The following is a 57,671-nucleotide window of genomic DNA, read 5'->3' on the forward strand; positions in this document are numbered from 1 at the left end:
AATGTGTAGAATGGGAGCGACTCTTCCGCCATTCCGTAAATCGTGCCTCCGGCGGCAAAAAGTCCCATCAGGATAGGGATCATCCACTCTTCTTTGCCGTTGAGCCTGACCGTCACGCGCTCGATTCCGGCGTCGATGGCACCTGTTTTATTTACTACCCCTAAAAAGCCGCCGATGATCAGGACAAACAGCGCCACATCAATGGCGCCAGCGGTGTAGGTTTCGTGGTTATACAAACCGTCGATCGGTGCCAGCAGTACGGCGGTTATGCCTTGTGGATGCGCCTCTGTGGGAGCATAAGTACCCGCAACCGGCACTTCTTTACCCAGGGTGGCATTCATCGCCATCTGGTATTTCCCCGCCGGGACAATCCAGGTCATAACGGCGACGAGTGCAATGAGAATAAACAGAATGGTATACGCGCTGGGAAATTTGAGTTTGCCCATGATGTTCTCCGGATAGCTCGGGCATACACCGCCAGGCGGCATATGCCCGCAGGGGTTAGTCGCCGAGTGTCGCTACCATGACCGCTTTGATGGTATGCATCCGGTTCTCTGCTTCGTCGAAGACGATGGAGTGGGCTGACTCGAAGACCTCTTCCGTCACTTCAAGTCCTTTCAGGCCGTAAGCAGCTTCGATTTCGCGCCCAACTTTGGTGTGTTCGTTATGGAAGGCGGGCAGGCAGTGCATAAATTTCACGTTGGGATTGCCCGTTGCGTTGATGACCTGCTGGTTAATCTGGTAGGGCTTCATCAGGCTGACGCGTTCTGCCCAGGCTTCTTTTGGCTCCCCCATTGAGACCCAGACGTCGGTGTAGAGAAAATCTACGTCGTATACGCCTTCCTCAACATCGTCTGTGAGCGTGATGCGTGCGCCAGTGACGCTGGCGATTTCACGACATTCGGCAACCAGCGTCTCGTCCGGCCAGAAAGATTTTGGTGCCACCAGGCGAACGTCCATCCCCATTTTTGCCGCGCCGACCATCAGCGAATTGCCCATGTTATTGCGGGCATCGCCGAGATAAGCGAAGCTTAGTTCGGGCAAGGTTTTACCCGGCGCGTGTTCCAGCATGGTCATCAGATCGGCGAGGATCTGCGTAGGGTGAAATTCGTTCGTTAGTCCGTTCCATACCGGAACGCCGGCAAATTCACCTAACTCTTCAACGATGTCCTGGCCGTAGCCGCGATATTCGATGCCGTCGTACATGCGGCCCAACACGCGGGCGGTATCTTTCATCGACTCTTTGTGACCAATCTGCGAGCCGCTTGGGCCGAGATAGGTCACCTGTGCGCCCTGATCGAATGCACCGACTTCAAAGGCGCAGCGGGTACGGGTAGAGGTTTTTTCAAAGATCAGCGCGATGTTTTTCCCGACCAGCGTTTGTCTTTCGCGTCCGGCCTTTTTCGCTGTTTTCAACTCGATAGCCAGATCGATCAGGTACTGGATTTCCGTTGGGGTGTAGTCCAGCAGTTTGAGAAAATTGCGATTTTTCAGGTTAACAGTCATGAAAATGTCCTTAATGTTGAGTTATGCGCTGACGGCTTCCAGGCGAATCAATGTGCCTTTCTCACCCGCGAGAATGGCCGGGCCGTCAGCCAACGAGCCGATGCCTGCAATTCCGTGGCAGTGAGAGACAAACTCCGCGCAGGCGGTGACTTTGGGGCCCATTGAACCGGCGTCGAATTGCATTTCGCCGAGCAGAGCCGGGGTGATCTGGGTCAGCGGACGTTGCGTCGGTTTTCCCCAGTCGAGGTACACCGCGTCGGCATCGGTGAGGATCAGCAGCGCATCAGCATGAATTTGGCTGGCAAGCAGGGCGGCGGAGAGATCTTTGTCGATCACCGCTTCAATGCCGTGGTAACCATCTGCTTTTTCCACCACCGGCACACCGCCGCCGCCGTTGCAAATCACCAGATGATCGCGGGCGATCAGTGTGCAAATCGCATCACTTTCAACGATGCGTTTAGGCTGCGGGGAAGGCACAACACGGCGGAATGCTTTCCCGTCGGCTTTGAAAATCCAGCCCTTTTCCGCGTGTAGTGTTTTAGCCTGAGCGTCGTCGTAAATCGGGCCGATATATTTGGTTGGGTTGTTGAAGGCCGGATCGTTAGCATCGACTTCAACCTGGGTCAGCAGGACGCTAATCTCGCGTTGTGGCAGCTGGTTTTTCAGCGCCTGCTGTAGCATGTAGCCAATCATTCCCTGGCTTTCTGCGCCGAGAACATCGAGCGGATAGGGCGTAACGCCGGCGTAAGCGCTGTTTTGTAACGCCAGCAGGCCAACCTGCGGGCCGTTGCCGTGTACCAGAATCACGCGCCACTGTTGAGTGAGCTGGGCGATGGTTTTTGCCGCCAGTTCAATGTTTTTCCGCTGAATGTCTGCTTCCAGCGGCTCGCCGCGTTTGAGCAGCGCGTTGCCGCCCAGAGCGACAACCAAAGTCGGTTTGTTTTCCATGACGTCTCCTTAAATACCGTCGCGTTCCAGCGGGCAGCTCATGCAGCGTGCGCCGCCGCGTCCGCGTCCAAGTTCGTCACCAGGGATGGGTAAAACGGTGATACCGGCTTTGTCGTATTTTTCGTTGGTCCAGATGTTGCGCTCGTAGCCCACCACCACGCCGGGGCGTAGCGTCAGAACGTTGTTTGCGTCATTCCACTGTTCACGCTCGGCTTCGAAGGCATCGCCGCCGGTGGTGATCAGCCGAATTTGGTCGATACCCAGCGCTTTTTCGAGGGCATGGACCAGCGTATTTTCCTGGGTGCGTTTCAGACCGCCACGCCCGTCTGGCGTCAGGGTCCAGCACTGGACATCCGGGCGCACGACTTCCGGGTAGACGGAGAAGGTATCGATATCGATGTGGGTCATGACGGTATCGAGGTGCATACAGGAGCGATGTTTCGGCAGTTCGACGGCAATGACGCGTTCTGCCTGGCGATGCTTAAACAGCGACTGGGCAAGGAACTCAATGCCCTGCGGCGTGGTACGTTCCGACATACCGATGAGCACCGCGCCGCGACCAATCACCAGCACATCGCCACCTTCTAACGTGGCGTGGTCGTAATTAATATTTTCATCGCCGAAATATTTAATGAAATCACCATCGGCAAATTGTGGATGCCAGCGATAAATTGCTCGCAGATTATTGGTTTCACGCTGACGGGCCGTTTTTGCCATTGGGTTAATCGACACGCCGTTATATATCCAGCATGAGGTGTCGCGGGTAAATAAGTGGTTCGGCAATGGTTTCATAATAAAATCATTAATATCGTGGGTATCAACCACCATATTTTTTATTGAGGCGGGAATTTCCCCGTAGGTTAGCCCACCGCTTAAATGCCGGGCGAGTTCACGGTGTGACATATCGGCAAGCCAGGCACGAATATCCGAGGCGAAAGTTGGACCAAGGCGATAGTCTGAAATTTGTGTATCTAATAACCAACTTTTAGCTTCGGAAGTATCCAGAGTTTGTGTCAGTAAATCAGTCAGTAACAGAACTTCTATGCCCTCCTGACGCAGCGTGTTGGCGAAAATGTCATGTTCTTCACCTGCACGTTCGACTGACAGTACATCATCAAAAAGCAGCTCCTGACAGTTCGATGGCGTCAGCCTTTTTAAGCTGAGATTAGGGCGATGTAGCATCACGCTACGTAATTGACCGATTTCGGAACCGACATAATGCTTTTCCATCATTATTCCTTTAATTCGATTTTAAAAAATAAAGAGGAGATGCCTGCAAATAATGTTACTTACTTTGCAGTCATGATTTTTCAGCTGATTTCAGAATCTATATTTAGATCTTCCCTGATATAGAAATGTGATTTATTTCACAGTCGGTGGGATGTTTGATTTTTCTTGTTTAATATATGACGTGGCTCTGAGAAATTAGAATTTAATAAATAAGGCAATTGAATTGCTACTCAATAATATGTCTTGTTATTTGTTGTTGTTAATTTTATGTGTGTGAAAATAGATTTGTAAAATTGAATAACATATTGATTTATTGGTGTTTTTTATTTGGAGTTGAATGTTTATGCGGGTTTCTTATTTTATTATTTTCACCTCGGGGGTTATTTAAAAATAAATATGATGATAGATAGAGATAATGAAGGGAAAGTGAACTGTGACATAGCGTTGGTTTTTCTAATAAAAACTTGTAGAACAGTCTGTTAGGAGAGGAATGAGAAAGAGGGGATCACGAGTTATGCACAGTTGATGCATAACCCGCCGCTGTGCGTTAACAACTGACTAACATCATCAGCGATAAACATGCGTTGACGCAAAATATCCGTAAATAGCAGTGGTATGGCAGACGGTTTTTTCGTATAACAACAAAATGAAACGATGTTTTAATTAAGGGGTTTGAAATGATTATCGGCAATATTCACCACCTGGAAGCATGGCTGCCGGAAGCGCTACGTCAGGCGATTGAACACATCAAAGCGCACGTTACGGACGCAACGGAAAAAGGTAAGCATGACATCGACGGTAACCGTCTGTTTTATCTGATCGCCGAAGATATGACCGAGCCGTTTGCGCAGCGCCGCGCCGAGTACCACGCCCGTTATCTGGATATTCAGATCCTGCTCAAAGGCCAGGAAGGGATGACCTTCAGCACGCTGCCTGCGGGCGCGCCGGAAACCGACTGGCTGGCGGATAAAGACATCGCCTTTTTGCCGGAAGGGGCCGAAGAGAAGACGGTGGTGCTGAATGAAGGTGACTTTGTGGTGTTCTATCCGGGCGAAGTGCATAAACCGCTGTGTGCGGTAGGGGCGCCAGCGCTGGTACGCAAAGCCGTGGTGAAAATGCTGGTAGAGTGACGGACGCCAGGCCTGATAAGCGTAGCGCCATCAGGCATAACGGTGCAGATTGCCGGATGGCGGCTTATAGCCTAATCCGGCCTACACCGACCGGTAGCGATTATTTGCTTAGCGTTGCCACCATCACTGCTTTGATGGTGTGCATGCGGTTCTCTGCCTGAGAGAACACGATGCTGGCGGGGGATTCAAAGACCTCATCGGTCACCTCCATACCTCCATGAAGACCGTATTCTTGTGCCATTTTTTGACCAAGCGTGGTCTGGTCGTCATGAAACGCTGGCAGGCAGTGGAGGAATTTCACCTGCGGGTTGCCGGTTAACGCCATCATTGCGCTATTAACCTGGTACTTACGCAACAGGGCAATACGCTCGCCCCATTTCTCTTTCGCTTCGCCCATCGACACCCAGACGTCGGTATAAATGAAGTCTGCATCTTTCACGCCCGTGGCAATATCTTCGGTCAGAGTGATATTGCCGCCGTTTTTCTGCGCCAGCGCTTTGCATTCTGCAACCAGACTTTTTTCAGGCCAGCAGTCCTGTGGCGCAACCAGACGCAGATCCAGCCCGGTTAACGCGGCAGCTTCGAGCATCGAATTACCCATATTGTTACGGGCATCGCCAGCGTAGACCAGCGTCATCTCATTAAACGCTTTGCCCGGCAAGTGTTCCTGCATAGTTAACAGATCGGCCAGCAACTGGGTGGGATGGAATTCGTTGGTCAACCCGTTCCATACCGGAACGCCGGCATATTCGGCCAGCGTCTCAACCACCTCCTGACCGTGGCCGCGATACTGAATACCGTCATACATGCGACCGAGCACGCGGGCGGTGTCTTTAATCGACTCTTTATGGCCAATCTGGCTGCCGCTTGGCCCGAGATACGTTACGCGTGCGCCCTGATCGTAGGCGGCAACTTCGAAAGAGCAACGAGTGCGGGTCGAGTCTTTTTCGAAGATGAGCGCGATGTTTTTACCGGTGAGCTTAGCAACCTCTGTGCCTTTTTTCTTATCCGCTTTTAGCTGTGCGGCGAGCTGGAGCAGTGACGTGAGTTCAGCAGAGGTGAAATCGAGCAATTTCAAAAAGTGCTTCTGATAAAATGTGGACATGGTTCCCTCACATGGCTTTGGCCATTTATTGAATTAAAATTCAATTTAAATGTGTTTTTATTCATTTGCAACCTTGTTTAACAAATCTTTCCTGGAAAGGTGGAGGCAATGCCAGCGGTATGTGACAATAAGAGTATCGGCAGGACATTATGAGGATATGAGCTATGGCAAACCCGGAACACCTGGAAGAGCAGCGTGAAGAAACACGCTTGATTATTGAAGAGTTACTTGAAGATGGTAGCGATCCTGACGCGCTGTATACCATCGAGCATCACCTTTCTGCGGATGACTTTGAAACCCTGGAAAAAGCGGCAGTAGAAGCCTTCAAGCTGGGCTATGAAGTGACCGAGCCGGAAGAGCTGGAAGTGGAAGAAGGCGACACGGTAATTTGCTGTGACATCCTCAGCGAATGTGCCCTGAATGCCGAACTGATTGACTCTCAGGTTGAACAGCTGATGAACCTGGCTGAAAAATTTGACGTGGAATACGACGGTTGGGGCACCTATTTTGAAGACCCGAACGGCGAAGAAGGTGAAGACGGCGACGATGAAGACCTCGTCGACGAAGATGATGACGGCGTGCGTCACTAAATCATCTGCAAACCTACGGCAGCGTTTGCTGCCGTAGGGCAAGGACACGGTATGGATTACCCGCAAATACTCTCCCCGATTCTGGATTTCCTGCACTGCAAAACGCCCCAGTCCTGGCTTGATAAAGCGCGAGACCCGGCAAATCTTCCTCTGTTGCTGACCGACCACCTCGTCTGCGAGCTAAAAGCGGCGCAAACCGCAATGCTGCTGGTGCGTAAATATGTTGCGGATAAACAGGGATCGCAGGCGCTGCTGGACTGGCTGAAACCCTATGAGGCTTTTGCCTTCAGAGAAGGGGAAGAACCGGATTTTATCGCGCTGAATAAGCAGATAAGCAAAAGCGTGATGCCCCAGACCGACGATCCGTGGGGGCGACAGCTTATCGACAACATGGTACTGCTGATCAAAGAGGAGCTACACCACTTCTGGCAGGTGCGTGAGGCGATGATGAGCCGCAACATTCCTTACGTCAAAATTACCGCCAGCCGCTACGCCAAAGGCATGCTCAAAGAGGTGCGAACCCACGAGCCATTAACGCTTATCGATAAACTGATTTGCGGTGCTTACATCGAAGCGCGTTCCTGTGAACGGTTCGCCGCACTGGCCCCGTATCTGGATGATGATTTACAGGCATTTTATCTGTCGCTGCTGCGATCCGAGGCACGGCATTACCAGGATTATCTGGCGCTGGCGCAGCAGGTTTCTGCTGACGATATCAGTAGCCGGGTACGGTTTTTTGGTGAGGTCGAAGCGGCGCTAATTTCCTCGCCGGATGACGAGTTCCGCTTCCACAGCGGCGTGCCAACCTAGCTCCCTTCTCTGACGCGCGGTTTAACCCTTTCTGTTCCCGTTAGCAAAATCTGGTGGCTGGCAATCGCTCGCTGCTGCCGTAATAATCAAAATACGCGAAGGGAAAATATATCCCCGACATATGCATTGATTTGAATAAGGATGGTTAATGAACTGGGCACACGTATTGTTGGCAGGTTATATCGGGGTGGTGATTGCTATTGTCGTTGGCATGTTTCGCAAAAAAGGCTGGCTGGGCAAGCTCTCCGGCGCGGTGGTTTTTGTGATAGCGATTGTCGCGTGGAATTTGTTTGATGTGCATTACCTGATTCCGCGAGAAAGCCCGGAATATGGGCAGACCGAGGAACAGAAGTTTGAATCGGCGATGTCGACCTTTCCAACGTTTCAGGTGATAAAGGAGCAAGAGCCCGCATTCTGGCAGCATATTCGCGACCAGTCGGTGCAGATGAAGCGAGAGGGAAAAGATCAGCAACAGATTATTGATGCTATTCAACCGCAAATCCTGCAACTGCAAATGTCGCGTCTACAGCAGGCGCCCGACGCCAATGTCGTTGAGTATATGAACATTAACCTTGAGCAAATTGCAGCGGCGAAAAAAAGCAGCGATGACGTGTGTTTCCGTTTTCTGTTCCCGGCGCTGAAAGGCGGGGTCAATCCCGTGAAGGTGATGGGCCACGATCTCCTCGCCAAACGTACCGAAAGCGATGCCCGGATGATGCGGGCATCTTTTGGCGAGAATAAGCACACGGTCACGCCGCAGGAGAAACAGCAGGCGCTGGCGGATATGCAAAGTATTGGACCGACGCTGATAGCGCGCTACGGGCAGGACGTGCAAATTATGTCCGACCCAAGCAAGGGCGTGGGGAAAGAGGGAACTGGCTGCGATATTGTGCAGGATTTCTGGAAGCTGGTATTAGCACTGCCGGAGGCCAGAGCCGCAGGTGCGGTACGTCTCGCCTTATCGCCAGAAATGCAGTAACCCCAACAACCCCTTTGACGAAACTCAGAGGGGCTTCAACATCCGCACTTCGCAGTCTACGTGTCCGGTACAACCCAGCGCTTCGCTGATGTGTTCAAACCCTAAATGTTCATACAGGCGGATAGCCTCGGTCAGAAATGCTGTCGTTTCCAGATAGCACTGCTTAAAACCCTGCTCGCGAGCGTGATCCAATGCCATCAGCGCCAGCTTTTTCGCCAGCCCCTGACCGCGTGCGCTTGAGAGGAAGTACATCTTTTGCAGTTCGCAAATGTCCGGTTCGCTACACCCTAACGGTGCAACGCCGCCGCCGCCCACGACTTCACCGTTTTGCTCAACCACCCAGTAAGCCGCGCCCGGCTGGCTGTAAACCTGGAACAACTCATCGAGATTTGGGTCAGCCACTGTGTAGCCTTTATCAGCGGTAAGCCCGTATTCGGCGGAAACCTGGCGGATAACTGCGGCGATGGCCCGATTATCTGGTTCAGTGATTCGGCGCAAAGCAAGTGTGGGCGACAGGACAATATTCATAACAAGGCTCAATTTCAAAAATTCATTGATATATTTATTTAATACCACTCTCTTCCGTCAGGCGCAAGACGTTCCTGAATAAGAAAAATAAAATACATAAAATAAGCAGAACGAGTATTGTAGTTAAACCAGTACCATAATACTGGTATTTATAATGTAAATTAATGGAATAGATATTAGGGATATTATTCATGAATAATGTTATCAGTGGTCAGGGTAACCAAGGGCACAAATTTATTTTCACCGGTAAAGGGTGGGAGTATTTTATTATTTGTTTTGTGAATTTTTTACTGAGTTGTATTACTCTGGGGATTTATATGCCATGGGCGATAGTGAAATGTCGTCGTTATATTTATGAGAAAATGACGCTTAACGGACAACCTTTTACCTATAAGGCAACGGGTGGTGCTATTTTTGTGAGTTTCTTGTTGATCATGGTGATTTATGGCGCCAGCGTGAGTTTTGTTGCGCATGGCAGTCCGCTCATTGGCTTTACTTTGATTGGTTTGCTGGTTGCAACCCTTCCATTAATGGCAGTCAAAAGCCTGCAATATCAGGCTGAGATGACCTCGCTGAATGGCGTTCGCTTTGGTTTTAACTGTTCAAAATTATATGCATGGCTCTATATGCTGGCAGTACCATTGGTACTTTCACTGGTAAACTGGGGCGTGGTTTGTCTTCTGAGTCTTGCCACCGAATGGCTAGATGGCAGCGCAGGTACACTCTTTAGAATAGCCTTTATTGCACTGGTCGGCATTGTAGGTATAGGGATCACCTACGGTATTACCTACGCTAAATGGATGCAGTTACTGGGCAACGGTAGTAGATTCGGTATTCACCGCTTTGCCATTAACATTAATATGAAAGCTTGCGTTGTGGGTTGCATTAAAGCCGTACTGGTGCTGCTGCCATTTGTGGTCGTGATTGCCTGGCTGATTGCGCCCATTTTTCTGCACATGGTGATGCTGGCTGTGTTAGGCGTGGCCGATGAAGAGTTTATTCTGGAACACCACAGCAGGATTATGGCCTGCTATTTTCTCTATTTCCTCGGGATTATCGTGGTGGGCAGTTATTTATATGTCACGCTACGTAATCTGTTTATAAATAACCTGGAACTGGCTGACGGAAAGATTCGTTTTCGTTCTTCAGTAACGGCGGTGGGTATGGTCTGGCGCTTTGTGCTCGTGATATTTGTTTCGGGTATTACGTTTGGGCTGGCCTATCCGTGGATGAAAATGTGGCTTGTCAGTTGGCTTGCCGGTAACTCCTGTGTCCTGGGTGATTTGGATTCTCTGGAGCTGACTAACAGCGACGAAACGCTGGCAACAGGTCCGGGGATGTGGGTATCACGCGGGGTGATAACCTACTTCCCGTTCATCTGATACAAAAAGGCCGGAGCAAGCTCCGGCCTTTATTACAGATAAAACCTCAATGGCAATTACAGTGCGGCGATAACCGCCTGCTGCTCAATCAGCTTCGCTTTCGCTTCTGCGTAACCGTCCAGCTTCTCACGCTCTTTGGCGATCACCGCTTCCGGCGCGCGGGCAACGAAACCTTCGTTGGAGAGTTTGCCTTCGATACGGGCAATCTCACCTTCGATTTTCGCCACTTCTTTCGCCAGACGCGCCAGCTCATCTTCTTTGTTGATGAGGCCAGCCATCGGGATCAGCAGCTCGGCACCGTCGATGATTTTGGTCACGGAGACCGGACCTTTGTCATCAGCAGGCAGCACGGTGATGCTTTCCAGACGCGCCAGGTTCAGCAGGAAGCTCTTATTGTCGTTCACACGACGCATCGCATCCTGGCTGCAGCCACGCAGCAGCAGTTCGAGCGGTTTACCCGGGGCAATGTTCATTTCCGCACGGATGTTACGGATAGCAACGATCGCCTGCTTCAGCCATTCGGTATCTGCCAACGCCGCTTCATCGACCTGAGCCGCATCGTATTCCGGGAACGGCTGCAGCATGATGGTGTCGGCGGTAATACCGGAAATCACCTTCACGCGCTGCCAGATGGTTTCGGTGATGAACGGAATGATCGGGTGCGCCAGGCGCAGCAGGCCTTCCAGAACGGTCACCAGCGTGTTGCGGGTGCCGCGCAGTTCAGCATCAGTTCCGCCGTTCATTACCGGCTTAGTCAGCTCCAGGTACCAGTCACAGAACTGGTTCCAGGTGAACTCGTACAGAATGCCCGCGGCGATGTCGAAGCGGAAGTTATCCAGCGCTTCGCGGTACGCTTTGATGGTCTGGTTGAATTCAGCCAGGATCCAACGGTCGGCCAGCGACAGGGTCATTTCGCCGCCGTTGAAGCCGCAGTCCTGATCTTCGGTGTTCATCAGCACGAAGCGGCTGGCGTTCCACAGCTTGTTACAGAAGTTACGGTAACCTTCCAGACGCTTCATATCCCAGTTGATGTCGCGACCGGTAGAGGCAAGTGCGGCCAGGGTGAAGCGCAGAGCGTCGGTACCGTGCGGCTCAATGCCGTCCGGGAATTGCTTCTCGGTACGCTTGGCAATCTTTTCAGCCAGCTGCGGCTGCATCATATTACCGGTACGTTTCTCCAGCAGGTCCGGCAGGGAGATACCGTCGACCATATCCAGCGGGTCAATGACGTTACCCTTGGATTTGGACATCTTCTGGCCTTCGTCGTCACGAATCAGACCGGTCATGTAGACGGTCTTGAACGGAACCTGTGGCTTACCGTTTTCATCTTTGATGAAGTGCATGGTCATCATGATCATGCGGGCAATCCAGAAGAAAATGATGTCAAAGCCAGAGACCATCACGCTGGTTGGGTGGAACTGACGCAGGGCGTCGGTGTTTTCCGGCCAGCCGAGGGTGGAGAAGGTCCACAGCGCGGAGGAGAACCAGGTATCCAGAACGTCTTCGTCCTGACGCAGCGCAACGTCGGCACTCAGGTTGTTTTCCTGACGCACTTCGTCTTCGGTACGGCCTACGTAGACGTTGCCGTCGTTGTCATACCATGCAGGGATACGGTGACCCCACCACAGCTGGCGGGAAATACACCAGTCTTGAATATCACGCATCCAGGAGAAGTACATATTTTCGTACTGCTTCGGTACGAACTGAATGTCGCCGTTTTCAACCGCTTCAACGGCCGGTTTCGCCAGCACGTCGGCACGCACGTACCACTGGTCGGTCAGCATTGGTTCGATAACCACGCCGCCACGGTCGCCGTAAGGCACGGTCAGATCGTGCGGTTTAATTTCTTCCAGCAGGCCCAGTGCGTCGATAGCGGCAACAATGGCTTTACGCGCAGCAAAACGCTCCAGCTTCTGGAACTCAGCCGGGATCTCACTGGAGTAGACGTCTGACTCTTCACCTTTGGTGTCGTACACTTCCGCAGTTTCGCGGATGTCGCCGTCAAAGGTCAGGATGTTGATCATCGGCAGGCCGTGACGTTTCCCGACTTCATAGTCGTTAAAGTCGTGCGCCGGGGTGATCTTCACGCAGCCGGTGCCTTTTTCCATATCGGCGTGTTCATCGCCGACGATCGGAATGCGGCGATTAACCAGCGGCAGCATCACGAATTTGCCAATCAAGTCTTTATAGCGCGGATCTTCCGGGTTGACGGCTACGCCGGTATCGCCCAGCACGGTTTCCGGACGCGTGGTGGCGACCACCAGGTAATCTTTACCGTCTGCGGTTTTTGCGCCGTCGGCCAGCGGATAGCGGATATGCCACATTGAGCCTTTCGACTCGCGGTTTTCCACTTCCAGGTCAGAGATGGCGGTACGCAGTTTCGGGTCCCAGTTTACCAGGCGCTTGCCACGGTAAATCAGGTCTTCTTTATACAGGCGAACAAAGACTTCTTTCACGGCATTGGAAAGACCTTCGTCCATGGTGAAGCGCTCACGCTCCCAGTCCACGGAGTTGCCCAGACGGCGCATCTGACGGGTAATGGTGCCGCCGGATTCCGCTTTCCACTGCCAGATTTTATCGATAAACGCTTCGCGACCGTAGTCGTGACGGGTTTTACCTTCTTCAGCGGCAATCTTACGCTCAACCACCATTTGGGTGGCGATACCCGCGTGGTCAGTACCGGCCTGCCACAGGGTGTTTTTACCCTGCATGCGCTGGTAGCGGATCATGGTGTCCATGATGGTCTGCTGGAAAGCATGACCCATATGCAAACTGCCGGTGACGTTCGGCGGCGGGATCATGATGCAGAAGGACTCTTTGCTTTCATCGCCGTTAGGTTTGAAATAGCCCTGCTTTTCCCAGTGCTCGTAAAGCGGCTGTTCGATATCTTGTGGGTTGTATGTCTTTTCCATTATTTCCAGGTTGCCGTATTCAGGTTAAAACCAGCCACGCGGTAGGCTTTGTAGCGATCGCGTGCTGATTGTTTCAAAGAATCTTCGTAAGGGACAAAGTCTATCACTTCTGTGAAAGCGGTGGCAAAATCTACAAAGCCAACGCGCAAACTGATCAGCAGATCGCGCGGGCTGCTGTTGCGTTTTTCCGGCCAGGCAATCTCGACCGGCGCTCCGCCACGCGGGCCTTCCCCCGCCAGATTATGCGGCACAAAGCTTTCTGCCGGCCTTGCCCACAGCGCTTCATCCAGTCGAATAGCCTGCTTTTCGTCTTCACAGGCGATCAGCACACGCTTGCCTGCCCGCCAACGTTCTGCGGCAATTTCACACACCAGCTGCTCGACGGCGCTTAAGCCATCAACGATGGTGTCATTGTCCAGAATATAGAACGTTGCATTTCTCATGATATGGGGCTTCTTGTGGTGGATTTAAACGTACAGCCCGGCTGACCGGGCCTACGGGGCAATCTCAAACTTACTCTTCGCCGTTAAAACCGGCACGGTTCAGCAGGAACTGCGACAGCAGCGCCACCGGGCGACCGGTTGCGCCTTTGGCCTTGCCAGAACGCCATGCGGTACCGGCGATGTCCAGGTGCGCCCAGTTATATTTGCGGGTAAAGCGCGACAGGAAGCAGCCCGCGGTGATGGCTCCGCCAGGACGTCCGCCGATATTCGCCATATCTGCAAAGTTGGACTCCAGCTGTTCCTGGAACTCATCACCCAGCGGCAGACGCCATGCGCGATCGCCAGCCTGTTCAGAAGCACCAATCAGCTCGTGCGCCAGCGGGTTATGGTTCGACATCAGGCCGGTGATGTGATGGCCCAGCGCAATCACGCAGGCGCCGGTCAGGGTGGCGACGTCAATCACCGCTTCCGGTTCAAAACGCTCAACGTAGGTTAACACGTCGCACAGTACCAGGCGGCCTTCAGCATCGGTATTGAGCACTTCAACGGTCTGACCGGACATGGTGGTCAACACATCGCCCGGACGATACGCGCGGCCACCCGGCATGTTTTCACAGCCAGCCAGTACGCCGACGACGTTGATCGGCAGCTGCAGTTCCGCCACCATGCGCATCACACCGTATACCGCCGCTGCACCGCACATGTCGTATTTCATCTCATCCATGCCTTCGGCAGGCTTGATGGAGATACCGCCGGAGTCGAAGGTCAGTCCTTTACCGACCAGCACAATCGGACGCACGTCTTCGGACGGGTTGCCTTTGTACTCGATAACCGACATCAGCGACTCGTTCTGCGAGCCGTGACCGACGGCCAGATAAGAGTGCATGCCCAGCTCTTTCATCTGCTGCTCGCCAATCACGCGTGTTACCACATTTTTGCTGTAGCTGTCGGCCAACTGACGCGCCTGAGAAGCCAGGTACGCGGCGTTACAGATATTCGGCGGCATGTTGCCGAGATCTTTCGCAGCTTTAATACCGGCGGCAATCGCCAGACCGTGCTGTATAGCGCGCTCGCCGCTGGTCAGTTCACGGCGGGTGGGGACGTTGAACACCATTTTACGCAGCGGACGGCGCGGTTCGCTTTTGTTGGTCTTCAACTGATCGAAGCTGTACAGCGTTTCTTGCGAGGTCTCTACAGCCTGACGCACTTTCCAGTAGTTATTGCGGCCTTTGACGTGCAGCTCGGTCAGAAAGCAGACCGCTTCCATAGAGCCGGTATCATTCAGAGTATTGATGGTTTTCTGAATAACCTGCTTGTACTGGCGCTCATCAAGTTCACGCTCTTTACCACAACCAATAAGGAGAATTCGCTCAGACAGAACGTTAGGCACATGGTGCAGCAACAGGGTCTGACCCGGTTTGCCTTCCAGTTCGCCACGACGCAGCAGGGCGCTGATGTACCCATCGCTGATCTTATCGAGCTGCTCTGCAATCGGAGAGAGGCGGCGTGGTTCAAAGACGCCCACGACGATGCAGGCACTCCGCTGTTTCTCCGGGCTACCGCTTTTTACACTGAACTCCATGCACTACGCTCCTGAATCTTAAAGACAACGGCGGTGGCTACGGATAGAATTGCAAGCTTTCGTAACTCATACCCGCTGTTGCGGTGACTTCGTGTTAATCTTAACGTTATTACGGCATTGGCACGTCAGAACAATTTCTGAGAGGTGGATCCGTTGAGTATAATGATCTTAGCGACGATTTCGACGACTCAAGAGAATAAATGACGTTTAAGCCATGAAACAAGCTATTTTCCTGCAAAAGACGGGTTTTTACGGGCGTATTTAAAGTGATAATCATAAGATATCTGGTACGGGAAACGCTCAAAAGCCAACTTGCGATCCTATTCATCCTACTTTTGATCTTCTTTTGTCAAAAGCTGGTCAGGATCCTCGGTGCGGCGGTTGACGGTGATATCCCGGCAAATCTGGTGCTCTCGCTGCTGGGGCTGGGCGTGCCAGAAATGGCGCAGCTGATCTTGCCATTAAGCCTGTTCCTCGGGCTGCTAATGACGCTGGGCAAACTGTATACCGAAAGTGAAATTACGGTTATGCACGCCTGTGGGCTGAGCAAAGCCGTGCTGGTGAAGGCGGCGATGGTGCTGGCGCTGCTTACCAGTATATTTGCTGCGATCAACGTGATGTGGGCCGGACCCTGGTCTTCAAAGCATCAGGATGAAGTGCTGGCGGAAGCGAAAGCGAACCCCGGTATGGCGGCGCTTGCGCAGGGGCAATTCCAGCAGGCCACTAACGGCAGTTCGGTGCTGTTTATCGAAAGCGTTGATGGCAGTAATTTCAACGATGTGTTCCTCGCGCAGATCCGCCCGAAAGGTAACGCCCGTCCTTCCGTGGTGGTGGCCGATTCCGGACATCTGACGCAGATGCGTGATGGCTCTCAGGTGGTATCGCTCAACAAAGGTACGCGCTTTGAGGGGACCGCGCTGCTGCGCGATTTCCGCATTACCGACTTCCAGGACTATCAGGCGATTATCGGGCATCAGGCCGTGGCGCTGGATCCGAACGATACCGACCAGATGGATATGCACACGCTGTGGACGACCGACACCGATCGCGCCCGTGCGGAGCTGCACTGGCGTATCACGTTGGTATTCACCGTGTTTATGATGGCGCTGATGGTTGTACCGCTGAGCGTGGTGAATCCACGTCAGGGACGCGTGCTGTCGATGCTGCCTGCCATGTTGCTGTATCTGATGTTCTTCCTGATCCAGACGTCGCTCAAGTCGAACGGCGGCAAAGGTAAGCTTGACCCGGCGTTCTGGATGTGGACGGTTAACCTGATTTATCTGGCACTGGCGATTGCGCTTAACCTGTGGGATACGGTGCCTGTTCGCCGCTTGCGTGCCCGTTTTCTGCGTAAAGGAGCGGTATAATGCAGCCCTTTGGTGTACTTGACCGCTATATCGGTAAAACCATTTTCACCACCATCATGATGACCTTGTTCATGCTGGTGTCGCTCTCAGGGATCATCAAGTTTGTCGACCAGCTGAAAAAAGCCGGGCAGGGGAACTACGATGCAATGGGCGCCGGGCTGTATACTCTGCTCAGTGCACCGAAAGACATCCAAATCTTCTTCCCGATGGCGGCGCTGCTCGGCGCACTGCTGGGTCTGGGCATGCTGGCCCAACGCAGTGAGCTGGTGGTGATGCAGGCTTCTGGCTTTACCCGTATGCAGGTGGCGTTGTCGGTAATGAAAACCGCGATCCCGCTGGTGCTGTTGACGATGGCTATCGGTGAATGGGTTGCGCCGCAGGGTGAACAGATGGCGCGTAACTACCGCGCACAGCAAATGTACGGTGGCTCGCTGCTTTCTACCCAGCAGGGTCTGTGGGCGAAAGATGGCGATAGCTTTGTTTACATCGAACGGGTGACAGGTGACGAAGAGTTAGGGGGCATCAGCATCTACTCCTTTAACGACCAGCGTCGTCTGCAGTCTGTGCGCTATGCGGCTTCTGCCAAATTTGATAAAGACAACAAGGTCTGGCGTCTGTCGCAGGTGGATGAATCCAACCTGACCGACCCGAAACAAGTCACCGGCTCGCAGACGGTGAGCGGGACCTGGAAGACTAACCTCACGCCAGACAAACTCGGCGTGGTGGCGCTGGATCCGGATGCGCTCTCGATAAGCGGTCTGCACAACTACGTGAAGTACCTGAAGTCGAGCGGCCAGGACGCCGGACGTTACCAGCTCAACATGTGGAGCAAAGTCTTCCAGCCGCTGTCCGTGGCGGTAATGATGCTGATGGCGCTGTCGTTTATCTTTGGTCCGCTGCGTAGCGTGCCAATGGGCGTGCGCGTGGTGACGGGGATTAGCTTCGGCTTCGTGTTCTATGTGCTGGACCAGATCTTTGGCCCGCTGACGCTGGTGTACGGCATTCCGCCGATTATCGGCGCGCTGCTGCCAAGCGCCAGTTTCTTCCTGATAAGTCTGTGGCTGATGCTGCGTAAATCATAACATCTGCCCCTCCCGTTATGCGGGAGGGGCAACTTCCTGTTAGCGTTTTCTCCCGCCCATCAAGCTTCCTAACATGCCGCGGATTATCTGATTAGTGACCTGTCGCGCCGCGCTTTTCGCCACGCTCTGTACCACGCCATCGCGCTTGCCGCCGCGCGGCCCGGTACTGCCAAACAGAATATCCTTCAACCCACCGAGAATACCGTCGTCAACGTCGACTGCTTTACCGTTAGCCGGTGGCGTATTTTGCTGCTCGGTGCTGGCCTGCACGCCTTGCTGTAAACGCTCATAGGCGGACTCGCGATCCACCTCTTCTTCATATTTGCCGTACAGCGAAGAGTGGTTAATCAGCCCGTTGCGTTCATCATCCGTCACCGGCCCCATGCGCGAGCAGGGTGCAATCACCATCGCCCGCTCCACCACCGACGGGCTGCCTTTGGCGTCCAGAAACGACACCAGCGCCTCGCCGGTTCCCAGCTCCTGAATGGCTTTCTCGGTATCAAATGCCGGGTTGGCGCGCATGGTTTGCGCCGCGCTTTTCACCGCTTTCTGATCTTTCGGCGTGAACGCGCGCAGGGCATGCTGCACGCGGTTGCCCAACTGGCCGAGCACGTTGTCGGGAATATCCGACGGATTTTGTGAGACGAACCACACGCCGACCCCTTTCGAGCGGATCAGGCGGATCACCTGTTCGATTTTATCCAGCAGCACCTGCGGGGCGTCGTTGAACAGCAGATGGGCTTCATCAAAGAAGAACACCAGTTTTGGCTTCTCCAGATCGCCGGCTTCCGGCAGCTGTTCGTACAGTTCGGAGAGCATCCACAGCAGGCTGGCGGCGTACAGTTTGGGCATCTGGTAGAGCTTCTCGGCGCTGAGGATATTAATCATCCCTTTGCCGCTGGCGTCGGTACGCATCCAGTCTTTGATATCCAGCATCGGTTCGCCAAAAAAGTGCGCCGCTCCCTGCTGCTCCAGCGACAGCAGTCCGCGCTGGATAGCCCCGACCGAGGCGCTACTGATATTGCCGTACTGATTCTGGAAGGATTTAGCGTTATCGCCGATGTACTGAGTGATGGCCCGCAGGTCTTTGAAATCGAGCAGCAGCAGACCCTGGTCATCGGCGATGCGGAAGATGATATCCAGCACGCCGGACTGCACGTCGTTGAGGTTCAGCAGACGAGCCAGCAGCAGCGGCCCGAGGTCAGATACCGTGGCTCGCACCGGGTGACCTTTTTCGCCGAAGATATCCCACACCGTGACCGGGTTAGCATGCGGTTGCCAGTCGATGATGCCGATGTTTTTCAGGCGGGTGAGCAGCTTTTCAGAGGCCTGTCCTTCCTCGGCCACGCCGGTTAAGTCGCCTTTCACATCGGCCATAAATACCGGTACGCCAATCCCGGACAGCGATTCGGCAAGTTTTTGTAAAGTGACGGTTTTACCGGTCCCGGTCGCGCCGGTAATCAGTCCGTGGCGGTTGGCCATGCCTGGCAGTAAAAACAGTTCGGTGTCCGGCGTGCGGGCAATTAGCAGGGGTGCGCTCATTGAGATTTCCTCCATTTATCCTGCCTGGAGTATAGGCAATGTCCATCAAAGAGAGTATGCGATGGCGAGAGAAAATGACTTAAAGCGTATTGCCGTGATAAATCTGATACCCCAGATCCACGGTGTTGTGGTTATGGTCGTTGTTCTTGATTTTGCTCAGCAACATTTGCGCTGCCATGCGGCCAATGTCAAAGCGCGGGGTGATCACGCTGGCGAGGCTTGGGATCATCTGCCTGCCCATTTCCAGCCCGTGAAACCCGGCAATTGAGATCTGTTCCGGGACCGCCAGTTCACGCTCGCGACACAACAGCAACGCGCCCATCGCGATATCGTCGTTGGTACAAAACACGCCGTCTACATCCGGATGCGCGGCCAGCGCGTCACGCATCATCTGCGTACCCAGATGGATGGAAGAGATAGAGCGTGGGTTGATGCGCAGCGGCGCCAGGCCCCGACGCGTCATGGCATCGCAGTAGCCGCGATAGCGCTGCTCGTCGCGGATGTCGTCCTTTGAACCCAGATAGAGAATTTTGTGGCGCTGGCGTTTATCCAGCATGGTGCTGACCATATCAAACGCCGCCTGACGGTTATCGAAACCTACTTCCATGTCCAGGCGATCGCCCTGAATATCCATCAGCTCCACTACCGGAATGGTGGCTGAGCGCAGAAATTTAACCGTGCGCAGGGTGTGATATTTCTCGGACAAGATAATGCCGTCGATATTGTACGACAGCAGGTTGATCACCGACTCTTCCTCGGATTCCCGGTCGTAATTGTAGTTGGCGATCAGCGTCTGATAGTTATGGTCTGAAGTCACCGACTCTATACCGGCCAGAATGTCAGCGAACAGCTGGTTTTGAAACGAGGGGATCAGCACACCGAGCGTATAGCTTTGCGCGTTCAGCAGCATCGCGGGCGCACGGTTGGGGATGTAATTAATCTCCTCCATAATCTGCGCGATGCGTTCGCCGGTTTCCTTTGCGACCTTTTTCGGCGAGCGGATGTAGCGGCTCACCGTCATTTTGGTCACGCCCGCCAGCGTGGCGATGTCTTGCAAAGAAATTCTGTGGTTCCTCATTTTCTCTCCAGTGCCGGGGAGCGCTGACCTGTGCTCCCCGGTGATGACCGTCTTAATGCAGGATGGTGTTCAGCGCCAGAACACCCAGCAGACCCATAATGGAAATCAGCGTCTCCATTACCGTCCATGTGCGCAACGTTTCGCCCACGCTGAGATTAAAATAGCCTTTAAACAGCCAGAATCCCGGATCGTTAACGTGGGACGCAATCACGCTGCCCGCACCGGTAGCCAGCACCATCAGCGCCGGGTCAGCGTGGGTGACGTTAATAATCGGCAGCACCACGCCTGCGGTGGTGATCGCCGCCACGGTGGCTGAACCGAGCGCGATGCGCAGCAAGGCGGCAACCGTCCAGCACATCAGCAACGGAGAAAGCGACGTGCCGGTCATCAGGTGGGAGATATATTGCCCCACGCCGCTGTCGACCAGAACCTGCTTAAACGCACCGCCCCCGGCGATGATAAACACAATCATCGCAATTGCGCCGATAGAATCGCCAATGATATCCATAATTTGCTCGATCGTACGTCCGTTACGTCGACCAAGGGTAAAAATGGCGAGCACGATAGCGATAAACAATGCGACCGCAGGATTACCGATAAACTCAAAGAACACCCGCACGCTGTTGGTTTTTGGCAGCGTAATTTCACACACCGCCGCTACCGCCATCAGTATCACCGGGATAACCGCCGCAAAGATACTGTTCCAGAACGACGGCATCTCTTCTTCGGTGAATAGATGCGGATTGAATAACCCTTCCGGCGGCGCTTTCTCAAAGCGGGTCAGCAGCTTAGAGAACAGCGGCCCGGCAACAATCACCGTCGGGATAGTAATAATAAAGCCGTACAGCAGTGTGGTACCGAGATTAGCTTCGAAAATGGTGGCAATCGCGGTCGGCCCCGGATGCGGCGGCAGAAAACAGTGGGTCACGGACAGCGCGGCGACCATCGGTACGCCGACATACAGCAGTGGCAGGCCGGACGAGGCCACCACCGTAAATACCAGCGGCAGCAGCAGAACAAAACCGACTTCGAAAAACATCGCCAGACCCACCACCAGACCGGTGATCACCAGCGCCCACTGCACCCGTTTCTTACCAAACGTGCCAATCAGCGTGGTGGCGATGCGCTGGGCCGCACCGGTATCGGAAATCAGCTTGCCGAGCATCGCGCCAAACCCGAGGATCATCGCCAGCCCGCCGAGCGTCCCGCCGATCCCGTTTTGTATTGAGTGCAGAACGGCCTGTGCATCCATCCCTTCGGCAAAACCAACGACCGCCGCCACCAGGACCAGAGCAATAAAGCCGTTAACTTTAAAGCCAATCATCAGGACCAGGAGCAGCGCGACGCCTGCCGCAATTATTATTAATGGCATAATCGTTTCTCTTATATCCCCGTCATCCTGCAACTCGAATGATTTAGGGTGTATGTGCCAAAAAGGCAGCGCCTGGGCGCTGCGTGATGTTGCGTTGTGTTGTATCAGACGGCGACCAGCATGCCGCCATCGACAAACAACAGGTGTCCGTTAACAAAATCGGATGCTTTGGAAGAGAGGAATACCGCCGCGCCGATCAGCTCCTGCGGATCGCCCCAGCGCGCGGCTGGCGTACGTTTGCACAGCCAGGCGGTGAAGGCTTCATCCTCGACCAGCGCTTTGGTCATTTCGGTTTTGAAGTAGCCCGGCGCGATCCCGTTGACCTGGATATTGTGGCGCGCCAGCTCAACGCACATCCCGCGGGTAAGCATTTTTACCGCGCCTTTCGAGGCGGCGTACGGCGTGATGGTGTCGCGGCCCAGCTCGCTCTGCATGGAGCAGATGTTGATGACCTTCCCGGCCTGACGTTCCACCATGCGACGTGTTACCGCCTGCGAGACCAGGAACACCGCAGTCTGGTTAACGGCAATCACATCGTTCCAGTCCTGTTCCGGAAACTCGGTAAACGGATGGCGGCGCTGAATACCGGCGTTATTCACCAGCACATCAATTTGGCCAATGTCTTTTTCGATATGGTCGATGGCGGCATCGATATCCTGTTTATGCGTAACATTGAAAGGCGCGGCAACGGCGCGAATCCCTTCCTGCTGCAGTTTGGCGACGGCGGCCTCCGCGCGCTCCTGCGTAATATCATTGACGATAATCTGCGCGCCGTATTTGCCCAGTCCGGTCGCCAGTAAATAACCAATCCCCTGGGCCGAACCGGTGATCAGAATATTTTTTCCGTCCAGTGAAAAAAGATCGTTCATCATGCTATTCCTTATTTTATGTCTTCAAAAACGAGCTGCACTTTCGCCGCCTGGGTTTTATCCCCGGCGAAGATCAGCGCTTGTTCGAGGTCGGTAAACGGATATTCGGCGCTGAGTAACGGCAGCGGATCGATAACGTTATTTGCCAGCCACGACACCGCGGTGTTGAACTCGGTGGTAAAGCGGAACGAGCCTTTGAGCGAGATCTCTTTGCCGATCAGCATCATCATCGGGAAGTCCGGCACCGCACCGCCCATGCCGACCTGCACCATCACGCCTTTCGCGCGGGTCACTTCCAGACAGGTGGTGATTGAGGACGGATGACCGGAGACTTCGAAGCTGACGTCGAAGTAGCCTTTCTCTTTTTTCCACTCGTCGAGCGAGCCCTGCTGCGGGTTAATCAGCGTATCGGCACCCATCTGTTGCGCCAGCGAGAGCGAGCGTGGGCTGATATCCGCACAGACGATTTCTGCCGCGCCGAGTGTTTTCACCGCGCTGACGATCAGGCAGCCAATAGGCCCAACGCCGGAGATAAACACGCGCTTGCCCTGCAGGTCGCCCGCTTCATGTGCGGCGTGGATCGCCACCGCCAACGGTTCGGCAAAGGCCATAACTTTTTCATCGGCCTGCTGCGGGTAAGGGATACACTGCGCGGTATCGACGGTTTTAAACTGCGTAAAGCCGCCGTCGACGTGGGGAAAATACATGGCGCTGCCAAAAAAGCGCATTTCCGTACACTGGTTTTCTTCATGCTGCAGACAGTATTTACAGTGGCCGCAGGGCTTCGACGGATTAATCGCCACCGACTGACCTTCATGTAATTCTTTTGAATCGCTGTGCACTACTTTACCAATAACTTCATGGCCTAAAATCATCGGCGCTTTGACGGTAAAATTACCGACTTTGCCTTCCTGATAATAATGTAAATCGGAACCACAAATACCGCCTCGGGTAATTTTTACCAGCGTTCCTTTATTATTCCATTCTATATTTTGGTCGGTAATGGCAACAGTTTTCTTGCCTGCGACAACGCAGGATTGGGTTTTGACTTGCATAAATGCCTCACTGGTCAGGTAGTAACCTCGGCAGCATTTAAACGGTTTTAATTGTTATTATTTGTGACGCAGATCACGCTGAGAAATTGTTACACTACAATGTTACGCATAACGTGATGCGCCCTGTAAATCTGCTCAGTCGCGGCGAAAAAAGGTGAATTCTGCAATGTGGAAGGCGTAGTATCGCGCCATGGAATATGAATCTGGAGTTTTTTCAATGGCCGGGGAAAGTTATATTTTGATGGGCGTTTCGGGAAGCGGTAAATCTTTAATTGGCAGTAAAATTGCCGCTGTATTATCGGCTAAATTTATTGATGGCGACGATCTCCATCCCGCTAAAAATATTGATAAAATGTCTGAAGGTATTCCATTAACCGATGAAGACCGACTGCCGTGGCTAGCGCGATTAAATGACGCTTCCTACAGTTTATATAAAAAGAACGAGACCGGGTTTATTGTCTGCTCGTCATTAAAAAAACAGTACCGTGATATATTGCGTCAGGGCAGCCCGAATGTGCATTTCCTGTGGCTGGACGGCGATTACGAGACCATTCTGGCGCGCATGCAGCGTCGGGCAGGGCATTTTATGCCGGTGGGATTACTCAAAAGTCAGTTCGACGCGCTGGAGTGCCCGCAGGAGGATGAACGCGATATTGCCCGCATCGACGTGAACCATGACATCGAGCATGTGACAGAACAGTGCCGCCAGGCGGTGCTCGCGTTTCGTAACGGGCAATAAGCTCAGCCCCTTGCGGGACTGAGCCACAACATCAGAAATCGGCTTTCAGCACCACGCGGTAGCGGGCTTTACCGTCACGCACGTGCTGGATTGCTTCGTTAATTTGCGACATCGGGTACAGTTCGGTGGTGGGCGACACCTTGCTGCGCCCGGCAAACTTCATCAGCTTGCGCAGCTCGAATGGCGTCCCGGTCGCCGAACCGGAAATGCTGCGATCGCCGGCAATTAAGGTAAATGCCGGAACCGGCAGCGGCTTCAGTACCGCGCCGACGGTATGGAAGTTACCGCCGTAGGCCAGCGCTTCAAAATAGGGCTGCCAGTCGAGATCGACGTTAACCGTGTTAATAATGAGATCGAACTGGCCCGCCAGCGCTTTTAGTGCATTCGGATCGCGGCTGTTGACCACCTTATCTGCCCCCATCGCCAGCACTTCCTGCTCTTTCGCCGGATTGGAGCTGAACGCGGTCACTTCGCAGCCCATCGCGTGTAACAGCTTTATGGCGATATGCCCCAGGCCGCCGATGCCGATTACCCCGACGCGGCTGGTGGCGGTGATATGGTGCATCAGCAGCGGTTTGAATACGGTGATACCGCCGCACAGCAAGGGACCAGCTGCCGCCAGGTCAATGCTCTCTGGCAACGGGATCACCCACTGCCAGTCGGCTCGCAGTTTCTCGGCAAAGCCGCCGCGATTGAGAATAGTGGGAACGGAACCTTCCAGACAGTTAATCTGATTACCGCTGATACAGGCGTCGCAATGCCCGCAGCTGCGCGCCGTCCAGCCAATGCCGACGCGCTGACCAACCTTCAGACCCTTACCCTGCGCTGCGCTGCCGAGCGCTGCCACGCGACCAATCACCTCATGCCCGGCAACCAGCGGATACTGAGAGAATCCCCATTCATTGTCGATCATCGACAAATCGGAATGACAGATACCGCAGTAATCGACCTGGACCTCGACATCTTCCGGCTTGAGCTCGCCCGCATCATATTCATAGAGTTCGAGTTCGCTGCCCGCCGCTTTTGCGGCGTAGCTTTTAATCATCGACATCGTGTTTCCCTCAGTGTGGTGTTGAACTGGAAGTGTAGAGCATCGGGAAACGGGACGCTTCGCAGAAGGGGGGATTAAGGTGGCTATAAACTGTGATGGTGATTGCAGGTGTGCAAGGTAATGCTGAAATTTTCAACACTTAGCAGGCCAGACACACGCTGGCGCTTGCATGGTGGCGCACGACAGGTATAATCCACAACGTTTTCCGCATCCCTTCCGTGCCGGAGTGGCGAAATCGGTAGACGCAGTTGATTCAAAATCAACCGTAGAAATACGTGCCGGTTCGAGTCCGGCCTTCGGCACCATCGGAACATCAATAGACGTCAATGGACGTCTTTTTTTGTGCCTGAAATCCAGTATCCGCAAGGCTTTCCTCGCTTTTTCACTCAACCTAAGTCAACCTGATTCAATCTACATCAACTTACTGATGCGGGTACAACTGCGGGTATATCCCGGTTCGATAATGTTTGTACCCACACAGAACCCTTGAAAGGATACTCATCATGGCTCTGAGTGATGTGAAAGTTCGTTCGGCTAAGCCTGAAGCAAAAGCCTATAAACTTACTGACGGCGACGGCATGGTTTTGCTGGTTCACCCTAACGGCTCCAAATATTGGCGGTTGCGTTATCGCTTTGGTGGTAAAGAGAAGATGCTGGCACTAGGGAAGTATCCTGAAGTTTCGTTAGCTGATGCTCGATCGCGGCGAGACGAAGCGCGTAAGCTCTTAGCTAATGGCGTCGATCCCAGTGAGAACAAGAAAACCGTTAAGGTAGAGCAGGAGCAAGAGGCGATAACGTTTGAAGTGGTCGCCAGAGACTGGCATGCCAGCAATCAGAAATGGTCGGCATCGCATAGTGCTCGTGTATTGAAAAGCTTGGAAGACAATTTATTTGCTTCAGTTGGGAAGCGAAATATCAAAAATATTGGTACTTGTGACTTACTGGTTCCAATTAAAGCAGTGGAAAAGTCAGGACGCCTTGAAGTGGCTGCGCGTCTTCAACAGCGAACAACGGCCATAATGCGCTTTGCGGTACAGAACGGCTTAATTGATTACAATCCTGCACAAGAGATCGCTGGTGCGATCGCAACAGCTAAACGAAAGCATCGCGCTGCGCTAGATCTCAACCGCATTCCTGAGTTACTCCATCGTATTGATAACTACACCGGCAGACCATTAACGCGGTTAGCTGTGGATTTGACGTTACTGGTTTTCATCCGTTCGAGCGAGTTACGTTTTGCTCGCTGGACAGAAGTGGATTTTGAAACGGCTATGTGGACAATTCCTGATGAGCGTGAGCCGCTGGAAGGTGTTAAACATTCTCAGCGAGGTTCGAAGATGCGAACTCCCCATCTTGTACCCTTATCGCGGCAGGCTCTCGCCATTCTGAAAAAGATCAAAAGAATGAGCGGGAATCGAGAACTGATTTTTGTAGGCGATCATGATCCCCGTAAACCAATGAGTGAGAACACAGTGAATAAAGCTCTGCGAGTGATGGGCTATGACACGAAAACGGAAGTTTGTGGACATGGGTTCAGGACAATGGCGTGTAGTTCTTTGATTGAATCAGGATTGTGGTCGAGGGATGCGGTAGAGAGGCAGATGAGCCATCAGGAGCGTAACTCTGTGCGTGCGGCTTACATTCATAAGGCGGAACATCTTGGGGAGAGAAGGCTGATGCTGCAGTGGTGGGCGGATTATCTTGATGCGAATCGCAATGAGGCCACATCACCTTATCTCTATGCAAAGATTAATGAACCCTTATCTTGATTGAATATAAACAGCCATTCAGTTATTTATCAATGAAATGGCTGTTTATACCCGTGTTGTGCGCTGTATCGTCAACGGCATTACGACTGCCAGGCAACCTTTCTCCTTAAAGGCGGAATTCAACATATTTTTATAATACTCTTTTTTGATGACTTCGCTGCGCCGGAGGCCATGTGTAACGTGGTTTAGAGTAAGTAATGTTGATGATCTACCCCGAGATAGATTCTTCTAGCCATTAATTTAAATTTATAACTGTTGGCTAACAACGCTGAACGGTTCTCTGCCAACGGCGGAGATAATCGGCTAGGGGTTGAAGGTATCATATTCTTCCAGCAACCAAGTGGATTTGCCGACATTGCAGCTCGTGCTTGTTAAGCTCATCAAAAAATTAATCGCTTGAACGCGGCTATTGGATTGGATTTTATACTGTCTATTTATCATTCAACTGAAACACATAAACCATGTTAACTATATGGTTTTTATGCTTGTTCTTCAGCGTAGTCACGGTATGATTTAACAATTCGCCCTTCAGTTTATGCTATATGACTTTGCTATAAGTAAGCAATTTGGGGAAGCATGATTAGCTATTAATATCTTGAAATAGCTAATCAAAAGTCAACTTACTCCGGTGATATAAGACTGATATGTAACCAATATTTTATTTGTTGTGGTCGCTTCGGAAGGTAGTCGAAATCGTTAGTAAAAAAACATCAATGTTGAGGCGAAAAATAGTTGGCAGCTACTTTGATCAGGCGATGAAGAGATGTGCGTTCATGTTGTTGTTCGTCAGGGACGGTTCACCATTTATCGGAAAGGTGACTGCCCTATCACAGTGTGTGCTCAAATAGTAAACACGTTGTAGATATGGCCTATCCTGCACGGTTTTAAGACCGTGTCATTTGCTGCCGTAGTTGAAGTTGAAAAACACGCTCGGGAAAGTTAAGCAGACGCTAAGCAATGCACTACAGGAAGGTTTGTCCCCCTGAGTCCCGTCTTGCCAAGAGCATCTCTGAAAAGTGCCTCGAAAATATGATGAATATTTATCGAAGACGTTTTTGGCGTGGGAGTATGGATTACGGGTTTTGACGTTGAGCGTTTGGCTGAGTGGTTGCAGGTGCATTTATATTAAGGGGAAGAAGAATGAGAAAAAACTGGACTATAAAGGAAGATTGTAAGCTGCTTACCTTGGTACGTCAGCACTTTTCCGCGTTGGTCAGCCATAACCGGCAGAATGCCACAATGCCATTTAGCCAGCAGCTTCACGATGCATTTGACTCACCTGATCGCGATGCCGCAGCATTGTTGTATCGACTCGAACAGGCAAAAATCCTGGGATTTGCCAGCCGTCCTGGAGGCGATCCCACTAAACAGCTGTTTCGCTGTCTGATAAACAATGATTTGGCGCTATACGATTACAGCCTCACCTTTCCCACTCTCAGAAAAGCATTGCATCCAGATACCGTTGCAGCAGCACTAAACCACTTCACGAATAGCAATCCACACGAATCACTGTCCAATACTATCAATGAAATTGCAAAAGCCTTGCATCTTTCCTCCATGCAGATAGAAAAGCTTCTGATCGACAGTGGCCAAATAACCATCAATAGTTACCGTGAGTGTGAGCGTGTTGGAGAGATAACTATCAATAATAATCTGCAAGATCTCATCTCCAGGCAAATTCCTGACATAACGCTGGTTGAAGATATTAACGCTTGCCGCGCCCAAGTTTCTCAACTTTACCACGTGCATGAACGTGATGGCGCGGAGGTCATCTTCAGTTCCGATGGCACGGGGTTCGGCAAAAGTTATGGCGTAATTCAAGGGTATGTCGAATATCTGGAGTGTTTCGCCAAAAAACAAAAGTCAGATGATCTGTTTCCCGAAGGTGGCTTTACCAACCTGCTGTTCATGTCGCCGCAAAAATCACAAATCGACCTGGATAGCAGCCAGAAAGACAAAATTCTGGCTTCTGGCGGCGAATTCATTTGCGTTCTCTCTCGTAAGGATATTGCCGATCTCGACTTTACGGACTGGGCTACGGGCCTGAAAAATCGCGACCGCTATATTCAGTGGTACGAAGGGGCGAAAGGTAGCAAATATATTGGCAGCGCAATGCGTTCGCTCAATTACCATGTCTCACAAATTGATCGCTGTGAAGAGCAGTTAAAAAAGCTGACAACATACGGTTCTCAGGATACCAACTACGAAAGAGAAATTCTTGAAGAGCAGCTAAAAAACTGTCGTCATAGTATCCGCAATACGATTGAGTCAGCCTGTAAATTACTATTTGGACCAGATAGTGAAAAAGCTTCCATTAAAGAGTACATTCGTCGCGGGATCCAGGCGCGCCAAGAGCGAATGCAACACGCGGAGACAGCACGAAAACCAAGCAAGTCTGAACTAAGCGTACACGAAGTCTACTTCGAGCTTATCAAACAGGTATTGCCTTTCGAAGTTTGCCAGTACCGCCCGTCGGTGCTATTAATGACTACAAATAAGTTCGACACATCAACTTACCGACTGGCGCCTCGTCAGCGAGGTGAAGGCGTGCATTTTGAGTCCGTAGGTTTCGACTTGCTGATTGGTGGCAAGCTGGCTCCCAAAGATCCACAGATCAGCACCGTTGCGGCAGCTGGCCATACCGGGCAGGTTGCTTATCTTCGTGATGAACACTTCAGACGTAATCCAGACTGCCCTTTTCGCCAGAAAAATATTCGCTTTACGGTAATCATTGATGAACTACATGAAGCCTACACCCGTCTTGAAGAAACATGCCATGTAAAGCTAATCACACAGGAAAATAATCTGGCGCATGTTATCTCTGTCGCGGGACGTATTCACAATGCGGTACTCAGCCTGGAGCGCCGGAAAAAGCCCAAAGAAGCGCAAACGACCTTTGAGCAAGAGATGGTCAAATTCATCACCATCCTTCGAGACCTACTGGCGAAAAAGTGCGAATTATCACCCGGTACGACGCTGGGCTCGATCCTGGAGATGTTTCGCGACCAGTTAGGAGCATTCGAAGTTAACGGCGACGCCGCCGAACGCATCATTTCCATTACCCGGAATGTGTTCAGTTTTAACCCCAAAATGTACGTTAATGAAGAGGGGCTGAAACGCATTCGTATGCGCAACAGCGAAGGCGACATAACGCGCACCGAGCTATATTACGAAGTCGAAAATGATGCCAGCGACACCAATCCCACCCTGCACGATCTGTTCCAATTGGTCTCCGTCATCCTCGCCGCCTGTTCTGATATCACCAACCGACACTTTAAGCGCTGGGTAAAAAATGGTGGCCAGGATAACTCCAGCAGCCAGAATACACCTTTGGGCCAATTTGTTGACGCAGCCAATAATGTAGCTGGAGTGGTGCGACATATCTTCGATCGCACCACCGATAAAAACTTGTTGATTGATCATTTCTACACTTATCTGCAACCCAAAACCGTATTCACGATGACGCCGATAGTTGAACTCAATTACGTGAACAGTGGAGCCGAGCGTACAATTATTCTGGCGTTTGAGATGGATCTGGTACAAGAGTTGCCTGAAGCCATGCTGCTACGTTTATTAACGGGCACGCACAATAAAGTGATTGGACTTAGCGCCACCAGTGGTTTTAGCCACACCAAAAACGGTAACTTCAATCGTCACTTCCTGGAGCGCTATAGCCGTGACCTTGGCTATCGAGTCATTGAACGTAAAAAAACAGATATCGATACGCTTAGAGCACTACGCGCGTTGAGAGCCAGTATCCGCAACGTCGACTTCAGGGTGTTCGATGATAAGCAGTTAAAATTGACCGATATCTACCAAAATTGTGAGATCTATCGCAGGACGTATGACAACTTTTTCGACGCGCTGAAGAAACCGCTGGAGTACGACCTGAAAAATACCTATAAACGGCGTCAGTACCAGCGGGAACTTGAAGCGTTATTGCTTGCCGCCTACGAGGGTAAAAACAGCCTGATTTTGTCCCTTTCAGGGACATTTAAGCGGGCCTTTATCAGCGCCTGGCGCACTCATCAATCAGCCTGGCGTCAGCAGTACGGTATGCACTCCCGGTGCGATGAAAAAACGGATAACGATAAGAAACATGACCAGATCCTGACCTTTACCCCATTCAAAGGGCGTCACACAGTCCATTTGGTCTTTTTCGATTCACCACTGGCTAATGTCGAAGATATTAGGCAAGAAACCTATCTCAAGAACAGCAATACCGTACTGGTATTTATGAGCAGCTACAAAAGTGCAGGCACCGGCCTCAACTACTTTGTGAAATACCATGACGGCGATATTAATGATATCAATGCACCACGTCTGGATGTCGATTTTGAGCGCTTAGTGCTCATCAACTCCTCGTTTTACAGCGAAGTAAAGGACAACAGCGGCAACCTTAATACATTACCTAACTACGTTACCGTGCTTAAACACTACGCTGATGACGATATTACCGTCCACAAGCTGGCCGATTTCAACGTTAATTTCGCCCACGGCGAAAACTATCGCCTGTTAATGGCCGAACATGATATGAGCTTATTCAAAGTCGTCGTGCAGGCCGTAGGGCGAGTCGAGCGTCGCGACACTCTATTGAAAACAGAAATCTTTTTACCCCGCGATGTGTTCCGTAATGTTGCATTCCAGTTCGCCGCTCTCAGTGAAGATAGCGGTAACGAGGTAGTATCAGAAAGCATGTCCTTGCTTAACCACCGCCTAATGGAGGAGTGCGAAAAGCTGAGTCAGAACCAGTCATTTAGTGATGCAGAACAGCGGTATGCGTTTGAACAGGCTATCGTAGAAAATGGTCGCCGCATCGATGCTGTTCATAAGCGAGTCCTGAAAACCGACTGGATAAATCAGGTACGCGCCGGCAACCTTGAATATCTCGAATTGTGTAATTTATTCCGCGATTCTGACTCCTTTACCGATCCCATGCGTTGGCTGGAAAAACTTCAGGCTAATTCCTTGTATGCCGCCAATCGGCAAATGCAATCAATCCACCACGCCCTGTTTATCGACCGCCATCAGGGCAACCAAACTATTTTACTTTGCCACAAACGCGGCCCGGATGGACTTGTCCACAGAGATTATTCCGCCCTGTCGGATTTCGCTGGCGGCGCAAGAGAGTACCGGCCTGAGCTCACCCTCTTTCCGCAGTATAGAAACGATGTCGATTTTACCCCCGGCAACCTGGTCGGCGAGTTGATTCGTGAATGTGACAACATCCAGGAAACGGCATTCAAAAAATGGGTACCCAACCCCAGGCTAGTTCCGTTGCTCAAAGGCAATGTCGGTGAATATCTCTTCGATAAAGTGCCAAAAAGCTATGGCGTTACCCCACTTTCTGATCAACAGGTGTTTGAACGCCTTGAACCGCTAGTATATGAGTTTTTTGACCGCTTTATTGAAGTGGGTAACGACCTGCTCTGCATCGACGTTAAACGCTGGGCGACGCAGTTGGATGATTTAACGCGGGCAGAAGAAACGCTTGAGAAAAGCAACAACAAGATTCGCCAGATCCGTAATATCACCAGCCAAAAGGCGGATACAGAGGGGCAGAAACAGCTTCAGGCTGTGCTGTCAGGCCGTTACGAACGCATTCGATTTGTCTATCTGAACGTCGCCTACAGCCAGAACCCCAATAATCTGATGTGGCAAGATAACGTGGATCACACGATCCACTACCTTAACCTGTTGCAAACCGACTACCAGTACTATCAGCCCAAAAATCGAGAGAGCGGACGAGCTCAGGAAAACTCGAAACTGAGCATGACATTGGACATTAACCCAATGTTACTAACCCTGCTGGGTGTAGAAAAGTTGCCGACTAAAGGAAAAGTCTCATGATCCCTAATCTGAATGAACTGACGGATACTCCGATTGCCCGAACCAATTTGATCAAGCTTGAAGAAGATCAGCTGACGACTATCCAGCGTCTCTTGGCCCCTATATCTAATATCTATACGATAGACTTTATGGTTCAGCGCTTTACTAAAGAGCGAAAAGAAAAATCCGCTGATTACTATGCGCGAATTCATCAGGAGGTAAAATCTTGCGTGCGGCAGAAGCTTGGGCTGGAAGCCGGGCAGGAGGTAAAATATGAACTGCATTGCTTACCAAATTACCATCACGTCTTTTTTTTCCTGGCGCCTGCAACTAACCCGAACAGTCAGGCTCATAGGACGTTGGCAGAACGTATTGAAACGCTTTGTCAGCAACTCACCGCTGAAAATCATGACCTATCTCGCCTGATTCAGGGATTATTTAGCCTGCATTTGAAAATGGTAATGCTGGAAAAAGCCAGTGAGCGCTTTTCGGTATCGCCGACTTACTTCAACTCAACGCTTTACCTTAACGCTCGTCTGAGTCAGCCCGTCACACAAAAAAAAGGCACCGGGGTGATGGAAGCCTTTGAGCTCGACATTTATGCCTCAGAATATAATGAACTCGCTTTTACCCTGCACAAACGAAAATTCTTGGTCGAACCGGCGGATGAGATGCACCTATCCCTGGACGATACCAGCGTGTGGTTTAGCATCGATAATCGTCGGCTTAAAGCTCGGCGCAAACTTGATGCCCGTGATAGCAAACTGGATTTTTTTCGTGAGCGCAGCGGTTATGGCGAATGCCAAGCCTATACCTATAACGTGGTCATGAATGCTGCCTGCGAGCGGCTCAGTGAACTAGAGATCCCCCATCAACCTATCCCATTTCAGGCTACACACGAGGTCAATCAGTTTGCTACCGACCTCGATCAACAGCTGGCTAATACGCTGTTGGTGGTTAATAACGGCGTCGAATTCAGCGTCACGCAAGAAGCTTATTTCTTTGATGCATTAGCCAACCAGTTCCCCGGGTATCAACTCTGGTCTCTGGCATCGCTTAAACATTCCCGACAAACCGGATTTGCTGAGCTGCCTGCTAATACATCTATTCTGGTACTCAATGCGGTAGAGGAAGAACGAAGCAACAGCATCCGGCAGCAAGAGAATGAATCTGTTGAGTACAATGATTTCTATTCAGCCTTTGCCGACGCCCGAAAACAACCTGAACTCAACTGGGATATTTATACCCAGCTTAAGTTAGATCGTTTGCAAGGGTGGCTAAATCAACAACCACTGCCTGTGGTTTTACAAGGAATGAACATTGATCGTAAGTTGCTGGATGCGATTGATTTTATTAATGAACAATTGATAAGCAACCCTGCTCAATACGAAATCGAACTTACGAAACCACACAGTCGTCTCAAGTCAGCAGTTACCTTATTGAAAAGTAAGGTACGCCGAACGAAAACTGAACTATGGTTCAAAGAGAGCTTACTCAATCAACATCACATTCCACTGCCAGACTTGGCGAACGGGCACTATACCGCCTATGCGGTACGCAAAACGAAAAGTAATATCCACCTGCTTGGGTATGTTGAACTAAAAATAGAGCACGGCCAACTTAGGGTGGTTGATACCGGGATCGTCGAAGGTGAATTCGAGTATCTATCTGTTGATCATCCAGCTCTGGGACGACTAAAGAAATTATTCGATAAAAGCTTCTATCTCTACGACCATACAGCAGATGTGCTGCTTACCACCTATAACAGCTCCCGCGTGCCGCGCCTGATTGGCCCGGCGCAATTTAATATCGTCGATTCATACGCTTATCAGGAACAAGAAAAAGCGCTGGCGGAGCGTCAAGGTGATAAATTTAACGGGTATACTATCACCCGCTCAGCAAAATTGGAGCAAAACGTACTGCCCTATCTGATATCACCGGGCCGCTCGAAATACGACTCGTTGACTAAAACTCAAAAGATGAAGCATCACCATATTTACCTGCAACCGCATGAGAATGGAGTGTTTGTTCTGGTAAGCGATGCTCAGCCTACAAATCCTACTATTGCACGGCCTAACCTGGTAGAAAATCTGCTGATATGGGATGCCCAAGGTAAGGCCGTAGATGTATTTAATCACCCGTTAACTGGTGCTTACCTCAATAGCTTCACCCTGGATATGCTAAGGAGCGGCGAAAGTAGTAAGAGTTCGATTTTTGCCAAGCTTTCACGATTGATGGTTGAGAACTAACACGGTCTATAACCTTCGTCCCTTAATCACGAATTCTCCCCCACCGACTCAGTGTGGGGGAGTTGACCCAGCTCACTTTTTAACTATCGTTGTTTGAAATTTATGCGTGATTTCTGCGCATTACATTCCATTTTATCCCCCTGACACTGCCCTTCATGTTATCTTTAAGGCCCTCTTTTTTATCGCAGTGTGCCGCACCACATCGCTCGGGATAGTGTTACCGCCACTGCCTCATACAGACAGAAAAACCGATGAATAAGCAAAATTATGCACCTGGGATGCGGGTGGTTATTCGTGATGCAGAGTGGCGCATTCGCCGGGCGGATGACAGCGGAGATGGTGGTCACCTGCTGACCTGTGATGGAATTTCGGAGCTGGTACGCGGTAAAGAAGGGCTATTTCTGACAAAGCTGGAGCAAAAAGTCGAGATTCTCGATCCAGCAAAAACAAATCTGGTGGAAGATGAGTCAGCCAATTACCAGGCGGCCCAGTTGTACATAGAGGGCCAGCTACGCCAACGCGTCCCGACTGACAGCAAAGTCCATTTTGGGCATCAGGCTGCGATGGACTCCATGCCCTTTCAGCTCGATCCCACGCGCATGGCACTGGCGCAACCGCGCCAGCGGATATTAATTGCTGATGCGGTAGGGCTGGGTAAAACGCTGGAAGCTGGTATCCTGGTTTCAGAGCTGATTCGCCGTGGACGTGGCAAACGCATTCTAGTGCTGGCGGTTAAATCCATGCTCACGCAATTCCAGAAAGAGTTCTGGAGCCGTTTTGCTATTCCGTTGACGCGACTTGACTCCGCTGGTTTACAAAAGGTGCGTAACCGCATCCCAACCAACCACAACCCGTTCCACTATTTCGATAAGACCATTATCTCCATCGATACTCTGAAACAAGACATCGAATATCGCCACCACCTGGAAAACGCCTGGTGGGATATTATTGTTATCGATGAAGCACATAACGTCGCTCAACGTGGGACCAGTTCCTTACGCAGCAAACTGGCAAAATTGCTCTCCGGGCGTAGCGATACGCTGATTATGCTCTCGGCCACGCCGCATGACGGTAAGGCTGAAAGTTTTGCCAGCCTGATGAACATGCTCGACCCGACGGCCATTGCTAATCCTAAAGAGTATGAATACGCCGATTTTGCCGACAAAAATCTGGTTGTGCGTCGCTTTAAAAAAGACGTAAAAGATCAGATGGCTGGCGAGTTTCCGGAGCGCAATATCGTCAAATTGATGCGCCCGGCAACCGGAGCTGAAGAAGAAGCCTACCGCCGATTGGTTGAGAGTCAGTTCCGTGAGGATGATGATGAAGACTCGCGGTCAAATAAAGGCCGCCTGTTCAAAATTACGCTCGAAAAAGCGTTGTTCTCCAGTCCAATGGCATGTGCCAGCGTGGTGGCTAACCGCCTGAAGCGGCTGGAGAACCGCAAAGAAATAAACAGTCAGAGCCAGATTAACGAATTAGAGTCATTGCTGCTGGCACTCAATAATATTGATGCCAGTCAGTTCAGCAAGTATCAGTTATTGCTGGAGACCATCCGTAACGATCTCCGCTGGAAAACGAATAACACGGAAGATCGTTTGGTGATCTTTACCGAGAGTATCAAAACGCTTGAGTTCCTTGAGCAGCAACTGCGTTCCGATCTCAAGCTGAAAGACGATCAAATTGCCACGTTGCGAGGCGATCAGGGCGATACAGTTCTGATGGAAACCGTCGAAGCGTTTGGCAAATCCCAGTCTCCGCTGCGCCTGCTCATCTGCTCGGATGTCGCGTCTGAAGGTATCAACCTGCACCACCTCAGCCATAAAATGATTCACTTCGATATTCCGTGGTCGCTGATGGTATTCCAGCAGCGTAACGGACGTATTGACCGCTACGGGCAAAAACACCAGCCACAGATCCGTTACTTGCTGACTGAAGCCAGTGAACCGCAGATCAACGGTGATATGCGCGTGCTGGAAGTGCTGATCAATAAAGACGAACAGGCGCAGAAGAATATCGGCGACAGTTCCGAATTTACCGGCAAATTTACCCAGGAAGAGGAAGAAGAGCAGGTTGCTGAATTCATGATGCAGGACGATGGCGCCAGCCTGTTCGACGACCTGTTGAATAGCAATGTCACTGAAAATTCTGAACACGACCTGTTTGGCGAAATCTGCAGCGCAGTGTCCAGCGATGCCTCAACCGTGACCGAAAGTGACATTAGCCTGTTTGATAATGAGCAGGCATACTGCGAAAAAGCGCTGGGCTATCTGAAGGCCTGCGGCCAGACCGTGCAATACGATACCTTGCCTGATAACACCTTATCGCTGGTCGCACCGGAGGAGTTACGCCGTCGCTTTAACCAGTTACCGCCGGAAATTGCGCCGGAAAACTGGCAGCTTTATCTAAGCCAGGACAAAACTGTTATTACGGAAGCCATTTCGCGTGCGCGTGGTGAGCAACATGCCTGGCCCGATGTGCAGTATCTCTGGCAAATTAACCCGGTCGTGCAGTGGTTAGACGACAAAATTCAGTCCGCCTTTGGTCGCCACCAGGCTCCGGTGATGCGCCTGCCACACCTGTTTGAGCCTGATGAAGATCATTTCATCCTTTCCGGGCTGTTCCCGAACCGTAAGTCGCACCCGATGGTGAACCCGTGGCTGGTGGTCAGCTTTAACCGCGAAACGTTAAGCGGTAGCCTGCCTTTTGCTGAGTTCCTGAAACGACATCCGCAACTGAGTAGCAAGCTGACTAACAGTGGCGGCAAAGATCGCAACCATCAACGCCAGCAGGATCTGCTGGAGGCGGCAATCGCCCATGCGCGGGATGTGTTTGTTCACGATCGAAATGCTTTTGAAGAGCGTATCAATCAGCAGCTCAATGAGCATCTACAGAAGCTGGATGTTCTGCGTGGGCGTCAGCTGAGTCAACTGGAGCTGGATTTTGCCGATAATAAACAGCAGCTTTCAGTGAAACAGAGCCGCAAAGAACAACGTCAGCGAGAAATCGAACACAATTTTGACAGTTATATCCAATGGATTGAGGACACCATGACCACCGAAAAAGAGCCCTACATCCAGGTTATTGCTGTAATCACCGGAGCGGAGGGCTAATTATGGCGCTGGTCGGTATTAATAACGAAAACGAGTTTTACTCTAACCACTATCTGGGCGAAGTCTTTACCAGCGATATTCGCGATGTACTGGAACCCTGGATTGAGCAGGAAAATGCCGCTCGCGAAGCTGAACGCGCAGCCCGTGAACAGGGCAAAGAGGTTGAGGCGGGCTACCGCGCGCCGTGGAACCAGCTTAACAGCCTGGCGACAGAGTTTTTCCGTAAACTCACTGAACATGAAAAACAGCGCCAGATCCCGCTGCGTCTTGCCGATCAACGCACTCGCTGGCAGCCGCTATTAAAGGCATTGGGTTATGAACTCAATCCGCATATTCAGATGCTGGATGACGATACGCCTTTGCCGGTACTGGCTCGTTACAACAGCACCGACGGCAGTCCGTGGCTGTGGATTGTTGAAGCGCATGATCAGGAAGAAGGAACGCTGGATCCGCTGGCGCTGTCGTTACTGACCGCGCAGTTCCCGGCAGATACCGATAAACATAAGCGCGACAGCCTGCGTAAAAAAGCCAACGGTGAATATCGCAGCTGGCAGGATCTGCTCTCCACGGTTGTCTTCACACAAAATGAACCGCCGCGTTTTGTACTGCTGCTTGGCAATCGCCAGCTGTTATTGCTGGATCGTACTAAGTGGGCGCAAAACCGTCTGCTGCGTTTTGATTTTGAAGAAATTTTAAGCCGTCGTGAAACGGATACGTTGAAAGCGACGTCGGTGTTGTTACACAAAGACTCGCTGTTACCCGGCAGCGGTGCGCCGTACCTCGATTCGCTGGATGACAATTCGCACAAACATGCGTTTGGCGTGTCGGAAGATCTGAAATATGCCCTGCGTGAGAGCATTGAGCTGTTGGGTAATGAAGCGATGCGTTATCTCATCGACAACGAGCTGGCTTATTATACCGGGAAACGTGCTATTAACCCGGATGAGTTGAGCCGCGAATGCCTGCGGTATATGTATCGTCTGTTGTTCCTGTTCTATATCGAAGCGCGCCCGGAACTGGGCTATGCGCCGATGACCGCCAAAACCTATCTGCAGGGATACAGTCTGGAAACGCTGCGCGATCTGGAGATGATCCCGCTGACCAGCGAAGAAGATCGCAACGGGCGCTACTTTCACGATAGCCTGAATATGCTGTTCAAACTGGTGCGTGACGGCTACAGCGGCGGCGTGAAAATGCAGGGCGACCTGGAGAGCGGCGACCGGATCACTATTCACAGCCATCAGTTCAGCGTGCCGCGTCTGGAAAGCCATCTTTTTGAAGCGAATAACACCCGTATTCTTAACCGTGTGGTGTTCCGCAACGAAACCCTGCAACAAATTATTCAGGCGATGTCGTTAAGCCGCCCGGGTAAAGGACGTTTTAATCGCCGGGGGCGTATCTCCTATCGCCAATTGGGTATCAACCAGTTAGGTGCAGTGTATGAAGCGCTGCTCTCCTACCGCGGATTCTTCGCCAGCGACGATCTCTACGAGGTGAAAAAAGCCGGAGAAGAGTTTAACGAGCTGGAGACGGGCTATTTCGTCAGCAAAGACGAGATCGGCAAATACAATGAAGACGAGAAGGTTTACGAAAAAGACGGCAGCCTGCGTATTCACCGTAAAGGCAGTTTTATCTATCGCATGGCCGGGCGCGACCGCGAAAAATCCGCTTCTTACTACACTCCAGAAGTGCTGACCCGCTCGTTAGTCAAGTATGCCCTGAAAGAGCTGTTTAATGAGCAAATTGATCCGATTACCGATCCGCACGCCAAAGCCGACGCCATATTAAACCTCACCGTGTGCGAACCAGCGATGGGCAGCGCGGCATTCCTTAACGAAGCCATCAATCAGCTCGCGGAAGCTTACCTGTTCCACAAACAGCAGGCGGAAGGTCGCCGCATTCCTCAGGATCGCTACACCCAGGAGCTGCAACGGGTGAAGATGTACATTGCCGACAACAACATATTCGGCGTGGACTTAAACCCGGTGGCGGTGGAGCTGGCGGAAGTGTCGCTGTGGCTGAACGCCATCAGCGGTGATGCATTTGTGCCGTGGTTTGGCTACCAGCTGCACTGCGGCAACTCGCTGGTGGGGGCACGCCGTCAGGTGTTCAACAAGAGCGAGCTGACCTACAAAAAAGCGAAAGATCCGAGCTGGCTTAACAGTGAACCGGCCGAGCTGGCGATGAATATTCCACGCGAGGAGAAGCAGATTTTCCACTTCCTGCTGCCGGACAGCGGTATGGCCAACTACAGCGACAAAACCGTCAAACAGCGCTATCCGGATGATTTCAAAGCGCTGGACAGCTGGCGCAAAGAGTTTACCAAAAGCTTTGCACCACATGAGATTGTCGATGTGCAGCGCATCAGCGGCAAAGTGGAAGCGCTCTGGAACACATTTCGTCAGCAGCTGAAAGCCGAGCGCCAGAAAACCGCTGACAATTACCCGGTATGGCCTGCGGAAAATACGGCCCAAGTCCGCTCTTCTTTAAGCAGTAAAGACGAAACCTTCAGCGGTCGCCTTGAAGATAACAGTAGCTATCAGAAACTGCGCTGGGTGATGGACTACTGGTGCGCGCTGTGGTTTTGGCCAATCGACAAAGCGGATGAACTGCCGGATCGCGGCATGTGGCTGATGGAGATGGAGACTCTGCTTGACGGTATTGTTGTCACGGAAAGAGTCACTGAAGCCGCAGAACAGGCCACTGGCGATCTGTTTGCCGACGAGGATATTGTGCGTGAAGAGTCTTCGCTGTTTTCCGGCGCTGGTCGCCTGAAAACCGATGTGCTGTTCCGCCATTTACCACGTCTGGCGATAGTCGATGCGCTGAAAAAGCAGCACCGTTTCTTCCATTGGGATCTAGAATTCTGCGATCTATTTGCCGAGCGCGGCGGCTTTGACCTGATGCTCGGAAACCCGCCGTGGCTGAAAGTGGAATGGCAGGAAGCCGGCGTGCTGGGCGACTACGAGCCGGAGTTTGTGCTGCGTAAGCTGAGCGCCTCGAAGCTGGCGATGTTGCGTGTTGATACCTTTAATCAGATTCCGGCGCTGGAAGCGGCCTGGCGCAGCGAGTATGAAGGTTGTGAAGGGATGCAAAACTTCCTGAATGCGCAGCAGAACTACCCGGTACTGCGTGGTGTGCAGACTAACCTGTATAAATGCTTCCTGCCGCAGGCATGGCGTTTAGGATCGCAGAATGGCGTGGCAGGTTTCCTGCACCCGGAAGGGATTTATGACGATCCGAAAGGTGGGCAACTGCGTGCGTCGGTATATCCGAGGCTGAGGGCGCATTTTCAATTTCAGAATGAGTTAAATTTGTTTGTTGAAGTTGATCACCATGCGAAGTTCAGCAGCAATATTTATTCTGCTAGCCCTGGCTCTGTGGGATTTGAACACATATCTAATTTGTATGCTCCGCAAACTATTGATGCATGTTTTGAACATTCTGGTAGTGGGGACATTCCCGGTCTCAAAGACGAGATTGAGAGCGAGGGAAAATTAAAAGTTGTATGGAACACATCTGGCCACTGTTCTCGACTAATAAGTATCGCCACTCATGAGCTAGAATTATTTGCTCGTCTTTATGACAGCGAAGGAACGCCAGCCTGGCAGGCACGTTTGCCAGCTTTGCACGCAGAACAACTTGTTGCAGTACTGGAGAAGTTTGCTAATCAGCCGAAGAGATTGGGTGATTTACAGGGGCAATATTTATCCCTGGAAATGTGGCATGAAACAAACCAGCAGAAAGACGGCACTATTGAACGTAAGACGCAGTTCCCTGAGGATGCATCACAATGGGTATTGTCTGGCCCGCACTTCTTTGTTGGGACGCCGTTCTACAAGACTCCACGCCAAAACTGTACGTTAAACAGCGATTATGACTGCCTGGACCTGCTAACTTTGCCCGACGATTACCTGCCGCGCACTAACTATATTCCGGCATGTGATGCGCAGGAGTATGCCAAACGTACTCCACGCGTTACATGGACTGAACTTGGTGAAGATGAACCGAGAAAAGTTACGGACTACTATCGTCTATTTCTGCGGAAAATGATTAGTCAATCAGGTGAAAGATCTTTGATCTCTACCTTAGCTCCACCAGATGCTGCGCATATCCATGGATGCATTTCCTTTACCTTAAAAGATCATCAAGATCTTTTAAGGGCTGCGATCATTTGCTCATCTTTGACCGGTGATTTCTATCTAAAATCTACAGGCGTAGGTAACTTTGGATTATCTCAATTCAATAGCCTTCCTTATCTTTCTAATCGTGTTGTATCTATTGTTAGTGGACGTTATTTGGCATTAGTAAGTCTTGTAACTCCTTATCAAGACCTTTGGAATTCTTGCTACACCCAAGATTTCAACACCCAGCGCTGGAGTCGCAATCTCCCGCAACTCCCCCAAGATTTCTTCGCCAAGCTGACCCCAGAGTGGCAGCGTAACTGCGCCTTACGTTCCGACTACAGTCGCCGTCAGGCGCTGGTGGAAATCGACGTGCTGGTGGCACAGGCGTTGGGTTTAACCCTCGAGGAACTGCTCACCATCTATCGCGTTCAGTTTCCGGTGATGCGCCAGTACGAAGCCGATACCTGGTACGATCAAAACGGCCGAATTATCTTTACGCCAAGCAAAGGGCTGGTGGGTGTTGGCCTGCCGCGTACCGCGCGTAAAGCGGACCTGAAAAACGGTTTTGTCTTTAACGTCGACAGCCCAGACTGGACCAGCGGCGACTGCACCGATCAAGCCATCGGCTGGGATGATGTCAAACATCTGCAAACCGGTACCGTCAGCGTCACTTTTGATGATTATACCCGAAGCGATGAAGGCGAGCGCCGAACTGTCGTCTGGCAGGCACCTTTTATCAAACCTGACCGTGAAGACGATTATAAAGTTGCCTGGTCATTCTTTGCACAAGATAAGGAGAGCGCCTGATGCTGCCTTCCGTTGTCAGTCGGCAGGTTGCCGACAGCGTTGCTTCCTTTTTACGGGCAGCCTTCCCGCTTAACAGCCCGCTGTTTAATGGTGAAGAAAATAATAACGTCTCGATGCTGGAGCAATTTCTGTCCCAGCCGGAAACGCTGCTGAAAGGGCCGTATCTTTCCGCTCAGCTGCCGTTTCGTAAAAGTGACTTACCGCTGAACTTCTTCCCTAACCTGACGCTGCCGTTCCCACCGCACGCGCATCAGGCGCAGGCGTTTCAGCGCCTGGGTATCGAGATGCCTCAACCGACGCTGGTGGCGACCGGGACGGGTTCTGGTAAAACGGAATGTTTTATGTTCCCGCTGCTTAACCATTGTGCGGGGGCATCAGAGGCCGGTGTTAAAGCGATCATCATTTACCCGATGAACGCTCTGGCAACCGATCAGGCCAGCCGTTTCGCCAAAACTATCGCCAGCGATCCGCAGTTGCATGGCAAAGTAACCGTCGGCCTGTTTGTCGGCGACAGTGAAATCGAACCCAGCAAAAAGATGTCTGCAGATAAAGTCATCACCTGCAAACATACCCTGCGCGAGAACCCACCGGATATCCTGCTGACTAACTATAAGATGCTGGATTACCTGCTGATGCGCCCCGGCGATCAGAAGCTCTGGCGCTATAACCAGCCTGGGTCACTGCGTTATCTGGTGGTGGATGAACTGCATACGTTTGATGGTGCGCAGGGGTCGGATTTGGCCTGTCTGGTGCGTCGCTTAAAGCATCATATTGGTGTCGATGACAAGCGTTTTGCCTGTGTGGGGACGTCGGCTACCGTAGGTGACGAACTGGGACAACTACTCGATTATGCGAAAACGATCTTTGATCAGCCGTTTAGCGATGACGCGGTTATTCGCGAAGATCGCTACACGGCGACGGAATATCTGCAAGGTTATACCATCGAGTACAGTCAGTATCCGGGCCAGGATGTCAGCGCTGCGCTGGATCCGCAAACGTACGCCAGCCCGGTAGATTATCTGAACGGACAAATTCCACTATGGTTTCCGGATAGTTCACTGCAATTACCTGCCGATCTGGACAGCGATCTCGGACGTGAAAAGCGTATTGAGTTGGGCTCATTGTTACGTCGCCACAGCATCCTGCACGTACTCCTTGAGGATTTGCAGGGGGGAATTTTGTCGGAACAGCAGTGCCTGGAAAATCTCCAGGTGATGCTGGCGGAAAGCGCCGGGCATGCAACACGCGTGCTGCAAAGCATTCTGGCACTGATTGCCCAGGCACGCCTGGAGGTTCCAGAAAAACAGGAAGATCGGGAAAAGCGCCTACAGGTGAACAAAGCGAGGCCCGTACTGCCTTTTGTGCAACTACGTTCTCAGCTGTGGTTGCGCGAGATGCGCCGCCTGGTTGCCAGCGTGTCAAAAACACCTGAGCTTGTTTTTGCTGATGATGTCGCGGTGGAAGATCGCGAACATTATCTTCCCGTTATTCACTGTCGTGACTGCCATGCTACCGGGTGGGCGAGCTTGCGCCATGGTCAGAGCGTTCAACTCGAAACTGATCTGGACGGTATTTATCGTCAGTTCTTCGAAAAAGGCCGTTCTATTGTACTGGCCTTCCCGGATAACAACGATAAACCTGTCAGCGGTGTTCACCAGAAGCTGTGCCCTTCCTGTTTAAAGCTCAATAAGCAATCTAACGTGCAGTGCGGGCATTGTGGCCATACTGGTCTGCTACAAGTACTTATCCCGGATATGCTCAAAGAGCGTAAGGATGAGCTGGAATTTGCCAACGAATGCCCGTACTGCAACAGCAAACAGGGTATTTCGATTCTTGGGTCACAGGCAGCCAGCCTGTCGGCGGTGATGATCCATCAGCTTTATGGCAGCCAGTTCAACGAACATAAAAAACTGATTACGTTTTCTGACTCGGTACAGGATGCCGCACACCGCGCCAGTTTCTTTACCGCCCGAACCTGGCCGTTGATGGTACGCGGACAAATCGCCAGCGTGTTGGGTGAAAAAGAAACGTTACCGTTGGATGCCTTTGCGGCACGTGTCTGCCAGCAGACGCGTGAACGTTCACCGGATGATGCTCATTTTGCCGCGAGCTTCATCGCGCCCAACATGCAGTGGATGAACGATTACCAGACGTTGAAGAACGAAGGCCAGCTGGCAGAGAGTTCCGATTTACCGGAGCTGGTTTCTCTTCGTCTCGACTGGGAGGTATACAGCGAATTTACCCTACGCGCACGAATTGGACGTACGCTGGAGGCCACCGGTTACGCAGCTGCAGGAATTGATGTTGCACGTTTCAATTCAGCGATAACGGCGCTTCACCAACAGCTTGTCGAAGAGCTGGGTGATGAAATGGTTGGGGTCAGCGTTGAGCAGGTGGCACACCTGGTGATTGGCGTTCTTTGGCATCAGCGGCAGGCGGGAGCTGTTCTGCATCCGGCTTTCGAAAGTTATCGTCGTGAGGGCAAGACCTTTATGATGACGCAGAAGGAGCGAACTTCACGCTATATGCCATCTATTGGTCCGAAAACGCGTAAACCGGCCTATGCCTCGTTTGAAAAAATAAATGGCTTCCATCGTCTGATTGGTGCGAAATCCAACCCCAGCTGGTATCAGCATTGGATCAACCGAACGCTCAGCAACGGCAATAATCTGTTTATCAGCAGCCTGGCCGAGACGGTTTTACGACGTCTGTTTGCGACACTAAAAATGGCCGGGTTGGTAAAAGACTTTGACACAAAAGGCAAAGAAGCTTGGGGGCTAGTACCTTCAGCGCTGGTAGTGAGCCGAGATGTTGTTCAGCTAAACTGCTCTTGCTGTCGTGAGGTTGTTCGGGCACCGGCCGATCAGGGGTGGCACTGGCGAAACGCGCCATGTCTTTCTCTGCGCTGTGAAGGCCGCTATCAGGAAACTGAAAATACAGTGACCTGGCACTGGGATAATATGGACATCGCTCGTGTTCAGGGGGCAGAGCATACCGGATTACTGAGCCGTGAAGATCGTGAGGCTACGGAACAATCGTTCTACCGCGGTAATCAGCCATGGAATATAAACCTGCTTTCGGCAACACCGACGCTGGAGATGGGTATCGATGTGGGTGACCTTTCTACGGTATTACTCTGTTCTGTTCCACCCGCGCAGGCTAATTACTTACAGCGTATTGGTCGTGCCGGGCGTAAAGACGGCAATGCACTTAACATCACGGTGGCTGAGGGGAACCCGCACGATCAGTTCTTCTTTGAAGAGCCTCTGGAGATGATGCAAGGGCAGGTACAGGCCCCTGGTGTGTTCCTGAACGCAACGGCTATCCTGGAGCGTCAGCTGGCCGCATTCTGCATGGACAACTGGGTGAAAACCGGCGTCCCGGCATCTGCTATCAGCAAAAACGTGAAGCAGATGCTGGACGAGCTGGAGTTTGGACACAAGTCTGGGTTCCCTTATAACTTCCTGCGTTATGTTGAACAACATCATGCGGATATTGCTCAGCAGTTTTCGTCCATCTTCCCGGATCTTACGGAAGACACTCGTCTACAGTTACTGTCATATTTGCAAGGGGCATCAGGGCAGCGTTCTCTGGTTCAACGTATCGAACAAGCATTAAAACTGCTGGTGGAAGATCGCAAATCGTTGCGTTCCCGGATTGATAAACTCAAGCGCAGTATCGACAAGCTGGAGAGCGATCCGCACGATCAAAACTTTGACAGCGATATGCGCGAGTTGACTTCGGAACGTCAGGCGCTGATGGCCCTGGTGAACCAGATCAATAACAAGCAAACGCTTAATTTCCTCACCGATGAAGGATTACTTCCCAACTATGCCTTCCCGGAGGCCGGTATTACGCTGCGTTCTGTGCTGTGGCGGCGTAAAGACGGTGGGGAGACGCGTGAGTATCAGAACACGACCTACGAATACGAACGTCCGGCATCAACGGCGCTGGCTGAACTGGCCCCGTTGAATAACTTCTATGCGGGCGGGCATAAAGTTGAAATCGAACAGATTGATCTTAAATTGTCTGAGCCTGAAAACTGGCGTATTTGCAGCCACTGTAACTACAGCGAGAATATCGATCAGACCGGCGATCAGCATAAATACTGCCCTAAATGCGGCACACCAGGTTGGGCTGATGCCGGACAAAAAACGACGTTACTGAAGCTTCGCCAGGTTTATGCCCGCTCAAGCGCCCGGGACAGCCAGATCAGTGATGAGAGCGATAGCCGAGAACCGGCATTCTTCCAGCGACAGCTGCTGGTCAGCTTCGAAAAAGAGGATGTATCGGCCGCTTATGCCATTGATGAAGGAGAAATCCCGTTTGGCTTTGAGTTTTTGAGCAAAGTGACTCTGCGAGATATCAACTTTGGCAAAATGGCGGATGATGCCAATGAACTGATGATCGCAGGAGAGGCAAAGAAACGCACCGGGTTTAAAGTTTGCCTCGGCTGCGGCATGGTGCAGCGCCCTCGCGATCATGAACCACGTCATGACCTGAGCTGTAAATATCGCGCTGAACCCGAAAAAGCGAAGTATGAAGATTATCTCTACCTTTATCGCCAACTGGAATCTGAGGCATTGCGTATCCTGCTGCCAGTGACCAGCTACAGCAACGATCGCGTGGTGGAAGCCTCCCTGGGTGCAGCCATTCAGCTTGGGCTTAAACATTACTTCAAAGGTAACGTGGATCATCTGAAAGGCGTGGTGTATCGCGAGCCGGAAAATGAGGGCGAATCCTGGCGTCAGTATCTGGTGATTTACGACACCGTACCAGGGGGGACTGGCTCACTCAAAGAATTGATGCGTACACCTGACAACCTTCTGAAATTACTTGAGCTGGCCTACAAGGCGCTAGTGGAATGCAGCTGCAACCATGATACGCATAAAGACGGCTGCTATCGCTGTGTTTACGCTTACCGTGACCGCGGGCGTATGAAGTATGTATCAAGAGATCAGGCGCGTCTCTTACTGGCGAAAATCCTGAAGGCCAGTGCTGCTATACGCGTTATTGATTCCATCAAAAACATTTCGCTTGATGCCATGATGGGGAGTGAACTGGAAAAACGGTTCATTCACTGCCTGCAGGATAACAAAAATCTTCTCGTGAGCCGGAGTTATGCCCATCAGAATGCAGGCTGGATTATTAATACCCGTACAGAACCGGCGATGAGCTGGCATCTCAAAGCACAGGTTGATTTAGGGGTTAAAGAAGGAGTAGGCATCCTTAGCCGACCAGATTATGTGCTCTATCCTCTGATGCAGTCAGAAAAGATAAAACCGGTAGCACTTTTCCTGGATGGTTTTGCTTTTCATAAAGATAGCGTGTCGGATGATGTCCAAAAACGGCAGGCGATTAAAGACAGCGGTAATTTTTGGGTATGGACAGTGACCTGGGCAGACCTTCAAGAACAAGGTATTAAACATGTACAGAATGTTATGGGGCTTGGTCATAACCCGGATATGAAACAGCCTAAGTTTTATAACCCGTTCCATGATACAAACTTTGCTACGCTTGAAGGTTCATTCAGGGAGAGAAACAGTTTTGCACTGCTACTCGATTATCTCTCTGATCCCGGTAATAAAACTCTGCTATGGCAGAAAATGGCTGCTGCCTTTGCTTGGGTGTGGCTGGATCCTAAAAAGTCGCAGGATACCGGAGCCAAACAAAAGTATGCCTATGAAATGCAGGAGAACGCTCCCGCTTATCGGTTGAATGCACTTTTGCCTGATGAACCTTTTGTATTTGGAGGTTTACTGGATAGCTGTAGTTCATCACAACAGTTCATTGAGCTGGCAGCTGTTGTACCGCAACAAGCCATTAAATCAACGACAAGCATTGAACAAATGCGAAATTGGTTGAGGCTGCATATTTGCTTTGACGATCGTTATCCCCAGGATAATGGCTATGAAGCCGGATTTAATGGTTTCTGGTGGATGGTGAATTTACTGCAGTTCCTGCCAGATATGACATTCACCAGCCGTAAAGCGGTCCATTTACCGCAGAAGCCTGAAGCGGTAAAAATGCAGACTTCGGTGGTAGTGGATATTCAGCCTGACGAGAGCTGGGCGGATATACTTGAGTTTGGTTTATTGAGCGCAGAAGAAATCGCTTTGCTTCAGTCGTTATCGCTTCCGGCACCGACAGTCGGATATGAATTACAGGATGACGATGGCGAAATTATTGCGGAAGCCGATCTCGCCTGGCCATTACAAAAGCAAGCCCTGATTATCGATAATCAGAGCTTTACTGCTTTATTCGAAAGTAAGGGTTGGCACGTTGCTTTCGGGCCAATTGACGAAAATACATTGCAGCATCTGTCCGGAGGTGACAAATGACGATTCCAACGCCAAAGGTGGCACTTTCTGATGGTTTTCTGGGGGCTTTTGCGCGGATTCCTAAAGCGCAGCAAAAAAAGGTCCAGGAATTCATCTCCAAGTTCCGCCAGGATCCGACGAGTAATGGGCTGAACTACGAAAAGATCCACGATGCACGCAGCAATAATGTGCATTCTGTGCGTATTGACCAAACCTACCGGGGGATCGTCCTGAAACCTGAGCAGGGTGCTCTGTATATGCTGATGTGGGTGGATAAGCACGACGAAGCCTACGACTGGGCGCGGCGACACGAATGTGCGATTCACCCGGTAACCGGTGCGATTCAGGTGATTGATACCAGCTATATCAAACCTACCCCCGAGCCGACCGTTGTTGATAAACCCAAACTCTTTGCTGCTTATACGGCAGAGCAGATCCTCGCGCTGGGCATTCCTCCTGTGTTTATTGAGCAAGTGATGGCTCTTGTAGATACTGCAGGGCTGAATCAGCTGGAAAGTGTGATGCCTGCGGAAGCCTGGGAGCCCCTACACTGGCTGGCAGAAGGTCTGGATTACCAGGAAGTGCTGGAGGAGTTTAACGATCACCGTGATGAGCCTGTTGATACCAACGACTTTATTGAGGCGATGGAACGAAGTAAACGTCGTTTCCATGTCGTTGAAAATGAACAGGAGCTACTGCAAATGCTCAATGCGCCACTGGAAAAATGGCGTGTATTCCTGCACCCGAGCCAGCGAAAACTGGTGGAGTCTCCGGCAAATGGTCCGGTACGTGTATTGGGTGGTGCAGGCACGGGAAAAACAGTTGTTGCGATGCATCGTGCTCGTTGGTTATCCCAACGCCTGGCCGATAAACCCGGTAAAAAAGTTCTGTTCACAACCTTCACCCGTAACCTGGCGGCGGATATTCGCGCCAACCTCCAGCGTTTGTGTAGTCGTGAGGAGATGGCGCGTATTGAAGTTGTTAACATTGATGCCTGGATGAGCGAGCAACTGAAACGCCATGGATATGATTTCCGCGTGGTGTATGACAGCGATGAAGGAAGACGTAAATGCTGGAACTATGCCTTGCAGCAAGTCCCTGCTGAATTGGGATTACCGGATAACTTTTATTCTGAAGAGTGGCAACGTGTTGTTCAGCCGAATGCAGTTTACAGTCGTGAAGAATATCTGAAGGTGAGCCGTATTGGTCGTGGCACGGCGTTATCACGTATTCAGCGCGCGAAAATCTGGCCTGTGTTTGAAGAGTTCCGGGCACAAATGGCGCGAGCCAAACTGCGAGAGATGGGAGATGCCATGCATGAGGCTATCATTCTGTTTAAAGAAAAACAGGTGCAATTGCCTTATAGCAGTATCGTAGTCGATGAAGCTCAGGATATAGGCGCACCGGCCTTTACCCTTATTCGTAGCCTGGTTCCAGAGTCTCCTAACGATCTCTTTATCGTGGGTGATGGACATCAGCGTATTTACCGCAATAAAGTCGTTCTAGGTCAGTGTGGGATTAACGTTCGTGGGCGCCGTAGTAAAAAACTGAAAATTAACTACCGGACTACAGAAGAGACGCGACAGTTTGCTGTCGGGTTGTTAACCGGCGTTAAGGTTGACAACCTGGATGGTGAAACTGATGCCAGCAACGATTATTTATCATTGCTTCATGGTGAAAAACCCATGATCACTCATGCTTCAGATTTTAAAGAAGAGGCTGCGACGATTATCAAGCAAATTCAGGCGTTGTTAGCCAATGATGTCCGTTCCCAGGATATCTGCATTACCGCTCGTACGAAGCATGCTTACGAGCGTTATGCTTCTGCTCTGAATGATGCTGGAATCGAGACCTATAATTTAGGTCAGGATAGTGGTGATAGTGATCAACGCCCTGGTGTGCGTATGGCAACGATGCACCGCATTAAGGGGTTGGAGTTCCAGTATGTGTTTCTTGCGGGCATCAACGATGGTGTTGTGCCGGAAGTCAAAGCAATTGCATCTGATGACCCTGTAGAACAGCGCGATGCATTATTTAATGAACGAGCGTTGCTCCATGTGGCTGCAACGCGCGCGGTAAAAGGATTGTTTGTTTCGTCTTACGGTAAACCTAGTTTTTTACTGGAGCCTGAAAGCGAGTAATCCAGCCAGATAACCAGAAGCTACAGCTTCTGGTTATCTGCATTTTAGCACTCATCAATATCGGCCACTGATTTGCTGATTTGGTAAGTGCCAGGAAAGAAAGTGGAACATGGAAGGGCTTTCGCAGTGCACTGATTGCGTGTTGTTAGCCCTGTGGGCATAAGCGACTGACGCAACGAAATGTACATCGAGAAATTTCTGACTGAATACGATGACTCGCTAACGGGTGAGTTGAATGTGGATCCGCTTGGGCAATTAGTCATCTGGTCGTCCTGGGGGCAGGACATCTTTCATAGCCGTATTACTTCTATCGCAAATGATGTACGGCAATATACGCTGAATCTGCTGCATCACAGCGTATTACGCCAGATACTGGTCGATGAAAAGCTGCAAACTTCAGGCGTGATGAAAGGTCTGTATCCCAAAAAGCAATTACATGAGTTTAGAGTTGCCTGTCTGATCCATTTGGAAAATATTTATATCTACTCCATGCTGGCGGCTGAAAAAAGAGGTGTCACTCTCACTGGTGTGCAGGGTATTAATAAAGCCAGATCTAAATGGAACGCTGCAAATAAAAATCCTCAGATACTTTTTGGTCATGAGAAAAGTAGTGAGTTACTGACTAATCAGATCGCTCTTGGTACCAATGGGCGCTATAAATCGCCAATGATGAAAATGCATTTTTTCTCTACTGATTATCGCTATGATCTGCCGGAAAGCAAGCCAGTGTGGCAGGCAGCAGAGGCATTTATTCGGAATGTACCAGAGCTGAAAAAATTACATGCAGCGGCATTGACTTACATGCAATTGAAAATGCAGGCCTCACATAAGCGCGACCTCAACCCATTTTTCGAAGATATTCCTGTCGGCCTAAAAAAGGCGTATGTAAAGGCATTCCGCGACCCGAAAATGGTCGGGGATTATTCGCGAATATTCTGGCTACAAAGAACGGGGTTAGATAAATATGCAGCGGGTGCTATTTATCGGGTACTCAAGCAGGAACGTTTGGACGAGTTAGAGCTTACAGATGCTGAAGTTTTCAAACGTGCCATGCATCAGACGAAAAGTATGCCTGAAATGAATGAAAGTGACCTCAGGGCGTTACAACATATCAGTCAGGCGGAGCCATTTTTATCCCTGATCGACCTGATGTTTTCAGGCTTACGCCGACAGAGTAGTCAGACTTTGGCAGAATTTCGTCAATTCTGGCAGTCGCGCGGTCTTACGGAACCTGATCTGCCACAAAGGGCGACTCAGCTTCTGGAAAATGATGTGCTCCTTTCCTCGCTTTCCGGTACGCCCGCCAGACGTTTTCAGCAACTATTAGCACTGGCCTGTATGCCGTCGCTGGAAGATCAGGTTCGAGGCTTGCTGGATTATCATCACAAGATAATGGAGTCAAGGGGGCAGTTCCCGTGGCTCCTGCTTGAAGGTGATGATATTTTGCTGCAGGTACCACCATGTTCGCTACGCGAAGATCGTCAGAATAGCGACTGGGTAAACCGTTATTATCTACCACAGTTCAGACATTTGCTGAACGGTTTATGGGGGCATTCTGCATGAAGCTGTTAGATGTCTTCAAAAAGCAAATTGCTGATATGGGTATGTTGAAACGTGTCTGGCTCACCACCTTTAATCTGGATATCTCTTTTGTTGAAACGTGGGTACTTCCTGCTGTGTTGGGTATGGACCCGCCCGTTAGTCGTATGGATTACGAAGGTCTGCAGCGTGCGCTGAATGAGAGTGGTATTGATTTCCGCATCTACTGCGATCCGCGCATGATTGCGAAAGAAAAGCCGAAACGTACCTCCATTGCGGTATATCCGGTGTCGGTGCGTAAGCTGGCTCAAAGCGAAGAGTCTTATCTGGATAAAGAGCGCGGGCTGTTTCACCCAAAAGTATTTTATCTCGAAGATCACTACAGAAAGATTATTGTGGGTGCGGGCAGTGCCAACCTTACGCTTAGTGGGTGGGGGCGAAATCAAGAAACTGTGGATTTTCGTTGTGTTGCAAGTAATGCCCAATACCAGCAGGTAAAACGATTTTTTACCACAATTGATAACAGTCTGAATGATGAAGAATTTTTCCCAACCCGTCGCAAGTTTCTCGGTGATGATCCTGATTGGTCATTTATTCACAGTCTGGCTGGTTGCACACTGCTAGATGCATTAAAAAACGGCGGTGAGATTCATACACTCAGTGTTTGGTCGCCTTATCTTGCTGAGGATTTAGCAGGGTTTATCGACAATATTGGGCATGAAGTGCTCGTAGAACTGGTTCCGGATTTGGTTGAGGGACGTTATATCCGCACTCGATGGAGTGACAGTATTCAGGCAATGATTACAAATAAAAAGCTTACCGTGTATCGCTCTCCAGTGCCCAAGGACGATAGGGCATTGATGACCCACGCCAAGCTCTGGCTGGCGAAAAGCAATACCGGTATGCAACTTGCCGTGGGGTCCTGGAATTTCACCAACCCGGGTTGCAGCAGCTTACCTGAGGCAAACTGGAATGTAGAAGCGGGAATTGTGCATCCGGTCTCTCGTAACATCACGATTTGCGGCAAAGAATGGGATGATGTTAATGAAGAGAATTTCGCCGGTGAAGCATTGTTGGAGGAAGAGGCGCTGGAGCCGGATGAACTTCTACCTTTCGATCTGAGCGTTATTTTTGACTGGACTCGATGTGAGTATCAGATTTCCGGGCAATGGTTCGGTGGTAAGCCTGCGTCAGGTTATCAACTGATATTGCCCGGTATCAACGGGGCAAATGAATTGGTATGGAAAGCTACCGGTATAGGTCTGAAATCGCCCCGGCAATTAGCGGTATTAAAAAGCAATGCCGTATTGGATAACCCCTTTTATACCCTTCGTAGAACAGGAATAACCGACTGGCAGGGCATGATCGTTGAAAGCGGTATTGAACACCGGCGTGCGTTGAGCTTTAAGTCGCTAGATGACTTACTTAACAGCTATCTGAATTCAGCGGATCCCGCATTGAGTGATCGCCTTATGCTGCGCTGTGCTGGAGCGCAGGATGAAGAGCAAAGTGAGGGGATGGCGCAAGTCATGAATTTAGATGCCACTAGCTATTTCCGCCTCTTTCAGGCTATCCAACAACGGCGCAACTGGCTATCAGACGCGGACGATGGCACTCAGCTATATCGTCGTTTGTTCAGTGAACCAGGTTGCTTACAGGAATTGGCTGAAATAGCCAGGGAGCGTATAAATCAACCGACTCAGCCAGTATTTAACTGGTTTCTGGCCCAAGAAGTTAACACTCTGGCCGCTCTGGCAAGAAAGCGTGTTAAAAGCATCCGTCACAAACAAGGGGCTGAAGCCATATCTGTGGCTGTGCACTTGTGGGAGTCTCTACAGGTTGTAATTCCACCTCTAACTAGCGATGCCGCTAGCCTGCGTTATCTCGCAGCTATCAGGGAAGACTGTAGTTATGCCGAATAAGTTAAAACAGAACATTACTCCGGTTGAGGTTTCAGCCGCGATGAATTTCGATGCGACTGATATGCATTGGCAGTATCAATCCGGTGCTTCCAGCATGGCGGCGAAGCAGGCTGAGGGTGTGGCTGGGTTGTGGAATTTGCTGAATAAACAACGATTGGCACTCCTTGCTGATGAAGTCGGCATGGGGAAAACTTATCAGGCGATGGGAGTAATGTTGTTGTTATGGCAGGCAAAACCTGATGCACGCATTCTGGTTATGGCACCTAACAGGACGCTCTGTGATAATTGGGAGAGAGAATTTAGCATTTTCACAGAGATACACTATCGGGCTGAACATAATGCCTTTACCACTTTAGAGGGCAAGACAAAATATGCCCCACAAATTTATGGCAGACTGGCGGAGCTGGCGGCCGCTGTGGAGGAAAAGTCTCACCATTTTTACCTTACTACTATCCATTCACTAAGCGGTCTAGTCCCTCCAGATGAAAAAAAAGATGCTTTAAATGCTGCCGCGTCTTATGGCGTGTTATATCGTCAGCAGATTAAGCAAGCTCTTGGAAAAGGAGGGTTTGACTTAATTATAATCGATGAGGCTCATTACTTTCGTAACCGAAGCGGATCACAGCGTGCCGCCGCCGCTCAGGCCTTCTTTGGTGATGCGCAGGACCGGCTGGGGAGCAATGTACTGCTGTTGACGGCAACCCCTAATCACTCAGCATCGCGAAATCTTTATGACATATTTAGCTACTTCAGTGATATGCCAAAACGTTATGCAGAGGATGATGTCCGTGCGCTGATGAATGATTTTGCCATCCGCCGACTGCGCAAAATGCAGGGCAGAGAGAGCAGCCACAGCAAATATGAATATCGTCATGAGCGCGCTAGCATTTCCAGTTTTACTGATAAGATGGATGCTGAGTTGTTTTTTGCTCTATATCAGAAACAACTTGTGGTTCAACTGGACAAAGAGAAAAAGGCAGGTGGCGGCAGGCGCATGCTATATGGCTATCTTGAAGGGTTTGAATCAACGGGCAGTACCGCCTGTGAGCGGGATAATAGTAGTGATGAAGAGGGGCAAATCCATAATGACTTCAACCACGCGCCGGATTCTGCTCTGCTCAATAGCTTGACCCGGCAGTTTCACGATATCTATCACCGCTTTCCAGATCACCCCAAATACGACGCGCTGGTAGAGGCCTGCTTTACCAGTGATCCGTTCAAGCAGTCTCAGCCGCTACATTGTAGTAAGCATTTGGTTTTTGTTCGTCGAATACCATCTGTGCGCGAAATTACTCAGCGCATCAACGCACGTTATGATGAAATAATGGCTGAGCGATTGATGAATGTCTGGCAGCTGCCTGCGAAGGCGCTGGTAGAATGGCGAGAGTCGGGTTGGTCCCGAGATATTTTTGTTAAGTTTTTATCGGAAAAATCCAATGAAAAGCCCGATTTCGATGAGCATATGCTGGAGTACGGGGAGACAGATGAGCCTGAAACGGATAACGAGCTAAAGCTTTCAAGTAAAATTGCCGAGCTATTTGTTATGAAGAAAACTGGCCTGCGCAGTACCGACTGCGCCAACGTTAGTTTGCGTTTCCGTCGCCCTGAAAGCCTCTTTTCTTTATTTCTTGAGCCTGCATTGGATGGTACGACCGGGACCTATCATTATCATTACCGCAAAGAGTCTGGTGAACGTCAACGTGACAGCTATGGTGATGCCGCGAGAGATGCCCGGCTGCAGCAATCGACATCAGCTCAGAAAATCAAATATATCACTGCTTTGCCCACAGCCTGGGGATTGATGTTTCATGAGCTGCCGCGGCCAGCAAAAGAGCAATTGATTAAGTGGCGTGACCAGCCTAACGGTATGGCAATTATTGAGAACTTTGCCAACTATCTTCGCACGGGTTACCTGTTTGCCAGCCCTGTGATCATTGAGCTCTATTGCTGGTTTACAGAGTTCAACCGTCGACCTCAAACAGGTGAGGTCCAGCAGCGATATCAGCATTTTGTAGAATGGGTCACCCCAAAATTGAATGGATCACTGATGCTACGTTATTTTGTGGCTGCCATTGAAACTTTCGAAACGCTATGCGTGAAAATTGTTGGTCAGAAACTAGATAATACTCAATATACTTGGCGCGAGTTCACTAGCTTGAGTAGCCCAGGTTGGTATGCCAGCGGGCAGTCACAAAATCGCGAACGTTTAATTCGTGGATTTAATTCACCTTTCTTCCCTAATGTGCTGGTAGCAACCTCTGTGTTGCAGGAAGGCGTGAATCTTCATCTTCAATGCCATCAAGTTCATCATTATGGCATCGCCTGGACTCCTGGTGATAACGAGCAGAGGAATGGACGAGTTGATCGCCTCTTTGGTCGAATCAATACAATGCTTCAAGTCCAGGGGGCGGCTGAGATGATTATCAAATATCCCTACCTTGCAGGTACCTTCGACCAGGATCAGTTGGCATCATTTATACGCCATAAACACAGTGTTGAAGAGAAGTTAGATAGTTGCGAGCTGGAGGATTTTGACAGCGCAATTGATATTCAGGAGG

35 protein-coding genes and 1 tRNA gene (2 of these 36 running past the window's edge) are annotated in these 57,671 nt (G+C 51.0%); 20 read left to right on the plus strand and 16 right to left on the minus strand.

Translation table 11 applies throughout. The annotated features are described in order from the left end of the window. The 4 genes in view from JQ822_RS19220 to arcA are tightly spaced (at most 55 nt apart) and all read right to left on the minus strand, a layout consistent with a single transcriptional unit that may run on beyond the window. Positions 1 to 446 carry the 5' portion of a YfcC family protein gene (locus tag JQ822_RS19220; protein ID WP_213134799.1) on the minus strand. The gene continues 958 nt to the left of window position 1, outside the view, so the window shows 446 of its 1,404 coding nt (coding positions 1-446); the start codon lies at positions 444 to 446; the stop codon falls past the left edge of the window. A 55-nt stretch (positions 447 to 501) separates the two neighbouring features. Continuing rightward, a complete protein-coding gene (gene argF, locus JQ822_RS19225; RefSeq protein WP_213134800.1) occupies positions 502 to 1,506 on the minus strand; it encodes an ornithine carbamoyltransferase in 1,005 nt (334 codons plus the stop codon). A 21-nt stretch (positions 1,507 to 1,527) separates the two neighbouring features. Next, a complete protein-coding gene (gene arcC / locus JQ822_RS19230) occupies positions 1,528 to 2,454 on the minus strand; it encodes a carbamate kinase (RefSeq protein WP_213134801.1) in 927 nt (308 codons plus the stop codon). Between the two features lie 9 nt (positions 2,455 to 2,463). Further along, positions 2,464 to 3,684: an arginine deiminase gene (gene arcA / locus JQ822_RS19235; protein WP_213134802.1), complete on the minus strand. Its 1,221-nt coding sequence runs from the start codon at positions 3,682 to 3,684 to the stop codon at positions 2,464 to 2,466. 677 nt (positions 3,685 to 4,361) lie between these two features. On the opposite strand from arcA, the gene JQ822_RS19240 reads away from it, so the two are divergent. Beyond that, the gene (locus JQ822_RS19240) at positions 4,362 to 4,814 is read left to right on the plus strand and encodes a YhcH/YjgK/YiaL family protein (RefSeq protein ID WP_213134803.1); all 453 of its coding nucleotides are present in this window, start codon (positions 4,362 to 4,364) and stop codon (positions 4,812 to 4,814) included. Positions 4,815 to 4,914: 100 nt separating this feature from the next. Here JQ822_RS19240 and argF (JQ822_RS19245) read toward each other — a convergent pair whose 3' ends face one another. Further along, a complete protein-coding gene (gene argF, locus JQ822_RS19245; protein ID WP_213134804.1) occupies positions 4,915 to 5,919 on the minus strand; it encodes an ornithine carbamoyltransferase in 1,005 nt (334 codons plus the stop codon). After that, complete coding sequence (gene argL / locus JQ822_RS24680) at positions 5,889 to 5,984, minus strand: putative translational regulatory protein ArgL (RefSeq protein ID WP_446715017.1); 96 nt, start codon at positions 5,982 to 5,984, stop codon at positions 5,889 to 5,891. Before argL ends, argF (JQ822_RS19245) begins: the two co-directional genes overlap by 31 nt. A gap of 99 nt (positions 5,985 to 6,083) precedes the next feature. Here argL and rraB point away from each other — a divergent pair, with 99 nt between their 5' ends. From rraB to JQ822_RS19260, 3 genes are all read left to right on the plus strand, one after another. Further along, positions 6,084 to 6,509, plus strand: coding sequence for a ribonuclease E inhibitor RraB (rraB, locus tag JQ822_RS19250; RefSeq protein WP_213134805.1), 426 nt, complete (start codon positions 6,084 to 6,086; stop codon positions 6,507 to 6,509). A 51-nt stretch (positions 6,510 to 6,560) separates the two neighbouring features. Beyond that, positions 6,561 to 7,319: a tRNA isopentenyl-2-thiomethyl-A-37 hydroxylase MiaE gene (miaE, locus tag JQ822_RS19255; protein ID WP_213134806.1), complete on the plus strand. Its 759-nt coding sequence runs from the start codon at positions 6,561 to 6,563 to the stop codon at positions 7,317 to 7,319. A 148-nt stretch (positions 7,320 to 7,467) separates the two neighbouring features. After that, entirely contained in the window at positions 7,468 to 8,298 is an 831-nt protein-coding gene (locus JQ822_RS19260; protein WP_213134807.1) for a topoisomerase II, read from the plus strand. Positions 8,299 to 8,322: 24 nt separating this feature from the next. On the opposite strand, the gene JQ822_RS19265 is transcribed toward JQ822_RS19260, so the two are convergent. Continuing rightward, positions 8,323 to 8,826 carry a GNAT family N-acetyltransferase gene (locus JQ822_RS19265; RefSeq protein ID WP_213134808.1) on the minus strand — a complete coding sequence of 168 codons (504 nt, stop codon included), beginning with the start codon at positions 8,824 to 8,826 and terminating at the stop codon, positions 8,323 to 8,325. Positions 8,827 to 9,017: 191 nt separating this feature from the next. On the opposite strand from JQ822_RS19265, the gene JQ822_RS19270 reads away from it, so the two are divergent. Then, on the plus strand, positions 9,018 to 10,208 hold the full coding sequence (locus JQ822_RS19270; RefSeq protein ID WP_213134809.1) for a YjgN family protein: 1,191 nt from the start codon (positions 9,018 to 9,020) through the stop codon (positions 10,206 to 10,208). Positions 10,209 to 10,264: 56 nt separating this feature from the next. Here the strand turns inward: JQ822_RS19270 and JQ822_RS19275 are convergent, their stop codons facing one another. From JQ822_RS19275 to pepA, 3 genes are all read right to left on the minus strand, one after another. After that, entirely contained in the window at positions 10,265 to 13,120 is a 2,856-nt protein-coding gene (locus JQ822_RS19275) for a valine--tRNA ligase (RefSeq protein ID WP_213134810.1), read from the minus strand. Beyond that, positions 13,120 to 13,563, minus strand: a complete 444-nt coding sequence (gene holC / locus JQ822_RS19280; RefSeq protein WP_213134811.1) for a DNA polymerase III subunit chi — start codon at positions 13,561 to 13,563, stop codon at positions 13,120 to 13,122. Before holC ends, JQ822_RS19275 begins: the two co-directional genes overlap by 1 nt. A 70-nt stretch (positions 13,564 to 13,633) precedes the next feature. Further along, entirely contained in the window at positions 13,634 to 15,145 is a 1,512-nt protein-coding gene (gene pepA, locus JQ822_RS19285) for a leucyl aminopeptidase (protein WP_213134812.1), read from the minus strand. A gap of 153 nt (positions 15,146 to 15,298) precedes the next feature. On the opposite strand from pepA, the gene JQ822_RS24435 reads away from it, so the two are divergent. From JQ822_RS24435 to lptG, 3 genes are all read left to right on the plus strand, one after another. Next, complete coding sequence (locus tag JQ822_RS24435; protein ID WP_212723231.1) at positions 15,299 to 15,349, plus strand: hypothetical protein; 51 nt, start codon at positions 15,299 to 15,301, stop codon at positions 15,347 to 15,349. Between the two features lie 62 nt (positions 15,350 to 15,411). Further along, a complete protein-coding gene (gene lptF / locus JQ822_RS19290) occupies positions 15,412 to 16,512 on the plus strand; it encodes an LPS export ABC transporter permease LptF (protein ID WP_213134813.1) in 1,101 nt (366 codons plus the stop codon). After that, on the plus strand, positions 16,512 to 17,594 hold the full coding sequence (gene lptG, locus JQ822_RS19295; protein WP_213134814.1) for an LPS export ABC transporter permease LptG: 1,083 nt from the start codon (positions 16,512 to 16,514) through the stop codon (positions 17,592 to 17,594). The genes lptF and lptG overlap by 1 nt, the downstream gene beginning before the upstream one ends. 39 nt (positions 17,595 to 17,633) lie before the next feature. Here lptG and JQ822_RS19300 read toward each other — a convergent pair whose 3' ends face one another. The 5 genes from JQ822_RS19300 to idnD all read right to left on the minus strand — a co-directional run bounded on the left by JQ822_RS19300 (position 17,634) and on the right by idnD (position 23,510). Then, complete coding sequence (locus JQ822_RS19300) at positions 17,634 to 19,136, minus strand: helicase HerA-like C-terminal domain-containing protein (RefSeq protein ID WP_213134815.1); 1,503 nt, start codon at positions 19,134 to 19,136, stop codon at positions 17,634 to 17,636. A 79-nt stretch (positions 19,137 to 19,215) separates the two neighbouring features. Next, positions 19,216 to 20,214 (minus strand): DNA-binding transcriptional regulator IdnR, encoded by a 999-nt coding sequence (idnR, locus tag JQ822_RS19305; protein WP_213134816.1) that lies wholly within the window; start codon positions 20,212 to 20,214, stop codon positions 19,216 to 19,218. A 52-nt stretch (positions 20,215 to 20,266) separates the two neighbouring features. Beyond that, positions 20,267 to 21,586 carry a gnt-II system L-idonate transporter gene (gene idnT / locus JQ822_RS19310; RefSeq protein WP_213134817.1) on the minus strand — a complete coding sequence of 440 codons (1,320 nt, stop codon included), beginning with the start codon at positions 21,584 to 21,586 and terminating at the stop codon, positions 20,267 to 20,269. Between the two features lie 104 nt (positions 21,587 to 21,690). Continuing rightward, on the minus strand, positions 21,691 to 22,455 hold the full coding sequence (idnO, locus tag JQ822_RS19315; RefSeq protein WP_213134835.1) for a gluconate 5-dehydrogenase: 765 nt from the start codon (positions 22,453 to 22,455) through the stop codon (positions 21,691 to 21,693). Positions 22,456 to 22,466: 11 nt separating this feature from the next. Further along, complete coding sequence (gene idnD / locus JQ822_RS19320; RefSeq protein ID WP_213134818.1) at positions 22,467 to 23,510, minus strand: L-idonate 5-dehydrogenase; 1,044 nt, start codon at positions 23,508 to 23,510, stop codon at positions 22,467 to 22,469. 217 nt (positions 23,511 to 23,727) lie between these two features. Between idnD and idnK the strand changes: the two genes are divergently transcribed. Next, complete coding sequence (gene idnK / locus JQ822_RS19325; protein ID WP_047358547.1) at positions 23,728 to 24,249, plus strand: gluconokinase; 522 nt, start codon at positions 23,728 to 23,730, stop codon at positions 24,247 to 24,249. A 31-nt stretch (positions 24,250 to 24,280) separates the two neighbouring features. Here idnK and ahr read toward each other — a convergent pair whose 3' ends face one another. Further along, positions 24,281 to 25,300: an NADPH-dependent aldehyde reductase Ahr gene (gene ahr / locus JQ822_RS19330; protein ID WP_213134819.1), complete on the minus strand. Its 1,020-nt coding sequence runs from the start codon at positions 25,298 to 25,300 to the stop codon at positions 24,281 to 24,283. A gap of 220 nt (positions 25,301 to 25,520) precedes the next feature. Here ahr and JQ822_RS19335 point away from each other — a divergent pair. The 11 genes from JQ822_RS19335 to JQ822_RS19385 all read left to right on the plus strand — a co-directional run. Next, positions 25,521 to 25,605, plus strand: a tRNA-Leu gene (locus tag JQ822_RS19335). Between the two features lie 198 nt (positions 25,606 to 25,803). Then, the gene (locus JQ822_RS19340) at positions 25,804 to 27,069 is read left to right on the plus strand and encodes a tyrosine-type recombinase/integrase (RefSeq protein ID WP_213134820.1); all 1,266 of its coding nucleotides are present in this window, start codon (positions 25,804 to 25,806) and stop codon (positions 27,067 to 27,069) included. A 1,140-nt stretch (positions 27,070 to 28,209) separates the two neighbouring features. Beyond that, positions 28,210 to 32,919 (plus strand): hypothetical protein, encoded by a 4,710-nt coding sequence (locus tag JQ822_RS19345; RefSeq protein ID WP_213134821.1) that lies wholly within the window; start codon positions 28,210 to 28,212, stop codon positions 32,917 to 32,919. Next, entirely contained in the window at positions 32,916 to 35,147 is a 2,232-nt protein-coding gene (locus JQ822_RS19350; RefSeq protein WP_213134822.1) for a hypothetical protein, read from the plus strand. Before JQ822_RS19345 ends, JQ822_RS19350 begins: the two co-directional genes overlap by 4 nt. A gap of 251 nt (positions 35,148 to 35,398) precedes the next feature. Then, positions 35,399 to 38,257 (plus strand): DEAD/DEAH box helicase, encoded by a 2,859-nt coding sequence (locus JQ822_RS19355; RefSeq protein WP_213134823.1) that lies wholly within the window; start codon positions 35,399 to 35,401, stop codon positions 38,255 to 38,257. Between the two features lie 2 nt (positions 38,258 to 38,259). Next, positions 38,260 to 43,191: a class I SAM-dependent DNA methyltransferase gene (locus JQ822_RS19360; RefSeq protein WP_213134824.1), complete on the plus strand. Its 4,932-nt coding sequence runs from the start codon at positions 38,260 to 38,262 to the stop codon at positions 43,189 to 43,191. Then, on the plus strand, positions 43,191 to 49,532 hold the full coding sequence (locus tag JQ822_RS19365) for a DEAD/DEAH box helicase (RefSeq protein ID WP_213134825.1): 6,342 nt from the start codon (positions 43,191 to 43,193) through the stop codon (positions 49,530 to 49,532). Before JQ822_RS19360 ends, JQ822_RS19365 begins: the two co-directional genes overlap by 1 nt. Further along, a complete protein-coding gene (locus JQ822_RS19370) occupies positions 49,529 to 51,652 on the plus strand; it encodes an ATP-dependent helicase (RefSeq protein WP_087827328.1) in 2,124 nt (707 codons plus the stop codon). The genes JQ822_RS19365 and JQ822_RS19370 overlap by 4 nt, the downstream gene beginning before the upstream one ends. A 180-nt stretch (positions 51,653 to 51,832) precedes the next feature. Then, positions 51,833 to 53,215, plus strand: a complete 1,383-nt coding sequence (locus tag JQ822_RS19375; RefSeq protein WP_213134826.1) for a hypothetical protein — start codon at positions 51,833 to 51,835, stop codon at positions 53,213 to 53,215. Continuing rightward, the gene (locus JQ822_RS19380; RefSeq protein WP_213134827.1) at positions 53,212 to 55,113 is read left to right on the plus strand and encodes a hypothetical protein; all 1,902 of its coding nucleotides are present in this window, start codon (positions 53,212 to 53,214) and stop codon (positions 55,111 to 55,113) included. The genes JQ822_RS19375 and JQ822_RS19380 overlap by 4 nt, the downstream gene beginning before the upstream one ends. Then, positions 55,103 to 57,671, plus strand: partial view of a DEAD/DEAH box helicase gene (locus JQ822_RS19385; RefSeq protein WP_213134828.1) — the 5' portion only. Its footprint extends 86 nt past the window's final position; only the first 2,569 of its 2,655 coding nucleotides appear in the window; it begins with the start codon at positions 55,103 to 55,105; its stop codon lies off the right edge, out of view. Before JQ822_RS19380 ends, JQ822_RS19385 begins: the two co-directional genes overlap by 11 nt.

Origin of the sequence: Citrobacter sp. FP75, assembly GCF_018342065.1 — a bacterium.
Classification (GTDB): Bacteria; Pseudomonadota; Gammaproteobacteria; order Enterobacterales; family Enterobacteriaceae; genus Citrobacter.

What these genes read in the sequence shown, in the direction of transcription:
- argF (WP_213134800.1), bottom strand. Translation starts at nt 1,506, where the DNA reads ATGACTGTTAACCTGAAAAATCGCAATTTTCTCAAACTGCTGGACTAC.
- arcC (WP_213134801.1), bottom strand. Translation starts at nt 2,454, where the DNA reads ATGGAAAACAAACCGACTTTGGTTGTCGCTCTGGGCGGCAACGCGCTG.
- arcA (WP_213134802.1), bottom strand. Translation starts at nt 3,684, where the DNA reads ATGGAAAAGCATTATGTCGGTTCCGAAATCGGTCAATTACGTAGCGTG.
- JQ822_RS19240 (WP_213134803.1), top strand. Translation starts at nt 4,362, where the DNA reads ATGATTATCGGCAATATTCACCACCTGGAAGCATGGCTGCCGGAAGCG.
- argF (WP_213134804.1), bottom strand. Translation starts at nt 5,919, where the DNA reads ATGTCCACATTTTATCAGAAGCACTTTTTGAAATTGCTCGATTTCACC.
- argL (WP_446715017.1), bottom strand. Translation starts at nt 5,984, where the DNA reads ATGAATAAAAACACATTTAAATTGAATTTTAATTCAATAAATGGCCAA.
- rraB (WP_213134805.1), top strand. Translation starts at nt 6,084, where the DNA reads ATGGCAAACCCGGAACACCTGGAAGAGCAGCGTGAAGAAACACGCTTG.
- miaE (WP_213134806.1), top strand. Translation starts at nt 6,561, where the DNA reads ATGGATTACCCGCAAATACTCTCCCCGATTCTGGATTTCCTGCACTGC.
- JQ822_RS19260 (WP_213134807.1), top strand. Translation starts at nt 7,468, where the DNA reads ATGAACTGGGCACACGTATTGTTGGCAGGTTATATCGGGGTGGTGATT.
- JQ822_RS19265 (WP_213134808.1), bottom strand. Translation starts at nt 8,826, where the DNA reads ATGAATATTGTCCTGTCGCCCACACTTGCTTTGCGCCGAATCACTGAA.
- JQ822_RS19270 (WP_213134809.1), top strand. Translation starts at nt 9,018, where the DNA reads ATGAATAATGTTATCAGTGGTCAGGGTAACCAAGGGCACAAATTTATT.
- JQ822_RS19275 (WP_213134810.1), bottom strand. Translation starts at nt 13,120, where the DNA reads ATGGAAAAGACATACAACCCACAAGATATCGAACAGCCGCTTTACGAG.
- holC (WP_213134811.1), bottom strand. Translation starts at nt 13,563, where the DNA reads ATGAGAAATGCAACGTTCTATATTCTGGACAATGACACCATCGTTGAT.
- pepA (WP_213134812.1), bottom strand. Translation starts at nt 15,145, where the DNA reads ATGGAGTTCAGTGTAAAAAGCGGTAGCCCGGAGAAACAGCGGAGTGCC.
- lptG (WP_213134814.1), top strand. Translation starts at nt 16,512, where the DNA reads ATGCAGCCCTTTGGTGTACTTGACCGCTATATCGGTAAAACCATTTTC.
- JQ822_RS19300 (WP_213134815.1), bottom strand. Translation starts at nt 19,136, where the DNA reads ATGAGCGCACCCCTGCTAATTGCCCGCACGCCGGACACCGAACTGTTT.
- idnR (WP_213134816.1), bottom strand. Translation starts at nt 20,214, where the DNA reads ATGAGGAACCACAGAATTTCTTTGCAAGACATCGCCACGCTGGCGGGC.
- idnT (WP_213134817.1), bottom strand. Translation starts at nt 21,586, where the DNA reads ATGCCATTAATAATAATTGCGGCAGGCGTCGCGCTGCTCCTGGTCCTG.
- idnO (WP_213134835.1), bottom strand. Translation starts at nt 22,455, where the DNA reads ATGAACGATCTTTTTTCACTGGACGGAAAAAATATTCTGATCACCGGT.
- idnD (WP_213134818.1), bottom strand. Translation starts at nt 23,510, where the DNA reads ATGCAAGTCAAAACCCAATCCTGCGTTGTCGCAGGCAAGAAAACTGTT.
- idnK (WP_047358547.1), top strand. Translation starts at nt 23,728, where the DNA reads ATGGCCGGGGAAAGTTATATTTTGATGGGCGTTTCGGGAAGCGGTAAA.
- ahr (WP_213134819.1), bottom strand. Translation starts at nt 25,300, where the DNA reads ATGTCGATGATTAAAAGCTACGCCGCAAAAGCGGCGGGCAGCGAACTC.
- JQ822_RS19340 (WP_213134820.1), top strand. Translation starts at nt 25,804, where the DNA reads ATGGCTCTGAGTGATGTGAAAGTTCGTTCGGCTAAGCCTGAAGCAAAA.
- JQ822_RS19345 (WP_213134821.1), top strand. Translation starts at nt 28,210, where the DNA reads ATGAGAAAAAACTGGACTATAAAGGAAGATTGTAAGCTGCTTACCTTG.
- JQ822_RS19350 (WP_213134822.1), top strand. Translation starts at nt 32,916, where the DNA reads ATGATCCCTAATCTGAATGAACTGACGGATACTCCGATTGCCCGAACC.
- JQ822_RS19355 (WP_213134823.1), top strand. Translation starts at nt 35,399, where the DNA reads ATGAATAAGCAAAATTATGCACCTGGGATGCGGGTGGTTATTCGTGAT.
- JQ822_RS19360 (WP_213134824.1), top strand. Translation starts at nt 38,260, where the DNA reads ATGGCGCTGGTCGGTATTAATAACGAAAACGAGTTTTACTCTAACCAC.
- JQ822_RS19365 (WP_213134825.1), top strand. Translation starts at nt 43,191, where the DNA reads ATGCTGCCTTCCGTTGTCAGTCGGCAGGTTGCCGACAGCGTTGCTTCC.
- JQ822_RS19370 (WP_087827328.1), top strand. Translation starts at nt 49,529, where the DNA reads ATGACGATTCCAACGCCAAAGGTGGCACTTTCTGATGGTTTTCTGGGG.
- JQ822_RS19375 (WP_213134826.1), top strand. Translation starts at nt 51,833, where the DNA reads ATGTACATCGAGAAATTTCTGACTGAATACGATGACTCGCTAACGGGT.
- JQ822_RS19380 (WP_213134827.1), top strand. Translation starts at nt 53,212, where the DNA reads ATGAAGCTGTTAGATGTCTTCAAAAAGCAAATTGCTGATATGGGTATG.